The following is a 57671-nucleotide window of genomic DNA, read 5'->3' on the forward strand; positions in this document are numbered from 1 at the left end:
CGGATCGCCTCGCCCTGCGCGACCGACACTTCCAGCGGCTTCTCGCACAGCACGTGGATGCCCGCCTCCAGCGCCGGGACCGCGAATTCGGCGTGGCGCCAGTTGGGGGTGGCGAGGTAGATCGCATCGACCTTGCCCGACGCCAGCATCGCGCCGAACTGCTCGTAGCTGTAGGTATCTTCGACGCCGTACTGGTCGGCGACCTTGCGTGCCTTTTCCGGATCGCCGGTGACGAGCGCGACCAGTTCGGAATTGCCGGTGTGCTTGATGCCGGGCAGCATCGAGGCCTGCGCGATGTCGCCGAGGCCGACGACGGCGTAACGCACCTTCTTGCCGCCGAATCCGAATGCCGATGCGATGCTCATGCCTGTACTCCTGCAATGTCGGGGGTTTGTGCCCTAACGTCCTGCCTCCGCTTTCTCTCCCTGCCGCCGGAGCCGTCGGGGCCGCGCCGGCGTTCATCCCGCACCCTTCATCGCCGGAGCCTGCGTGACCACTTCCCCCCGACAGCACTGCCCTCCCCGCCGCGACGCCGCCGGCTATCTGCCGATCGAGGATTACGGCGCGCTCGGCGACGGGCGCGGCATCGCGCTCTGCGGATCGGACGGGTCGATCGACTGGTGGTGCGTGCCCAACATGGATTCACCGCCGCTGTTCGACCGGCTGCTGGGCGCGGACGAGGGCGGCCGGTTCGCCATCACCCCCGATGCGCCGTTCCATGTCGAGCGTCGCTACCGGCCGGACAGCAACGTGCTGGAAACCCGCTTCGTCACCGAAGGCGGCACCGCGACGCTGGTCGAATCGCTCAACAGCGGCACCGCCGGCCGCCTGCCTTGGGCCGAACTGGCCCGCCGGGTGGAGGGGGTGGAGGGCAGCGTCACCTTCCTCGTCACGCTGCGATTCAGCCGTCAGGCGGACACCGTCAACCCGTACATGTCGCGCGCCGGCCATCACGACCTGTTCCATGTCGGCCATGTCCTGGGGCTGTTCCTGCGCAGCGACAATGTCCGCGTCGACCGGATGGACGACACCGAAATCGCCGCCACCGTCACCGTGGCGGCGGGGGAGCGCGCGACGCTGGCGATCGTGGCGGGGGAGGACGAACCGCTGATCGTCCCCCCGATCGCGGAGATCGACGAACGCATCGACCTGTCCGACCGCGAATGGCGCGACTGGTCGGCCCGGCTGCATCATGACGGCGCGTATCGCGACGAACTGGTGCGCAGCGCGCTGGCGCTGAAACTGCTGCTCTATTCGCCCACCGGCGCGATCGCCGCCGCCGCCACCAGCTCGCTGCCCGAAAAGATCGGCGGCCCGAAGAACTGGGACTATCGCTACGCCTGGATTCGCGACGCGGGCTATTCGATCAAGGCGTTCCTGCGGATCGGCGCGTGGGGGGAGGCGAAGTCGGCCTTCACCTGGCTGTTGAAGCGGCTGGGCGATGGCCAGCCGCAGGTCTGCTATACGCTCGACGGCCGCCACGTGCCGCCGCCGACCGAGGTCGACGTGCCCGGCTGGCGCGGATCGCGGCCGGTGGTGATGGGCAATCTGGCCGGCGACCAGCATCAGCACGGCATCTATGGCGACATCTTCGAGACCGCGGGCCGCTTCGTCGCGTGCGGCAACGTCCTCGATTCGGTCAGCGCGGAAACGCTGTCGCATCTGGCGGACGAATGTGCCGATCGCTGGCGGCTGAAGGATGCCGGCATCTGGGAGCTGGAGGACCCGCAGCATTACACCATGTCCAAGATCAGCTGCTGGCAGGCGTTGCAGCGCGCGATCGAACTGGTCGATGCCGGGCAGATGCCCTCCACCTGCCGCGAACGCTGGATGCGCGAGCGCGACCGGATCGCGGCGTGGATCGGCGAGCATTGCTGGTCGGAAAAGCGCGGCGCCTATCTGATGCATCCCGATACCGACCGCCTCGACGCCAGCGTCGCGCTGGCGGTGCGGTTCCGCTTCGACGGGCAGGACCGGCTGTCGCGCACGCTCGACGCGATCGACCGCGAACTGGGCGCAGGCGCCTTCCATTACCGCTATACCGGCGCGGACAAGGAGGAGGGCTGCTTCATCGCCTGCACCTTCTGGGTGGCGGAGGCGCGCGCGCTGCTCGGCCAGCAGGAGCGCGCCACCGCGATGTTCGAGGCGGCGATGGCGACGCTGGATGGCCACGGCGTCGGCACCTATGCCGAGATGATCGATCCAAAGACGCACGCCTTTCTCGGCAACACCCCGCAGGGGCTTACCCATCTCGCGATCATCCAGGCGATCGCGACGCTGGCCGGGCGGGCATTGTGATGGGACAGCATGGGTGTACGATCGCGCCGGTCCTGCCTACACCGTCGTAACGAAGACGGGGCCAGAGACGGGGCCGGAAAGCGGAGCGGTATGACGATCATCCGGCGATTGACCCTGACGCTGCTGGCCCTGTTCCTCGCCTCCCCCGCCATCGCCGCCGATCTCGTCACCGATCGTCCGGCGCGCGGCGGGCTGGCGATCGCCGCGAACGGCGTCGCCGCCCCCGTCCTGTACGACCCCGCCGACCACCCCGTCGTCGTCCATGCCGCGCAGGGGCTGGCCCGCGACATCGCCACCGTCACCGGCATTACGACCGCCGCCGCGCCGTTCGCCGGCCAGACGCCCGCCACACCGCCGATCATCCTCGGCACGTTGGGCCGCAACGCGCTGATCGACCGCCTCGTCCGCACCGGCAAACTCGATGCCCGTCGCCTGACCGGGGCATGGGAAAGCTTCGTCATCACCATCGTCCGCCGCCCCGCCCCCGGCGTGCCCGTGGCGCTGGTGATCGCGGGCAGCGACCGGCGCGGCACCGCGTTCGGCGCCTATGAACTCAGCGAGGCGATCGGCGTGTCGCCATGGCACTGGTGGGCGGACGTGCCCGCCCGCCGCCGCGCCGCACTGTACGTCGCGCCCGGCACGCACCGGTTCGGCCCGCCCTCGGTCCGGTATCGCGGCATCTTCCTCAACGACGAGGACTGGGGCCTCCACCCCTGGGCGGCGCGCACCTTCGAGCCGGAACATGGCGGCATCGGCGCGAAGACCTATGAACGGCTGTTCGACCTGATGCTGCGGCTGAAGGCGAACACGCTGTGGCCGGCGATGCACCACGTCAGCGCGCCCTTCAACCGCGATCCCGCCCATGCGAAACTGGCCGACGACTACGGCATCGTGATGGGATCGTCCCATGCCGAACCGATGCTGCGCGACAATGTCGGCGAATGGACCGACGCGGCCGACCGCTTCAACTACGCCACCAACCGCGCCGGCGTCTCGCGCTATTGGGAGGACCGGGTCCGCAGCAACGGCCGCTACGAAAGCCTGTGGACGCTGGGGATGCGCGGCATCCACGATTCCGGCATCGTCGGTGCCGACACCCCCGCCGGCAAGATCGCACTCCTGACGCAGGTGTTCGCGGACCAGCGCGCGATGCTCGCCACCCATGTCGATCCGGCGGTGGCGCGGGTGCCGCAGATGTTCGTCCCCTACAAGGAGGTGCTCGACCTCTACCGCGCCGGCCTGAAGGTGCCGGACGACGTCACGCTGGTGTGGCCCGACGACAATTTCGGCTATATCCGCCAGTTCCCCGATGCCGCCGAGCGGCGGCGCGAAGGCGGCTCGGGGGTCTATTATCACCTCTCCTATCTCGGCGCGCCGCTCTCCTATCTGTGGCTCGGCACCACCCCGCCCGCGCTGATCCGCAGCGAGATGGGGCGCGCCTGGGATCATGGCGCGCGTACCGTCTGGATCGCCAATGTCGGCGACGTGAAACCGGCCGAGATCGGCATCACCGCCTTCCTCGCCATGGCATGGAACGTCGATGCCGCCCGCGCGCAGACCCAGCGCGATTTCCTGCACGACTGGGCGACGCGCAGTTTCGGCGCGGTGGCTGCCCCCCCGATCGCCAACCTGATGGACCGCTGGTATCGCCTGAACCTCGAACGCCGGCCGGAACATCTCCATTACGGCCTGCCCGGCCAGCGCCCGCGCCCCAGCCCGCTCGCACCGGCCGCGATCGACGCGCGCCTCGCCGCGTTCGATGCGCTGGTCGCCGATCTCGACCGGATCGAACCGGGTGTCGCGCCGGATGCGCGCGACGCGTTCTTCGAACTGGTCGCCTATCCGGTCCGCGCCGCCGCCGCCGCCAATCGCCGTTACTTCTCGGCCGAACGCTACGCCGCCTGGGCCGACAGCCGTCCGCTCCACGCCCGTCGCGCCGCCGCCGATGCCCGTGCCGCCGACGCGTTGGTCACATCGCTCACCCGCCGCTTCAACGACGACATCGCCGGCGGCAAGTGGCGGCACATCATGGCCGAGGAGCCGGCGGACAACCAATGGCCCGGCTACCGCCTGCCTCCCGTCGCGCTTCCCGCCCCCGGCCTCGCCGACCCCGCCGCCCCGGCGGCGCCCCCCGCCCCGCCCGCCGCCACATTGGTCGTCGAGGCGGAAAGCGCGACGGCGAAGGGCTGGCGCTTCGTCCCCGGCCTCGGTCGCGGCACCGGCGCGATGCTGGCGTCGGGCGCCGTCGGCACCCCGATCGCCTGGACGCTCGACACCGATCGCGCCGGCACGCTGGCCATCCAGTTGGTCCCGACCTTCCCCGGCACCGCCCGCACCGATTTCCGCCTGACCGTCACGCTCGACGGCACCCCTCGCACGATCGCGGTGCCGCGCCGCGCCGGCGACGCCGCATGGTCGGCGGGCGTCCTCGACAATCTCGTATCCGTCCCCCTCGGCCCCCTCGCCCCCGGCCGCCACCGCCTGACCATCGCCACCCCCGACGAGGGGCTGATGCTCGACCGCCTGACCGTAACGCCGTCCCCCGCCAGGGCGGCGGCACCGGCCCACTGACGCCCCGCCCGCCCTCACCGTCATGCCGCGCCCGTACCGGCCTGACGAAGCCGGGTTCGTCGCCCCCCATATTCGTCGCGCCGCCACCCCGGTCCGTCGGTCGCCTCTGGACCCGTTGCTGTCGATACCGCACAGCAGCACCCAACGATGACCACCGCCCCGCCATCCCGCCGCCGCTGGCCGTTGCTGCTGGTGGCCGCGCTATCGCTGGTCGTCGCGGTGGCGGCGGGGCTGCTGGTCCTGCTCACCAGTACCGCGCCCTGGGTCGCGCCCCGCCCGGCCCCCACCGCCGAACAGGTCGGCGCCGGGCGAGACGCGCTGCTCCAGTTGCGTGGCGCCACCGACATGCCCGCCGCGCATCCGATCGCCTTCGGCCCCGAACAGCTGGACGGGATCGCCGCGCTCGCCAGCCACGGCCTGCGGCCCGACCGGTTGTCGCTGGGGGTGAAGGACAACGGGCTGCACATCGTCGGCAGCCATCGCCTGCCCGGCGGGCGCTGGCTGAACGCGGCGGTCGTCGCGGTCCGCTCGGGCCGCGGTTTTCCGGCCACCCACCTGACGATCGGCCGGCTGTCGCTGTCCGACCGGTGGAGCCGCGCGATCCTGAACGTCGGCCGCCGCCTGCTGGCGTGGCGCGGGGTGGAGGTGCCGCCGCTCGACGTGATGGTGCGCCACGTCGCGATCGGCGGCGGCAAGGTCGTCGCGATCGTCGATCCCCCCCGTCCGCAGGCCAATATCGATGGCGTCGCCGTCACCCGCCGTTACTGCGCGCTCGCCGGGGCGCAGCGTCGCACCCCCGCCGCGCAGTTCGCCACGCAAATCCGCCGCGCGTTCATCGGCGCCACGACCCCGGCCGACAATCAGGCGGGCTTCGTCGCGCTGGCGATGCTGCTGGTCGATGAAAAGGCGAGCGAGCTGGCGAACGCCGCCCGCGCCCATGTCGACCGCTGCCGCATCCCCGCCCCCATCGTCACCCTGCACGGCCGCGCCGACCTGCCCAAGCACTGGTCGCTGTCCGCCGCGCTGGCGGTCGGCGGCGGTGCGCAACTGGCGCAGGCGATGGGCGAGTGGAAAGAGCTGGCCGACAGCCTGGCCCCGCAATCGGAATTCGCGGTGGGCGACCCCACCGGCTTCTCGTTCATCGACATCGGCGCCGACCGCGCCGGCTTCCGCACCGCCACCTCGGCGACGAAGCCCGATCGCGCCGCCGATCGTGCCGCCCGCCTGCGCGCCGCCACCGACGACAGCCTGCTGCCCCCGGTCATCCTCCGCCAGCCGGAGGGGCTGACCGAAGCGCAGTTCACCCGCGCCTATGGCGGCATCGGCGCCCCCCGCTTCACCGCGATGATCGAGCGGATCGATGCCATCCTGGGGGAACGGTGATCACCCGGAACACCGTTCGCCCTGAGCGAAGTCGAAGGGCTTGTCCGGGCGTAGCCGAGGACGGTTAGCGCGGAATGCCTCGACTTCGCCCAGCACGAACGGGCGGGGGAATGGGATGATCCATCACATTGGACCAGCCGATCACCCGATGAACGGCGCCGCGATCTCCGGCCGCACGCGCAGCAGCCGCCCGGTCGCGCGGTCGATCAGTGCCCAGGTCGTCACCGCCGTCACCAGTGCGCGGCCGTCCGTGCCGACGAAGCGGACATGCCGGTCGAACCGCGCGCCCTTCGGCTCGCCCACCCATGTCTCGGCGGTGACGCGCTGCCCCTCGGTCAGGTTGCCGCGATAATCGATCTCGTGCCGGGTCACGACCCAGGCATAGGCGGCGACATGCTCGGGGGCAGCCGCCGCTTCCCAGTGCGCGGTGGCGATATCCTGGATCCAGCGCACCCAGACCGCATTGTTGACATGCCCCAGCTCGTCGATGTCGGCCGCGCCCGCGACGAAGTCCTGCGCGAATTCCCTCATGCCGCCCGCCGTCTCCGCCACCATTGCACCCCCGCCACGATTGCCGCCACCGTCGCCGCCGCGATCCCCACCGTGGTCACGCTGGGGCTGTACCGGTCGAGCAGCGCGGTGATCCCCTCCCCGAACACATAGCCGAGCGTGGTGAACAGGATGCCCCACACCAGCGCCGCGATCGCGTTCAGCGTCACGAACATCCGCGCCGACACGCCGGTGGTGCCGATCGCCACCGGGCTGATCGTGCGGAACCCGTAGATGAAGCGGAAGGCGAGGATGAACCCCGCCGGATATCGCTCGAACGCGGTCAGGGCGCGGGCGAAGGCGGGCTTCTTCATCCATCGCACCACGCGCGGATGGTCGCGGAACCGCCGCCCGGTCAGGAACAGCAACTGATCGGCGGTGAACGATCCCGTCACCGCTACCGCCATCGCACCGGCCAGCGGCACCAGCCCCTGATGCGCCATCACCCCGCCGGTGACGACCACGGTCTCGCCCTCCACCCCCGCGCCGATGAAGATCGCGATCAGGCCGTACCGTGCAAGGATCGCCGCGATCGTCATGGCAGGGGCGTCAGCCCGCGATCCCCAGCTGCCACAGCACGAAGGCGTGTTCCTCCGCCACTTCGCGCAGCGACTCGAACCGGCCGGACTTGCCGCCATGGCCCGCCCCCATGTTGGTCTTGAGCAGCAACAGATTGTCGTCCGTCTTGGTGGACCGCAGTTTCGCGGCCCATTTCGCCGGTTCCCAGTATGTCACGCGCGGATCGTTCAGCCCGCCGGAGATGAACAGCGGCGGATAGGCCTGCGCCTTCACGTTGTCGTACGGGCTGTACGACCGGATCAGCGCGAACGCCGCCGGGTCCTCGATCGGGTTGCCCCATTCGGGCCATTCGCCCGGCGTCAGCGGCAGGTCCGCGTCGAGCATCGTGTTCAGCACGTCGACGAACGGCACGTCCGCCACCACCGCGCCCCACAGTTCGGGATCGGAATTGACCACCGCGCCCATCAGCTCGCCGCCCGCCGATCCGCCCGCGATCGCGATCCGCCCGGCGCTCGTCCATTTGTCCGCCACCAGCCCGCGCGCCACGTCGACGAAATCGTTGAACGTGTTGGTCCGCTTGGTCAGCTTGCCGTCCAGATACCATTGCTGGCCCAGATCGTCGCCGCCCCGGATATGCGCGATCGCGAACGCCATCCCCCGGTCGAGCAGGCTCAGCCGCCCGGTCGAGAAGCCCGGCGGGACCGCCATGCCATAGGCGCCGTATGCATAGAGATAGACCGCGCCCGTCCCGTCGCGCGGGAAATCCGCCGGGTACACGATCGACACCGGCACCTCGGTCCCGTCGCGCGCCGCGATCTTCATCCGCTCGGTGCGATAGCGACCGGCGTCGTAGCCCGACGGAATCTCCTGCACCTTCAGCGTCGTCAGCCCGCCGGTCGCGACGTCGTAATCATAGACGGTGCCCGGCGTCACCATCGACTGGTACCCCATCCGCAGCACCTGCTGGTCGTATTCGGGATTGTCGCCCAGCCCGGCGGCATAGCTCGCCTCCGGAAACGCGACCCGCACCGGCGCCGTGGCCGCGTCGTAGCGATGGATCTCGACCTGATCCAACCCGTCCTCGCGCCCCTCCACCACGAAGAATTCGCGGTAACACTCCACCCCCGTCATGTAGAAATGCGGCGACGGCGCGATCAGTTCGCGCCAGTCGCCCGGCGCGTCGATGCTCGCGGTGCACAGCCGGAATTGCGGATCGGTGTCGTTGGTGTGGATGAACAGCGTGCCGTCATGCTCGTCCACGTCATATTCGCGCCCCTCGACGCGGGGGGCCACCAGGATCGGCGTCGCAGTCGGATCGCCCGCCGGCACCAGCCTGATCTCGCTGGTCACATGATCGCCGGTGCCGATCGCGATCCACACGCGCGACGAGGTTTCGCCGATCGACACGCGGAACCCCTCGTCCGCTTCCTTGTACAGTTCGATATCGTCCGCCACCGGCGTGCCCAGCCGGTGCAGCCGGGCATTGTCGGTCCGCCACTGCTCGTTCGCGAGGCCGTACAGGAACCCGCTGTCGTCCGCCGTCCATACGATGTCGGACAGCATCCCCGGGATCACCTCGGGCAGGTCCCGCCCGGTCGCCAGTTCCTTCACCCGCACCGTGAAGCGTTCGGCGCCGGTATCGTCGATCGCATAGGCCAGATGCCGCCCGTCGTTGCTGACCGCGAACGCGCCGAGCGAGAAATATTCCTTCCCCTCCGCCAGCGCCGGCTCGTCGAGCAGCAGTTCGTCGGCGCTGCCGTCGGCGGGCGCGCCCACCGGCCGACGCCACCATTTGCGATACTGGCCACCCGTCTCGAACGCGGTCCAGTACAGCCAGTCGCCGTCCTTCTGCGGCACCGAGGAATCGTCCTCCTTGATGCGGCCCTTCATCTCTTCGTACAGCGTGTCGACCAGCGGCCGGTGCGGCGCCATCGCCGCCTCGAAATACGCGTTCTCCGCGTCCAGATAGGCGAGGATCGCGGGGTCCTTCACGTCCGGATAGCCGGCATCCTTCAGCCATGCATAGGGATCGTCGATCGTCTCGCCATGCACCGTGACGGTATACGGCCGCCGCGCCGCCACCGGGGGTGCGGGCAGGTCGGTCGGGATGGCGGGGGGAACGGAATCGGTCATGCCCGTTCCATAGCGGCTGCCACCGCCATGTCGACGCTTCGCACGCGCCCCCGCCCCGCCGCCCTACCCTTCTGCCGCCTCCTCTTCTACCGCCTCCCCGGCGGAAGCCGGGGTCCAGTTGAGACGGCCGTCGTGGATCGTCACCACGCTTCACCCGACTGGGCCCCGGCCTCCGCCAGGGAAGGAATTATGGCGGCGGTGGCGCGCGCCAACAGCAGGCGAAAAACCCCGTACACCCCTCATACAGCCCCGCCGCGCTATACCGCCGCCATGCTCCCCGGCACGTTCACCTTCCCCAATCCGCTCACCACCCCCGCCCCCTATGCCGCCGCCGTTGCGATCGTCGCGGTGCTGATGCTGGCGCGGCGGGTCGCGATCGTGCGGCTGGGAGTACAGATCGTCACCTGGGGCGTGCTCGCGCTGTTGCTGGTGACGGTGATCGACCAGCGCGCCGATGTCGATCCGTGGATCGGCCGGATCGCGGCGATGCTGAAGCTGGAGGACCAGCGCGTCGTCGGCGACACGATGCGCATCCGCATGAGCCCCGATGGCCATTTCTGGGTCCGCGTCCGGCTGGGAAATACCGAACGGCGGATGCTGATCGACAGCGGTGCCACCGTCACCGCCGTCTCCACCCGCACCGCCGCGGCGGCGGGGCTGGAGGCAAGCGCCGGCATCGTCCCCGTGCTGCTGCGCACCGCCAACGGCACCGTACAGGCACAGACCGCGCAGGTCGGCGAACTGCGCCTCGGCAACATCGTCGCCCGCGACCTCACTGTCGTCGTCTCGCCCGCGTTCGGCGAGGTCAACGTGATCGGCATGAACTTCCTGTCGCGCCTGAAATCATGGCGGGTGGAGGACAACACGCTGATCCTCGTGCCGCATCACCCGCAAAAGCCGGACGCCGCGACGGCCTGACCCGTTCCAGCTTGCCCCTTCCCTTTTTCTGCTGCTTCCGTTCTCCTGCTTCCCCGGCGGAGGCCGGGGCCCAGTTGGGAAGGCCGCAGTAAGTTAGTCACGAACGTCCCCCAACTGGGCCCCGGCCTCCGCCGGGGAAGTAATGAGGCAGGGGAAGCCCATCAGCGGAAGTGCGACGTGTGCGCCCCGCCCCCTGTCCTACACCGTAGCCATCTGCCAGAACCCGCCGCCATGATCGTCGCGTCCGCCCCCGTCATGTACCCCGCGCCTGCCGGCCACGCCTCATGCGCCCACCCCGCGCACCCCTGTAGGATGCGACTTTCGTGACTTTCCACCGTGACCTTCCAGCCCCGGATACTGCCATGCCCGTCCATTCCACCCGTCTCGCCGCCCTTCGCGACCAGCTTGCCCGACAGCAACTGGACGGTTTCATCGTCCCGCTAACCGACGAACATCTCAGCGAATATGTCGGCGCCTATGCGCAGCGGCTGGCCTGGCTGACCGGGTTCGGCGGCTCGGCCGGCACCGCCGTCGTGCTGACGGATGGCGCCGCGATCTTCACCGACGGCCGCTATACGCTGCAGGTCCGCGAACAGGTGTCCGCCGCCGACTGGACCTATGTCGATGTGCCGCAGACCCCGGTTGCCGTCTGGCTGGCCGCGCACGCCCCCGCCGGCGCGCGGATCGGCTACGACGCCTGGCTGCATCCGCAGATCTGGGTGGACGACACCGCCGCCGCCCTCGCCGCCACCGGCGCGGTTCTGGTCGCGGTGGATGCCAATCCCGTCGACGCGATCTGGGCGGATCGCCCCGCCCCCTCCCCCGCGCCGCTGACGGTGCAGGCGGATGCCCATGCCGGCGTTCCCTCCGCTGCCAAGCGCGCCGCGATCGCCGACTGGCTGGTGGCGCGGCGCGCGGACGCGGTGGTGCTGTCCGCGCTCGATTCGATCGCGTGGCTGCTCAACATCCGGGGCGGCGATGTCGATCACACCCCCGTCGCGCTCGCCTATGCGATCCTCCACGCGGACGGCGCGACCGACCTGTTCGTCGCGCCCGGCAAGATCGACGATGCGGTGCGCCAGCATCTCGGCAACGCCGTCCGCCTGCACGATCGCACCGCCTTCGCCGCCGCGCTGCATGATCTGGCGGGCAAGCGCGTCGTCGCCGATCCCGCCGGCTCGGTCGCCGCGATCGTGCAGGTGCTGGCCGCCGGCGGCGCGACCGTGGTGGCGGAGCGCGATCCGGTGCTGCTGGCCAAGGCGATCAAGAACCCGGTCGAGATCGCCGGCCACCGCGCCGCCTCCGCGCGCGACGGTGCCGCGCTCACCCGCTTCCTCCACTGGGCGGCCACCACCTGCCCGGCGGGCACCGAAACCGAATTATCGGCGGCGGCGAAGCTGCTCGAATTCCGGCAGGCGACCGGGTGCCTGATCGACACCAGCTTCGCCACCATCTCCGCCACCGGCGCGCACGGGGCCAGCCCGCACTACCACGTCACCCCCGAATCGGATGCGCCGATCCTGTCCGGCCAGCTCTACCTGATCGATTCGGGCGGCCAATATGCCGATGGCACCACCGACGTGACGCGGGTGCTGCCGATCGGCCCGCCGACGCCGGAGATGCGCGACCGCTTCACCCGCGTGCTGAAGGGGCATATCGCGATCGCCACCGCGGTCTTCCCCGATGGCACCTGCGGCGGCCAGATCGATGCGCTGGCGCGGGCGCCGCTCTGGCAGGCGGGGCTGGATTACGGCCATGGCACCGGCCACGGCATCGGCGCCTATCTGTCGGTGCACGAAGGGCCGCAGCGGATCGCCAAGCCCGATTATCCCGGCGGCCAGGCGCTCGAACCCCTGCGTGCCGGCATGATGCTGTCGAACGAGCCGGGTTACTACAAGGCCGGCGAATACGGCATCCGGATCGAGAACCTGTTGCTGGTCGAGCCGCGTACCATCCCCGGCGGCGATCCCGACCGCGCGATGCTGGGGTTCGAGACGCTCACCTTCGCCCCCATCGAGCGGGACCTGATCGATCCGGCCCTATTGACTCCGCACGAGATTGCATGGCTCAATGCGTATCACGCCACGGTGACGCAGATCATCGGGACGCAACTCGATGGAGAGGTGCTGCAATGGCTTTTGGAAAAATGTGCGCCCGTCGGCTGATGCTGGTCGTCCTGGCGGTGGCCTGCGCTTACGGCGCGTCGATCGCCACGCGCGAAGCGGTGGATATCGCCAGTCACGCCACCGGATCGTTCGGCATCGGCTGATCGCCATCTCCGGTGGCGATATCGGCGTCGGTGGCGTCACCCGTTGCCATCGCCGCCGATTCGCGCGCTTGCCCTTTCCGCCGCCGCAGATTGGCCCTCAGCGCCGCCGCCCGCCGCTCGTCCCGCTCGTTGTTCGCCATGCCTTCCCCTAGCCGTTCGAACAAAGCCTTGACAATCCGTCCCCCCTCCGCTCTAGGCGCGCTTCGCCCGTCGGGTCGAGTGCTGCCGTAGCTCAGTGGTAGAGCGCATCCTTGGTAAGGCTGAGGTCGTGAGTTCAATCCTCACCGGCAGCACCATTTTTCAATGACTTAGACCCTCCCTTTGGGGGCGCTGTCAGACCGGGTCATCACGCGGACGATGCCGCTCCCAACGTGCGATGCGGCGGGACGAGCGCTCCGCCAGCCGCGTCGAGCACTTATCCCGTCGAATCGCTCCACGATCAGGGCTGTCCTTCCGATGCGGGGAAACCGCCATCGCCGCGCAATGTGGCAGCCAACGCTCCGGACAGCCTCCACGACGCACCGGAAGGCCGCGAACGCGACGCGCGTGCGTCAAGCCGGCACATGCGCGATTGATCAGATTGCCGATTTCGAGGTAATGACGTTCCATCCGCGAGCACGCGGATCGAGGCGTGGAAACCTCGCTGTTAGCAGCCGAATGCCCGGCCCGAACGAGTTTCGGCCGGGAGGCGGACGCGTATGTCCAAGGCCTTCGGGCCCAAAGGCGTTCGCGCTCGTCTAACAGCGAGTTTCCAACTTCCGGCTCACGGGCCGGCACCGCCTCGTCAACACGGGCGGTGCCGCCGGCTTGTTCAGCCGAACAGTTCCGCCAACGATGGAGATCGAAGGTGGTCAGGAAGCAGGCGAAGCGCGTTGGTCGGTCGACGACGGCTTCACGGACAACGAGATGGGGTAATACCCACGATCGGCACCGTATCGGCGGTCGTCACCAAACGGGCGAGCGATACCTCAGTTGCGTGGCTATGCGAATGCGGGCGGCCACGCGGCGGTCGGATGACATCGCATGTACCGCGAGGGTCATTATCGACACGTCAGACACCTCGGAGACGCGGTGATGACCGGGGATGGCGCATCCGGATACGACCGGCGGTCGCGGCAGCTCCACCTGCCAATCCAAGCGGGCGGCGGCGAGGATGAACAAGGGGGAGCGGTAGGAAGCGCTCGATCGCCTGACAGCGTCACGTTGCGGAGCTGGGCCGTCCAAGCCCCGCGGATCGGCGGCCGGTCATACCAGGGCGTCTGCATCATCGCTCGGGTCCGGCATGTCGCGTACCAACAGCAATCGACCACGTTCAGGCGCACTTCCGGCATTCTCGGCCTTACCTACGACGGCAAAGGCTTCGTGACGGGAGGGGGTGGTTCAATCGATACGACGCACCGCGGGGTGGTCAGCGTCGTACTCGAGGACGAGGACGGAAGACACTGCACACAGGAGCTGCCGGCAGAGCTGTCCGCACTGCCTGACAGCGTGATCCGGCTCGACCAGATCAACGGTCGCGTCGTCGCGGCCACGAACATCAGCGGTCGCCAGGATCGTCTTCTGCTACTCGGGCCATCGGGCTTCATAGGCCGCGCGACGTTCAGCAAGGTGCACGGCGTCCTGATCGTCGCGACGATCATGTCCGCGGGGCAGATCCTATCGCCGCATCCATTGGCGGGCCTCGCGATGACCGGCGCCTGTGCAACGATGCCGCTGCTCAGATTTCGGCGCATCCAAATGCTCAGACGGCAGCGGGCGGAGCTCAAGCGCTACATGGTGGAGGTTTTGTCGTGATGCTGCTCGCACTCGCCCTCCAAGCGGCCGCGACCGGCGGAGCGACTGACGTGACCCCCGTTTCTTCATTCACTTGGAACTAGAAACCGGCCCTCGAAGGGGCGGACGGAATGAAGCGGAAGCAGTTTTCGGGAGAGCAGATCATCGGCATCCTGAAGGAAGCCGAGGCGGGCGCGGTGGTGACGGAACTGTGCCGCAAACACGGCATGTCGAGCGCGACCTACTATGCATGGAAGGCGAAGTTCGGCGGCCTGGAGGTATCCGACGCGAAGCGTCTGAGGTCGCTCGAAGAGGAGAACGCGCGGCTCAAGCGGCTGCTCGCGGACACGATGCTCGACAACGCGGGGTTGAAAGACCTGCTGTCAAAAAAGTGGTGACGCCCGCCGCGAAGCGGCAAGCGGTCGCACATCTCCGGGCGACGCTGGGGATGGGGGCGAAGAAGTCAACGGGCGGCCCCTCCTCGTCACCCTGATGGTATTCGTCATCCTGCTGATCGTAGAGCCGATCCAAGGCACCGGCAAGCGCCTCGCGCGCATCCTCGAAGGTCGGCAGCGAGGCGTCCTGGGCGACGGCGCGATAGCGCAGCCGTCTGTCCCGACCGAGAACCACCCAGCCGAAGTCATGATCCGTCCGATCCCAGACCACCACGCCGAGCAACCGCTCGTCGGAAGTGGCGAACCAAGCCGCCTCTTGGACGAGCTGCAGGATGATCGGCACCCGTCGACGGACAGCATCCTGATCCAGCGGCGAAGCGCCGACGGAACGCCGGGCCTGACGGCGATCCCCCCGTTCACGGGGCCGTCAGAACGATCGCCGACGCGGTGCGACGCGGCGGCCACGCGACCGCGCACCGCTCACTCCTCATCTGGCACGACCGCCCGTCCGCCTCTTTCCTGCAGGACATCGCGCCGGCGGAGTCCGGCCGTAGCGTCGTCGTTCCGCCTGCAGCCGGAAGGCCAGCCGCGGCGGGGCCCCATGCCCCAGCTCCATTCCGAAGCAGTGACTTCGAGATCGATGGCGGGAGGGGGAAAGGCACGATCGAGAACTGCTACCTGTGGTCCACCCCCAACACGGGGACCACCCATCTGGTGCCGGACAACTTCCAGATGGGATCCTTCGTCTTCGACGACGACCTCCGGCTGCATCACCTGCCGAAGCCGCCGGCACGCAGCTTCAAGGTCGCCCACAAGGGCATAGTCCGCGCCTATGTGGAGCTTCGCCGCATCGAGGCCAGCCAGATCGATCGCGGCGAGGAGTTCAGCCTGCCGCAGTTAGCCAAGGCCGCCTGACGGATGACCCCCGGACGCCGCACGGCCCTGGGGGTTTCCACAGCCCGTGGCCATCAAGATCCCGAACGCCGAAGAGATCTTCCATACCTGGGCCGTACCGCTCAGCATCGCTCTTGCAATAATCTGCCCCGGCGCCCTTTTTCCCTCCGCTGCGCGGAAAATAAGAGCATGCTCCTCCGGTCGGGCGCGGGCGCCGCTTCTTCTGTGTGGAAGAGGGTCGCTCCCCGGCAGAGCCAAGCATGCGGTGGAGAAGCTCGCGCGCATCCATCCGGAGGTCAAGGAAACAAGCGCTGGCCAAGGAGTGGAAGCCCCGGAGGCGGACTAGGCCCTCGACGACGCAGCGGAACCTGATCCCCGACCATATTCGCCCCCAACGCCGCGGCACGTCAGATTAACCGTTCGTAGATATGCCGATGGCAATTCCCACCACGATCGGATGCGGGCTTGGACACGACGACGGACATCACGCGGCTTCCGGAATGGGCGATCTACGCCTACGCCGACGTTTGGCCCCGGGTCCCCGGCCACGCCTTCATAGTCGACGCCGCGGCGCGGGCCATATGGGCCAAATTCGGCATCTCCGCGATCGATGTGGGCACCGACCCCGATACGCATGGCTACCGCAGCGAGGTCGCGCAGAGGCTGGCGGAGTTTCTGACGGACGGAAACCTGATCGCCTATGCACGACCCGCGGGCGGGACGCGCCTTGCTCCGTCGCGACCGCCGAGTGGGATCTGGACAAGGCACGGTCGGCGGTCGCCACCGGATGCATCGGTCGTCGTCGGGGAAGCCATCGTCGATGCCCGCGCCGTCTATGTCGCGATCAGCCGCGCCCGCAAGCTGGCTACCCTCTATACCGACAGCCGCGCCGACTTCACCGAAGCCCTCGGCATCCGCGACGGCGCACAGGTCGGTGCCATCGACGAGACGATGAAGGCGCCGGAGGTGGCGACCGCCACCCCCGCGACCGTCAAGGCCGTGGGGATGGCGATCGGAGGCTAGGACACACGAAAAGGGATCAAGCCAAAGAAGGGAAGCTCGGGAATTGAAGTTTCCCCCAGGCCATTCAATAGCCTCCTGATCCACTTCGCCGCTATATATGTAATTCCCGATCTTCAAAAGAGTCAGTATCAAGGATTGAATCGAATCATAACCTATGGATTCTCCGTTGTAGGTCATGGTTTCACCAGCGACAGAAAACTTGTACGAAAACTCATTGCTATCAGGCTATTTCTTTTGAGGCATGTAGACCCTAATGTGTATTTCGAAGTTTTTGTATGAAAACCTAGTCAGTCCGATGACATTATCTTCTTCCCAGGACATACCTGCCTCACTAGTTTATCAACACTGCTGCGGTTCCGCCGATGCCAAGGCCAGCGGCAACAGCCGCGCCGCACGGCTCGAAAATCAGACAGGCTACACCACCGACGATAGCCAATCCGCCAACGCCCATGCCCAGATTTCTCCCTGACCAATTCCCTCTTACGCCAGTCTGAAGAGGTGGTACGGGCTTACCTGTAGCTCTTGAAGCATCGCGCTCTGCTGCACTCGCCCAGCACTGAGCCGTCTTAACAATTCGACAAATCTTGTAATCTTCCTCGGCAGCCTTATCGCGCTCCGCTTCGTTCATCTTTGCCGTCATAACTTGGCCAGACCTGGCCTGGTTATTCTGCGGCAACACAGCACCCCGACGCGTGAAGTCGTAGCGCGAGCGGTTTTTCCCAGGCGCGACCGTGGGTTGCGGGGCGGTTCGCCCGACGCGGTGCCGGGGCCAGGGCGTGAAACCCCCAGACACGGTTTTCGGTGCAGAAGCGGTGCGGGCCAGAGGGCGTGCGGCAACGCCGCGCGAGGTCGCGCGCAGGACTTCGACCGGGGTGCGTCGGGCCAGCATGAGGGGAGCGTAGCGCGGCGACGGGCGCGACGCCAGACGGGTCAGGGTGCGAGTTCGCCCATGCCGGTGAGGTGCATGACGCCCTTGCCGGGAAGCTCGACGCGCAGCTCCAGCGTGCCGCCTGCGGCTTCCACGAAGCGGCGCAAGGTGGAGAGATAGAGGTCGGTCTGGCGCTCTATCTTGAGCACGGCGGGTTGCTTGACGCCGAGCGCCTGCGCGATCTGTTCCTGACTGCGGTCGGCGAGCAGGCGCAGCGCCTTCAAGCCCTCGACCTCGGCCTTCATCTCGGCCGCGCGGGCCTGGATACGCGCACGGCGTTCGGCCGGCATCGCCGCCATCACCTCGTCCATCGTGCGTCCCATCATCGCTTCTCCATGCTGGCCAGGTGGTCGTCGAACCGACTGTCCGCCCTGGCGATGAGTCCCTTGTAGAACCGCTTCTGCGCGACGCCCGCCTTGTCGCCGGCGACGAGCAGGATGGCGCGACGCTCCGGGTCGAAGGCGAAAGCCACCCGCCAGGCACCGTCCTCGGCACGGAACCGCAGTTCCTTCATGTTGGCGTGGCGCGAGCCTGCCAACGTGTCGGCGTGCGGGCGGCCGAGCGACGGGCCGTATTCGGCCAGCAGCAACGAGGCTGCTGCAATCGCGTCCTGCACCGACTGCGGCAACGACTCGAATTCGGCGTCGAAGGCGTCGTGCAGCTCAACGGTCCAGGACATGGCGCTATATAACCTCTGGGTTATGAAAAATCTAGCCGTCGTCCTCGTCGGCCTCGGCGTCGAGAGCGGCTAAGAGAAGATGGTGGTCGTCACCGGCGTCCTGGGCGGGCCGCGACGTGCGCGCGATCGGCCGACCGGGGTGGGTCGCGGTGTGGATCTGTTTCAGGGTGCGGATGCTCACCTGCGTGTAGATCTGCGTCGTCGACAGCTCGGCATGGCCGAGCATCGCCTGGATATATCGGATGTCGGCACCGCCCTCCAGCATCGACGTGGCGGCGCACGAGCTGGGTCAGCCGGTTGGGCGCGAACGACTCTCCGAGCGTCGTCAGGAACAGCGTGCCGTCATCGGCCCGCACGCCAGGTCCGCGCGCACGTCGTCGCGGTATTTGCCGACCCAGGCGAGCGCGCGCGTGCCGATGGGTATCATGCGGTCCTTGCGGCCCTTGCCCTGCCGGACCATCAGCGTGCCCCGGTCGGCGTCCACGTCGGTCAGGTGCAGGTTTATCAGCTTCATGCGCCGGATGCCGGTCGAATAGAGCACCTCCATGATGGCACGGTCGCGGATGCCTATCGGCGTCGACAGGTCCGGCACCGCCAGCACGGCCTCGATCTCGCGCACGTTCAGGATGTGGCGTGGCAGCCGTCGTTCCATGCGCGGCAGTTCCAGTTCGGATGCCGGGTTGTAGAGGATGTGGTTGCCGCGCGAGAGCCACTTGAAGAACGCCTTGATGGGCGTCTTGCGGACATGCTGGCTGCGGGTCGAACCGCGCGCTGGAATCCGCTGGCCGACGTGCACGACCTCGCCGACGCCCAACGTATCGCGGCCGTCATCATCCCCAAGCCCAAAGCCGTGAGCGAAGCCGCCATCTGGTATGAGCAGGTCCGCGCCGTCGTCGCCCGCATCATGCTCCGTCTCGTCCGGGAAGGCCGTGCCGACCTCACCATCCTCGCCGCCCAGCTTGCGGCCGCCAGCGTCGACGAGTTGCGCGCAATCGTCGCCGGCACCCCGGCAGGCCGCGCCTTCGAACCCGGTGCGGACAAGGCCGCCAGCTCCGTCGCCTTCATGCTGACCGGCGCGGCCGACATCATCGGCATCCTCGCCTCGGTGCCGGACAATGCTCCATTTTTCAGCTTCGACAAATTTTATCAGGCGCTGGACCAACATGAGGGTGCCAAGCCGTTCGTCTTTTTGGCCGCGCCGAGCCGTGCACGCGAATCTGCCGCGCCCGTCGTCACCGCATGGGTCGACGCAGCGGCAGCCGCCATCCTCCAGCGGCCCATCGACACGGCGACCAACGCCTGGCTGATGTTGGACGAGGTGGCATCGCTGCCCCCCATCCAGAGCTTGCTCACCCTGCTGCCGCTCGGCAGGAAATACCATGCCTGCATCACGCTGGCCTTCCAATCCATCGCCCAGCTTCGGCAGACCTACGGCAACGAAAGCGCAGAGGTAGTCACCGGCCAGACGGCGACGCAAGGCGATGTCGACCCCAAGACCTTGGCCGCCATGCTCGACGGCACGCTGCCCGATGGCACGGTTCTCGGCACCGTCCGCAACGGCGTGCGCGAGCATGTCTGTGGCTGGGACATGACCCTATCCGCACCCAAGAGCGTCTCGGTCATGGCCCTCGTGGCGGGCGACCGGCGCCTGCTCGACGCCCAGGCCCGCGCGGTCGATATCACCATCGCCTATGTCGAGCGCAACGCAGCCGCCACCCGCATCCGGCAGGGTGACGAGGTGGAGCCTGTCGCGACCGGCAAACTGGCCGTCGCCAACTTCCCGCACATCACGGCACGCGAGACCGAGCGCCTGCCGGACCCCCAGCTTCACGACCATGACGTGGTGTTGAACGTCACCCAGGACGCAACCAGCCAGTCGCGCAGCATCGACAGCCGCCCCCTCTACCGCATCTTCCGGGAAGCAGGCGGCGTCTATCACCAGGCGCTGGCGTTCGAGATCGTCCAGCTCGGCTACACCGTCAGCTTCAACGCGGACGGCACCTTCGAAATCGACGGCGTGCCGCTGGAGGTTCGCCAGCATTTCTCCGGTCGCTCCGCCCAGATCGAGGCCGAACTGGCTGCACGGGGCAAGAGCCGCAAGACCGCCAGCGTCGCCGAGAAGGCCACCATCGCGCTCGACACCCGCAGCCCCAAGGAACAGGTCAACCAGCGCGCGCTGGTCACCGACTGGCGCGCCCGTGCCGACAGCATCGGCTTCACCGAGGACGTGCGCCGCACCCTCGTCGCCGACGCCGAGGCGCGCGCGGCCGGGTTGCCGGTCCCCACGCCCCGCCAGCGCCGGCTCGCGGCCGACCAGGCCGTCGCCTCCGGCGCCGCGCATCTCGCCGAACGCGAATCGGTCTTCCCGGTTGCCAGGCTGGAGCGCGCAGCCGGCGACGCCGGCCGGGGCCGTGTCGCCCATGCCGACATCCTCGCCGCCATCACCCGCGCCGAGCGCCGCGACCATCTCGTCGCCCGCGACGTGGCGGGCGCCGCGAAGGGGACCATCGGCTTCACCACCCGAGACGCCATCCAGACCGAGCAGGCCATGCTCGCCATAGAGGCCGAGGGCCGCGACCGTCTCCAGCCCCTCTACCGGGACGAATGGGAGGTCAGGAAGATCGTGGCCGCAGCCAAGCGTCGATCGGCCGACCACGGGCACAGCTGGGCCCAGGGACCGATCGACGCGACCAAGGGCCTGCTGCAATCACCCCATCGCGTGACCGGCATCCAGGGCAGCGCCGGCACCGCCAAGACGACGACCGTGCTCGCCACCTACGCCGACGCCGCCCGCGCCCAAGGGCTGGAAGTCCGCGCGCTCGCCCCGCTCGCCACGGCCGCGGACGTGCTGGGGGACGCGATCAGCGCCGAACCGATGACCATCGCCAGGATGCTCATCGGCGACGGGGACGACATCGTGCAGGACGGCGAGGTGTGGGTGGTCGACGAGGCCAGCATGGCGGGCGCCCGCGATACCGAGGCGCTGCTCGCCCGCGCCCGCGAGGCCGGCGCCCGTGTCGTGCTCGTCGGCGATGTCGATCAGCTCGGTTCGGTCGAAGCCGGCAGAGCGTTCGGCCAGCTCCAGGACGCCGGCATGAAGACCTTCAAGCTCGACGAGATCGTCCGCCAGGCCAAGGGCCACACCCGCACGGCGGTCGAGGCCATGCTGGCGCGTGACGCCGGGAAGGCCTTCGCCGCGCTCGACGCAGGCATCCAACAGAGCCTTCCGCACGAGGCGCGCGACGCCCCCAGCGCAGACCGCCGGGGCGTGCGCGAATATGCCGACACGCCCACCCGCCATGCCATCATCGCTCGCGACTTCGCACAGCTCTCTCGCGAGGAACGCGCCAACACCCTCGTCCTCGATCCCAGGCGCTGCTGCTGCCCGCGTCGGTCGAGGACTATGTGGCAGCGGACAACCCGGTGCGGTTCATCGACGCCTTCGTCGATGACCTTGATCTGGGCGCTGCCGGTTTCATGCGGTCGCGACCGAAGACAACGGGGCGGCCCGGTTACGATCCGGCCGATATGCTCAAGCTGTACCTGTACGGCTATCTCAACCGGGTGCGGTCGAGTCGGCGTCTGGCGGCGGAGGCGGCGCGCAATCTCGAACTGATCTGGCTGCTGCGCGGGGTTCGGCCGGACTTCCGGACCATCGCCGACTTCCGGCGTGACAACCGGGCCACGTTCAAGGCGGTGTTCCGCGCCTTCGTCCTGCTATGCCGCAAGCTCGACCTGTTCGGGCGCGAGTTGCTGGCAGTGGACGGCACGCGGCTGAAGGCGGTGAACAGCCGGTCGCGCAACTTCAGTCGCGAACGACTGGCGACATATCTCGCCGCGGCCGATGCGCGACTGGAGCGTTACCTGATCGAGCTGGACCAGATCAACCGCGGCGAGGACGGTGCCGGCACCGTCCTCGCCGATACGTTGGCAACGAAGATCGCCCGGCTGCACGAGCAGCGTCAGGCCAGCGCGGCGCTGCTCGGCCAGCTGGAGGACAGCAGCGAAGGACAGATCTCGCTGACCGATCCGGATGCCCGCCTGATGGTCGCGCATTCGAAGGTCACGGTCGGCTACAATGCCCAGGTGGCGGTCGATGCCAGGCACAGTCTGATCGTCGAGCAGCATGTTACCAATGCCTGCAATGACATGGGCCTGCTGGCGTCCACCGTCGGTGCCGCCATGGACGCACTCGGGTTCGAGCGGATCGATGCCGTGGCGGACATGGGATATCACTCGGGTGACGATATCGTGGCCTGCGAGGCGGCCGGCATCACGCCCTACATTCCCCGCCCGCATCGGGGCACTGCCGTGGGCAACGGCCTCTTCCCCAAGGAGCGGTTCCGCTACGATCCCGACGCCGACGCCTATCACTGCCCCGGCGGGCAGGTGCTGGATACCAGCTACGCTTCGGTGACGCGCAGGCATCTGTCGGTCCAGTATTCCAGCCCCGCCGCCTGTGCCGGCTGCCAGATCAAGGCGCGCTGCACCACGGGTCGCTGGCGACGCATCAATCGCGGCAAGCACGACACGCCCATCGAGCGCATGGCGGCACGCCTGGCAAAGCGCCCCGGCATCCTCCTCATCCGCAAGTCCACGGTCGAACACCCGTTCGGCTCGATCAAGCAGTGGATGAACCAGGGCGCGTTCCTGATGCGAGGGCTGGAGAAGGTCCGCGCCGAGTTCAGCCTGACGGCGCTCGCCTACAATCTCAGACGGGCCATCACGCTCATCGGCGTGCCGGGGCTGATCCGGGCGGTGCAGGCCTGATCCAAGCAACCATATTCCCAGTCACAACTGCGGGAATGACTGTCCCAAATCCGATTTAGCAGTCACCAAGGCGTTTAAGTCGGCAAGTATCCGAGATTCCGCAAATCCTCTGCGCACGTTCCCGCCCATCCATCTCGCGTCGCGTTTTCGGACGGTCTCGGTAGCGAACCTCGTAAGTAGTAGCGGTCTACCCTGCCAACATTCGCTTAAGTAGTTCCATTGCTCCTAACGTATTGAAATTTAGGGGTTCACTTGCGAAGTTCGTAAGGGCCAGCGGCATTTTCCTGATATCTCCGCCGCTTGGCGGAACAGGACCGCCGATGGCAGGTGTCGCCGGTATTCATCCGGCACCACCAGCACCAAGTCTCTCGGCCAGAAAGTCGACGAACACGCGCACCCGCGCCGGCATGGTCGATCCGCCGACGAACAGGGCATGGAGCGGCTCGCGGTCCTGCGGGTTGTACGCTTCCAGCAGTGGCATCAGCCGGCCTGCGGCAAGGTCGTCCTCCACCGCGAACCGCCCGACCCGCGCGATGCCGACACCGGCGCGCGCGAGTTGGGCAAGCGACTCGCCGTTATTCGCCTCGATCTGGCCGATCACCGCCAGCGCCCGGTCGCGCCCGTCCTCGCGGAACGGCCAGCCGGGCTCGGCGCGCCGGAAGTTGAAGCTCAGGCAATTGTGCGCGAGCAGGTCGTCGGGGACCTGCGGCGTGCCGTGCCGGGCCAGATAGGCGGGAGAGGCCACCACGACCCGCCCCGTCGCCCCCAGCCTGCGCGCAGTGAGCGGACTGTCGGCAAGCTGGCCGAAGCGCACCGCAACATCCGCCTGCCCGGCCAGCACATCGACGATCCGGTCCGACAGGTTCAGGTCGATGAGGATGCCGGGATAGCGCGCGGTGAAATCGCCCAGCAGCGGCACGACGAACAGCCGCCCGTGCGCCAGCGAGGCGGTGACGCGCAGCCGTCCGCGCGGGGACGCCTGATCGGCGATGCTGCCCTCCACCTCCGCCAGATCGGCAAGGATGCGGCGGGCAGCGCGCAGATACGCCTCACCCTCCCCGGTCAGTGCCAGCGCGCGGGTGGTGCGGACCAGCAACCGCACGCCCAGCCGCGCCTCGATCCGGGCGACGATGCGGCTGACCGCCGACGGCGTCAGCCCCAGCGCCCGCGCCGCCGCCGACAGGCTGCCCTGCTCTGCAACGCTGGCGAACACCGCCATCTCGCCCGACCGACCGCCAATGTCCATCTGTGATCCTCAAGCAAAGCTGCTGGTCCCATTCTCCGGCTACCGGATGGCCGCGCAAGTCAGCATCTCGATACGGGCAACAAAGGATCGTTCGTCATGCAGCTCAACCTACCCCTGCTCGCGCTCGCGATGGGCGCATTCGGCATCGGCGTGACCGAATTCGCGCCGATGGGGATGCTGCCCGGCATCGCCAGCGATCTGGGCGTGTCGATCCCCGCCGCCGGGCTGCTGGTCAGCGCCTATGCGATGGGGGTGCTGATCGGGGCGCCGCTGATGACGCTGACTACGGCAAGGATCGACCGGCGAACGCTGTTGGTGGCATTGATGGGCATCTTCACGCTCGGCAATGCGCTGTCGGCGCTGGCGGACGGATACTGGACGTTGATGATCGCGCGAGTGGTCACCTCATTCAACCACGGCGCGTTCTTCGGCGTCGGATCGGTGGTGGCGGCCAGCCTCGTCCCCGCCGACAAGCGCGCAGGTGCGGTCGCGGCGATGTTCACCGGGCTGACGGTGGCGACGATCGGCGGCGTGCCGCTGGCGACATGGGCGGGCGAGGTGCTGGGCTGGCGAACCGCCTTCGCCGGGATCGCCGGCGTGGGGGCAGTGGCGATGCTGTCGCTACGGCTGGCGCTGCCGCCGCTGCCTGTCACTGCCGTCAGCGACATGCGTGCGGAATTGAGGGTACTCACGCGCGGTCCGGTGCTGGCGGCGCTGGCACTTACCGTCGTCGGGGCAAGCGCGATGTTCACGGTCTTCACCTACATCGTGCCGATCCTGCGTGAGGAAACCCATGCCTCGACCGGCTTCGTCACCGCGATGCTAGTGCTGTACGGCATCGGGCTGACGATCGGGAACACATTGGGCGGGCGGCTGGCGGACCGGTCGATCGAGCGGACGCTGGTGGGCAGCTTCGTGGTGCTTGCCGCGGTGCTGGCGGTGTTCGCGGGCGTCATGCATTGGCCGCTGCCGGCCGCCGCTGCGATCCTGGTCTGGGGCATCGCCAGCTTCGCCATCGTGCCGCCGTTGCAGATGCGCGCCATGGAAGCTGCCGCCGACGCGCCCAATCTCGCCTCGGCGATGAACGTCGGCGCGTTCAACCTCGGCAACGCGATCGGCGCGGCGCTCGGCGGCGGCGTGATCGGCGCGGGGCTGGGCCTGCCAGCGGTATCATTAGCGGGCGCGGCGATGGCGGCGGCGGCGCTGGTCATGCTGATCACGATCGGGCGGCGGCGGGCCGTGACGTGTCCGACGTGAAACCCGGCAGGCGGGCCGATCAGCCTCGGCTCTAGTCTCCCCGCCACCGTTATCCGACATGATGACGATGCGCTCGGACCGAACCATGTCGCCGATACTGTTCGGCCCGGGCGCCACAGGCACCCGGGCCGAACCACATCGCGGTCACTGGCCGCAGACGGCGTCGATCAGATCTTCATCGACTTGGCCATATTCAGGTGGGCAGTGACGATCGGGATCATCTCATTGGCGAACGTCTTGAGCTGGGGGGCGTCGCCGGTGGCAGCATAGGCCTTCAGCGCATCGAGCGTCTGCTGATGCCCGGCTGCCTGTTCGGTCTTATAGGCCTGATCGAAGGCGGCCCCGTTCAGGGCCTTCAGCTGGTCGAGCTTCTGCTGCTGCTCGACGTTCAACGCGGGGTTGGGCGTGATCGCCGGCGCCACGCCGGCCGCCACTGTCTTCAGCTTGGCGGTGGAGGTGGTATGCGCCTCGATCATCTTGTTGGCATAGGATTTCACGGCGGCCGACGCGCCATTGGTCAGGGCGAGTCGCGAGGTTTCGATCTCGAAAGCATCGCTGGCCGCGGCGACGTTCGCGAAGCTCTGGGGCCCGCTCGCCGCGACCGATGCCGTGCCCGGCACATTGGTACCGTCGACTTCCGCGTTCGTCGTCATGGTGTTGGCCTGGCCGGCCTCGTTGCTGCGACCGCAGCCGGCAAGCGCCAGCACGGCGGCGGAGGTGATGATCGTTTTGCGAAATATCATAGCGGGATTCCCTGATAGCGTATCGGCGAGCGCATCGGCACGTCGGCAGGATAACTGCGTACGCAACGCTGACGTTCCCAATGGACCCTCTGACGTGTCCCTGTCGTTCATGCCGACACCGCAACGACGGTCGCCATTCAAGGAACGAACACGATGAGCATCTTCGGCAACATCATGGGCAAGATCTTCCATCACGGACAGGACAAGCCCGCCGGCCAGCCCGCCCCTGCCGCCCCCGCCGCTGCCGCACCGCAGGTGGCACCGGTCGCACCATCGGCTCCTCAGGCGGCACCCCAGAATGTCGATGTCGGTGCAGTGCTGGCTGAAATGGCATCGATGCAGAACGGCGGCGGCAACTACCGGACCTCGATCGTCGATCTGCTCAATCTACTGGGTCTCGATCACAGCCTCGACGCCCGCAAGGAACTGGCGGACGAACTGGGCGTCCACGCTGGTGCCCCGGGTACCGCCGAGCAGAATATCGCAATGCACAAGGCGGTGATGGCCAAGCTGGCTGAAAATGGCGGCGTCGTGCCCGATAGCCTGCGCAACTGAGCATGATTATCCCGGCCGGGTAACGCCATCGCGTTACCCGGCCGGGACATTCGGGCGATACCGCTGTCCGGGCAGGGCCTATCGGCGTAGTCCGTTCAGGATCGCATCGAGCGGATTGCCGCCGCCGCCAAACATTCCGCCGAGTCCACCGGCGGCGGCGCCACTGCCGGTCGCGCCCCCGCCGAGAACGGATGCCAGCACGCCGCCCAGCCCGCCCCCGGCACCTGCCCCGCCATTGGTGGCGAAGTGGCGTGCGACCATGGCCGCGACGATCGGCAGCATCGCCTTGAGCACCGCACTCGACACCCCGGACTGATCGGCTGCGTGGTCGGCAACCTGCCGGCTGACGTCCTTGGTGCCGAAAATCTGTCCGAGGACGTCATTGCCCGTCGACGTGGTCGGTTCGGCGGTTCCGGCGGCGTTTGCAAAGCTGCCGGGGCCGGGATCGGCCTGCTTGTGAAAGCCGCCCAGCACCGCTGGCATCAGCGATCCGAGTGCCGAAAGGGTCTGCTCGGGCGTGAGACCAAAGCGTGCGCCAAGCTGGCCGAGATCCATACCGCTTAAGCTCAGAAGCTGATCGAAATTCTGCATGTCATTCTCCTTGCAACGGCAACGCCCCTCAGGCCGCCAAGTGCCGTAGCCGGCTCGTTACGATGCAGGTGGGGCATGGGATGAGCAAGGCAGGAGCCATTGGATTCGCCTTGCAGGGATGGCGGGGCCTGGAGTGTCGGGCTGCGTGGCTGTCGATGCGTACCGGGGAGGCCAGCCAATCGCATGGAAAGGCGAAACCATCCGCTGCGAAACTGCGCCGACCGCTTATCAGAGGATCGCAGGGGTGAGCGGAGCATTGCTTCGATGATGAGACCCCGCCGCTGCGACACCGGATTTTCCGTACGTCGAAGAAAATCAGGCCAGTCTCGCCGGCCAATTAGGGGCGTTAAGCTGCCTTTCTACAGGTTTCTTGCCGTATCGTCCGGCCCGGCGCACGGTTGAAGATTCGGGATGAACGCCCGGACATGACACGACAACAACGCACTATAACAAAAGTTTAGCAAGAAATTCGCTTGGACGCGCATATATTTACGCTGGATTAACGTTCATGGTCTGTCGATGTGTTAGGACTGCGTTGCTGCCGTGTTGGCTGTTCGCTTCCTGGCCTGTCGTCGGCAAGCGCATCGATACGCCTGTCTGGTAGCCGTCACGGTTAAAGGGGATGTCTTATGAAGCGCCTTGGGTTCGTTGTTCTCGCCTCCACGATCGCCATCACGGCAGCGGCGCCAGCCTCTGCGACCATCCTTCTGCCCGGAGAAGTCGGGGTTGCCTTCTCGGCATTCGATGCCTCCACCCGGGGCGTTCAGCTGGACAGCATCCAGTCGGGTACGACGGGGGCCACGACCTATAGCGGGTTCCTGCGCAGCGCCGTCTATCGTAACACGCTGGGCACGCTGGATTTCTATTATCAGGTTGCCATTACCGCGATCAATTTCGGCGATGAGGTGTACAACCTGACATCGGCAGGGTTCTTCGGCTATTCGGTCGAGGCGCTGGTAGACGGTACTGATTTCGACGGTGTGGGGTTCTTCACCGCGGCAAACAATCCCAATACGCAAGGACCTGCCGGCTCCACCACGACGGCGTCGCGCAACGGCAGCGGCTCGGTATTGCGCGCGGATTTCGGCGCGAATGGTCTGGAAGGCGTCGGGCAGACCAGCGCCACCTACATCTTCCGGACCAACGCGACGGATTATGATCTGGGTGGCACGTTCACTACACAGGACGGTTCGGTCGCCCAGCGCGCGAATTTCCAGCCGACCAGCCTGGTCCCCGAGCCTGCAACATGGGGAATGATGCTGCTCGGCTTTGGCATGGTGGCCGGTGCGGTTCGCTATCGACGCCGCAGCAGAAAGATCGTTTACGCCTGATTTTGGTCAACAATGACATGAAATACCGCCGGGATATCCCGGCGGCATTTCATGTCGGCGATACTTCGTCATGATCGACCCATATCGGTCGATCGTATAGATCTTTCGAAGGTAAAATTTGACCGTTCGGCCCATTTAGACAATATTTCTGATGTCACCGGCAAACGGCAAAGACAGGGTCGTCGTGACTCGCAGGGCGGGGGCATATTGAACGAAATGGCTTCGATATCTGTCCAGACATTGCGCATCGGCCGCCATGGCTTTGCCTTTGATGTCCTGACCGCTGTTGCCGCGACCATGGGGGCCGTGGCGGCACGTCTGGCGATCGAACACGTCGTCGGTGGCGTGGCGCCGTTCGTGCTGACCTTTCCAGCGGTCATGATCGCCACGCTGGTCGGTGGCGGCCGCGCCGGCACGATCGCCGCAGTGGGCTGTCAGCTACTGACCATTCAGTACGTCTTCCCGAACTGGGTCTCCCCCCATGGCGGCATTTCCACCGATCTGGCCAACATGGTCCTGTCCACACTGGCGCTCGCCGGGACCATCTGGGCGACGGCATCCTATCGCCGCGCGGCTGCCGTTATGCGTGGCCGTTGCGAACAGCAGGTACATACCTTGTCGCTGCTCAACGCGGAGATGGATCACCGTACCAAGAATAATTACCAGATCGCGGCCGGGCTGCTCGCCCATCAGTCGTTGTCGTCGCTCGATCCCGCGGTAGCGCGCGAACTGGATATGGCGGCCGCGCGTCTGGAAACGATCGCATCGGTCTACCAGGATCTTCCCGCCCAGCTGGATCACACCAGATCGATAGACCTGGCGGATCATCTGGAACGGGTCGTGTCGCTGCTACGCGCCGGCGCGGCGCCCGAATACATCACGATCCGGTACCGGGCCGATCATATCCAGGCATCGAGCGACGTCGCTGTCGTTGCCGGCCTGATCGTCAACGAGTGGGTGACCAATGCCCTTCAGCATGCCTTTGGCGATGGTCCCGGCCGTATCTCGGTCGATGTCGCCGACAAGGCCGATCACATCCGGGTGACGGTTGTCGACGATGGTGGGGCCGGCAGCCGGATCGATGAAGGTCAAGGTCAGGGTCAAGGTAGCAAACTGATGACGTCATTGGCCAAGGCGATACAAGGCGAGGTTACGATCGGCTATCATGGTGGAACCAGATGTACGCTGGTGATTCCCGCAGGCGCCAGATCTTAGGCGGACCGGCGCGACGCCTTCCCTCTCTGCCGCGCTAGGCGCATTTTTGTAACATCAGCGATTGCAGCGCCCGATCGATCACCGGGATCGTGAACGGCTTCTGGATGAAATGGTCGGCAAGCCCGATCTTGTCGCCATGCTTGGCAACATAGCCCGACATGGCGATGGTATGGATCCCGGGCCGCAGGATTTTTGCCTGCTCGATCAGATCAAACCCGTTCGCCTTGCCGGGCATGACGACATCCGTGACGATGACATCTATCATTACCGCGCTGGCGACGATGGGCAGTGCCGCATCACCAGAATCGGCCGTGATGACATCATAACCCATCTGGGCCAACGCTTCCCGAAGCAGTATTATGATCGTCTTTTCGTCATCGACAACGAGAACGACACAGCGAGGCGCGGTCATCGGCTTCCGATCTGCTTTTGGCCATCTGTAGTGGATCATCTGTTGAGAGGGTTCTACCCCTCTACGAAACCAACCATCCCCTCAAATTCTTTTGTCGCAAACGTATGTTACCATCGATTGTCAAACTGCGTCAAACGGAGACAGACCCGCAATCGTTTTATCTATAGCAGCGTCGGACAGGCCGGCGCCCACTCCAGAAAACCTGCATGAGGTGTGACCGGGCACAAGGGTGCCCCCTTCCCGCGAGTCCGTCGTACGCCGCAACTACTGGTGAGTGGCGCCTCACCTGTCTTTCAGCCCGTTTCACTCGTAAGTTTTCCCGTCTCACGAAGCCTTCGGGCAACAAGCCGCCTGCAGATGAAAACCGACGACCGACACAACTCGTGGCGGGCTTCGGCCCGGACGAGCATGCCCTGCGGAACGCGCTGACAGAAAAGCGCTGACGCTCAAGCCGGGATCGAAGCCTGACGACGGAATTATACCGGGTAGCCACAGTCCCCCATCACCGGATGGAAGCACGCAAGGTTGCAGCGACGCATGGCATCGGCAGAAGGACGATGCAGGTCGACCAGTCCTGCCACACCGCGAGCGGACGGCCTCAGCGTTCCGCGAAGCTGCGCGACAGGCTCTCGGTCAGTGGGTCCAGCATATATTGCAGGGCGGTACGGGGACGCAGCCGGACGCTGACCTGCACAGGCACACCGGGACGGATACCGGCATCGCCCTTCCGCACCGCCCGCAATAGCGCGACCTGCGATTCGGGCACGACGATCCGGGTCATTTGCGGCGCGGTGACGGCGATCAGGTCGAGTGCCGTGGTACCGCGTCGATCGATCCGCCACGGGCATCCTCGCCCGCGTCCAGACCGGCAACGGGCGGGCGGCCACTGCCCCGCGCTGCCTTTCCCCGCCCGCAGGCGGCGGTCCACAGGGTTTCGGACACGGCGGACAGGGCGATGGCGGGCCTTGCCAGGGTGATGGCGACCTTCGTGTGGTAACGGTCGTCCGCGGCATAGGTGATCGTGCCCGCCGCCAGCGCCGATCCGGCCAGCGACTGCGGCACCCATGCGACCCCCCCGCCATCGATCGCCATCGACAGCAGCGCCGCCGCCAGCCTCGACTGCAACACGACCGCCAGCGACGGCGTCAGGTTCCGTGAGGCCCAGTCGGCAGCGAGGATGCGACCCAGCCCGGATTCGGCGCTATAGGCGAGATGCGGCACCTCGTCCCCGTCCAGCGTCCAGCGCGGCCCGCCCGCCGCATCCGGCTGGCAGACCGGCACCAGCAGGTCCTCGCCGATCTCGACCCGCACGAAATCGCGCGTGTCCAGCGAAATACGCAGCAGCGGATGATGGTGTGACAACAGGAAGGATGCCTCGCCCCGCTGCATCATCCGCTCGCACGCCTGCAGGCTGTCGGACTTCAGGTTGATCGGCTCGTGCGGGGCATGATCGACGATCCAGTGCGGAAAAAAGGTGAAGGACAGCGCATGGGTGGCGGCGACGGTCAGGACCGAGGCTGCCTGATCCGCGACCTCCTGCGCCGCAGCGCGCGCACGGTACAGGTCGCGCACCGACACCTGGATATAGCCATGGAACTGTTCGCCCGCCGGGCTGAGATCGGTGCCGCTCTTCGTCCGCGTGAACAGCGGCGTGCCGGCCCATTGTTCGAGCGACCGGATACGCCGACCGAACGCCGGCTGGGTGACGTTCCTGCGATCGGCCGCGCGGGAGAAATTGCGTTCCTCGGCCAGCGCCAGAAAATCCTCCAGCCAGTCCAGTTGCACGACCTGTTCTCCCCTGATCGCCCGGCGAGCATGCCGCCACCACCTGCATTATGCCGATTCGGCATGACGTACAATCACATCGGCATTTGATAACGATCGTGATTCCGTCGATCTGCCACCCCAAGCTCAACGAGAAAACAACATAATTAGCGAGAGAGCCGGAGAGAAGCCATGGTGCGACGCCTGCTGGGCCAATTATACATACAGGTACTGATCGGCATCGCGCTTGGCGCGTTGATCGGTGTCGTGTTCCCCGATGTCGCGGTGGCGCTCCAGCCGCTCGCCGATGGCTTCATCAAGCTGATCAAGATGCTGCTCGCGCCGATCATCTTCGGCACCGTCGTCCTCGGCATCGCCAAGATGGGCAACGTCAAGGAAGTCGGCCGGATCGGCGTCCGCGCTTTGGTCTATTTCGAAATCCTCTCCACCCTCGCGCTCGTCATCGGCCTCGTCGTCGTCAACGTCATGAAGCCGGGCGTCGGCATGAACATCGACGTATCGACGCTGGATGCCAGCGGCATCGCCAAATACCAGCCCGCCTCGCAGGAACAGCATGGCGTCGTCGATTTCTTCCTGAACATCATCCCCACGACGATGGCGGATGCCTTCGCCAAGGGCGCGATGTTGCAGATCATCCTGATCGCGGTCCTGATCGGCTATGCGCTGGTGTCGATCGGCAAGCGGGGCGAGCCGCTGACCGCGGTCATCGAATCGCTGACCCAGACGCTGTTCCGCATCGTCGGCATGGTGATGAAGCTGGCCCCGATCGGCGCGGGCGCAGGCGTCGCCTATACGATCGGCAAGCACGGGCTCGGCTCGCTCTGGGGCCTCGGCCACCTGATGCTGGCGGTCTACCTGACGTCGGTCGTCTTCGTGGTGTTCGTGATCGGCACCGTCGCGCGCTGGGCCGGCTTCCCGCTGTTGCAGTTCTTCCGCTATTTCAAGGACGAGCTGCTCGTCACCTTCGCCACCTGTTCGACGGAGGCGGTGCTGCCGCGGATGATGGCGAAGCTGGAACGGCTGGGCGTCGCCAAGCCCGTCGTCGGCCTCGTCCTGCCGACCGGCTATACCTTCAACGCCGACGGCACCTGCATCTACCTGACGATGGCGGCGATCTTCATCGCACAGGCAACCAACACGCCGCTGACCCTGTGGCACCAGATCGTGATCCTCGGCGTGCTGCTGCTGACGTCGAAGGGGTCGGCCGGGGTCGCGGGCGGGGGGTTCGTCACGCTGGCGGCCACCCTGTCGACCTTCCCCGACATCCCCGCCGCCGGCCTCGTCCTGCTGCTCGGCGTCGATCGCTTCATGAACGAGGCGCGCGCCGTCACCAACCTGATCGGCAACGGCGTCGCCACCATCGCCATCGCGAAGTGGGAAGGCGCGCTGGATACCGACACCGTCAAGGCCGTGATCGCCGAACAAAAGGGCGAACAACCGGCCAGCATCACCCTCCACCCCGCCGGTCCGGCGGACACCCACTGATACCCGTCCACCATCATCAATAGAGGAGCATTCCCATGCGCATCATCGACGTCTGCGAAATCACGCAACCCATCGCCTCCCCCATCCGCAACGCCTATATCGATTTCAGCAAGATGACCGCCAGCCTGGTCGCGGTCGTCACCGACGTGGTCCGCGACGGCCGGCGCGTCGTCGGCTACGGCTTCAACTCGAACGGCCGCTACGGCCAGGGCGGCCTGATCCGGGAACGCTTCCGCGACCGGATTCTGGAAGCGGCGCCGGAAAGCCTGCTCGACGACAATCGCGACAATCTCGATCCGCACAAGATCTGGGCGGCGATGATGACCAACGAAAAGCCCGGTGGCCACGGCGAACGATCGGTCGCGGTCGGTACGCTCGACATGGCGATCTGGGATGCGGTCGCGAAGATCGAGGGCAAGCCGCTGTTCCGCCTGCTCGCCGAGCGCCATCACCGCGAGGCCAATCCGCGCGTGTTCGTCTATGCGGCAGGCGGATACTACTATCCCGGCAAGGACAACAGTGCGCTGTGCGCCGAGATGCGCGGCTATCTGGATCGCGGCTACAATGTCGTGAAGATGAAGATCGGCGGCGCGTCGATCGAGGAAGACCGCGGCCGGATCGAGGCGGTGCTGAACGAGATCGGGTCGCAGGCGCAACTGGCAGTCGACGCCAATGGCCGCTTCGACCTCGAAACCGGCATCGCCTATGCCAAGATGCTGCGCGACTATCCGCTGTTCTGGTATGAGGAGATCGGCGACCCCCTCGACTATTCGTTGCAGGCGGCGATCTCCGAATATTATCCGGGTCCGATGGCGACCGGCGAGAACCTGTTCTCGCATCAGGACGCACGCAACCTGTTGCGCCATGGCGGGATGCGTCCCGATCGCGACTGGCTGCAATTCGATTGCGCCCTGTCCTATGGCCTGGTCGAATATCTTCGCACGCTGGACGTGCTGAAGCAGTTCGGCTGGTCGCCGTCGCGCTGCGTGCCGCATGGCGGGCACCAGATGTCGCTGAACATCGCCGCCGGTCTGGGGCTGGGCGGCAATGAGAGCTATCCCGACCTGTTCCAGCCCTATGGCGGGTTCCCGGACGGGGTGAAGGTGATCGACGGCCACATCACCATGCCCGACATCCCCGGCATCGGTTTCGAGGGCAAGTCCGATCTGATCAAGGTGATGCGCGAACTGGCGGAATGACCGGTATCGGCAGGGCGGCGCACGGCCGCCCTGCCATGCCCGTTCCGAGTATGTATATGATCGTCCAGCGTAATTTGGACGGCAGAGAGGCATTGCATGAACCGGCTATCCCCGATGCGAGGCTACGGCTTCGCGATCCTGGGCCTGACCGCCACCCACCCCGCTTCAGCGCAGGAAGGTCCCCCCTCTGCCATCGAGGCGCGCAACACGCAGGTGCCGGCGACACCCGTCGCCGCTCCTTACCCCGATGCCGCCGCCGGCGACGGCAACACGCAGCAGGGCTACAACCCGCTGCGCTGGGCAGAGGACTGGCGCAGGATGCGCGACCCGGCAAAGCGCGACGGCCTTCTCGACCGGTTGAAGTACATCCCGATCGGTTCCGACGACGTGTATCTGACCCTGTCTGGCGAACTGCGCGCGCGGGTCAATTACTTCTCCAACCCGCAGGGACGGAAGGCGGAACATCAGCGGCAGGACAGCTATCGCATCTTCCTGGGCGCGGACCTGCATGTCGGTGAGCATTTCCGCGCTTATGGGGAACTCGCGCGCGGGCCGATGGACGGCAAGAACATCGGGTCGCCGTCAGGGACATTGTCGAACGGGCTGTTGCTCCAGCAGGCGTTCGTCGACGGCACCGCGCAAGTCGGGCAGGTCGATGTCGGCGCCCGCGTCGGCCGACAGGTCTTCATCGACGGATCGAACCTGTTGCTGGCCAACCGCGACAACAACACCGTGCAGACCAGCCTGACCGGCGTGCGCGCATGGGCACGCGGATCGCGGCTGCGCGCGGACGCGTTCGATCTCTATTACACGACCTATGGCAATGGCGGGATCGGCGACGATCCGGTCGACTGGGGCCGCCGGTTCAGCGGCATCACCACCGGGATCGTCCTGCCGAAGCAGTTGTTCGGCGGGTCGAAGCTGTATTTCGACCCATTCGTCTGGCGCCTGCGCAACCGCACGGTCGCCTGGGGAACCGAGACGGCGCGCGAGGAACGCGTCTATGTCGGCGCGCATCTGTGGGGCGAAGCCGGCCCCGTCACGATCGACTGGACGGCCAATCATCAGGGTGGCCGCTATGGCGACCGGGAACTGGACGCATGGCAGGTACTGCTGGCCGGGACCTATCGTCTGGGCAAGGCGAACAACGCACCGCGGCTCGGCCTCCATTTCGACTATGCGACCGGCGGCGGCGCTTATGACAGGGGCAAGCTGAGGAACGCCTTCGCGCCCTATGGGAACAACATCTACTACAGTTATCAAGGCTTTCTGACGCCGACCAACCTGATCGCGATCGCACCGAGCCTTACTATCTTGCCCACGAAGGCGCTGCGCGTAACCGGCGAGTATCAGTTCACCTGGCGCGAAACGACGGACGACGCGGTATACCGTGCGAATGGCACGCCCTTCACGGGAACGGCCGGTACCGGCGGGCGGCGGACCGTCGACGTGGCTCGATTGCAGGCGATCTGGACGGTCAGTCCCCGATTGTCGCTGACCGGCCGCCTCGAACACGGCTTCGCCAGAAACGGGCTGAAGACGGCGGGGTATCGCGATTCATCCTACGCCGCCTTGTGGGCTAGTTTCCGCTTCTAGTACGGATCGACTTTCGCCCCTCCGCAAGGGGTGATCGCCGTTTCATCAGGTCCCGTATCACAGTGGTTACTGTTATTCGGATATCGGACAATATACCGGATCGATCACGGCGCTGCACCACCACTATAGGTCATGTCAGATGCCTATTATGCGCCACGGTAGCCTGCGACAGCAGAGCTGACACAAAATATCACAGACAGTGGTAGCGAAATCACGCATCTCCTTAGTAGGCATAAGTTGCAAATATTTCGACAAACCGTCCTGTTCTACCCAATCATCGAGCTCACCGACCTGTACCGAAAACGGATTCAGTCGATCGTAAAAAATAATACTTGCATGGTTAACCGGAATGATGTTTTCCCTTTATCGTATTTCGTATACTTTTGGGGAGCAATCATGAAATTGATCGCGAAATTCTGGTGCGGTGCGGCATTGGCGTGCGGGATGCTGGCGTCCAATGCCCATGCGGCGAATATCATCCTTGTCGATCGGGGCGGCGTGACGGGGTCCGCGGCGGAACGCGTCTATCAGACGGCGGCCGCCTATTATGGCGCTATGCTGACGAACGATGTCGATATCAGGTTCGCGGTGAGTTTCGGACCGCTGGCATCCGGCAATCTCGGCGAAGCCGGCCCGGTTGGCATGACATATTCAGTCGCCGACTGGCAGAGCCGGGTAACGGCATCGCGGAGCAACTCGCTGCTGGACCAGACCGTCGTCCTGCCGACCCTGACGAACGGCGCTGCCGCCTTCATCAAGAATGGGACGGGGGCAAACGGTTTTGGCATCGATACCGCCACCCGCATGTTCGATAACGATGTCGATGGCTCCCAGGCGAACAATAACCGGTTCCTGAACATCAGCACGGCCCTGACCCGCGCCATTGGCGGCGAAGCCTTTTACGGGTCGGATAATCCCGATCAGCTTGACGGCAATATCTTCTTCAACAGCGCGCCGGCCTATGATTTCGACTCCTCGAACGGACTGGAAGCGGGAAAAGTCGATTTCCTGAGCGTGGTGCTTCATGAGATGGGCCATGCCCTCGGCTTCACGTCCGGGCTGGAATATGCCGATTTCTACGGTGCGCCGAATGGCCCCGTACGTGATTTCGGCAATACCCTGAACTTCAACGAATATGCCCTGAACACCGCGTTGGACATGTTCCGTTACAGCACGGACCCCACCGGCGTGGCGCCGGGTGCGGGCGCCGCGCTCGACCTCTCGGTCGGTACCGCGTCCTATTTCTCGTTCGATGGCGGCGCGACCGCGTTCAAGAATAACCTGTTCGCGACCGGCTCGCAGAATGGCGACGGCAGTTCGGTCTCGCACTGGAAATGGTCGCCCGGCTGCAACCCGTATAACGGCGTGATGGATGCCCGTATCTGCGGTGGCAATACTTTCGCCGTCACCGCGCTCGATCTCGCCGCGTTCGACGCGATCGGATACAATGTCAGCGTCGATGTCCTCGGCAAGGACAATGGCTATTTCCAGACCACCCGCGACATTGCGACCTGGTTCAACTCGGCCGTGCCCGAGCCGTCGACCTGGACGATGATGATCGCAGGCTTCGGTCTGGTCGGCGGAGTGATGCGCCGGCGGCCACGGTCTATCCGCGTCACCATAGCGATCTGATCAGTCGCCGATAACCATGGCCGGCACCTGTCGCGATGGCAGGTGCCGGCTGATACTTACATTGACCAGCCGGATCGGGATGCCGCGCTGGATTTACCGCGCGGGCGCGGTTTCCAGCAATATCCCGGCGGCGTTGCGGTTGGCCGCGGCGATATCGCCATCCGGCATCGCCTGCGCCATGACGATCGCGCCTTGTATCAGCGACAGGACCTGCAAAACCGCCTTGTCGGGATCGATCAGGTCAAGCGGGGCGATCAGGGCTGCAACGAGATCGTGCAGGCTTTGGAAATAGCGAGCGATCGCTGCCTTGATCTCGGGCGTATCCGCATCGGGGCCGAACTCGGCCATTCCCTTGACGAAGGGGCACCCGCGAAACGGCGGCTGCCGGAACGATCCGTCGAGCGCGTCGAAGATCGCCTGCACGCGCCCGACCGATGACAGGCCGGGGCGCTCGATCGCGGTCGCCAGCATCTGCAGCCAGACCGCAGTCTGGCCCTGCATATACTCGGCGATCAGCCGCGCCTTCGACGGGAAATGCTTGTAGAAGGTCATCTTGGCCACGCCGCTTTCGGCGATGATCCGGTCGATGCCGACGGTGTGGATGCTGGACCGGTAGAACAGGTCGGACGCGGTCTTCAGGATACGCTCGCGCGGGGGCAGGCCCGCAAGCGGCCGGTCGTCGGAATCGATCAGGCGCTGCATGTCGCCGTGTATCCCTTTCCTGTCGGCCATTCCATCCTTCATCCCGCCACGAACGCACGGAAGAACCGGGCCGTTCATTTGCCATTTACAAAAACAGACAGGTCTGTCTATCTCCCGTCCATTCCTCGATGAATGGACGGAATTGGGTATGGGTGACAAGATTGTGGTCGTGACCGGCGCGAGCAGCGGGTTCGGCAAGCTCACGGCGCTGGAACTCGCGCGGCAGGGTCATACCGTCGTCGCGACGATGCGCGACGCCGGGGGGCGCAACAGCGCGGTCCGTGACGAACTGATCGATACCGCCAGGGCCGGGGGCAATCCACTCCACGTCTTGGAGATGGACGTAACCGACGACGCATCGGTCGATGCGGCCATCGCCAGCGTCGTCGCGCAGCACGGTCGCATCGACGTGCTGGTCAACAATGCCGGACTGATGCCGATCGGCGTGACCGAAGCCTATACCGTCGCCGACGTCGAGCGGCTGTTCGCGGTCAACGTGTTCGGCGCGGTCCGCACCAACCGCGCCGTCCTGCCGCACATGCGCGCCGCCGGCAGCGGTCTGCTGGTGCAGGTCACGTCGCTGATGGGGCGGTTCACCATCCCGTTCTTCGGCATCTATGCCGCCAGCAAATTCGCGCTTGAGGCCATGGCCGAAACCTATCGATACGAGCTGCGCAGTTTCGGAATCGATTCGGTGATCGTCGAGCCGGGCCCCTTCCCCAGCAACCTGATCGCCTCCAGCCCGGAACCGTCCGATGCCGCCGTGCTGCAAGCCTATGGTGAGGTCGCGGCGATCCCCGGCCAGATCAAGGCCCATTCCGATCAGCAGTTCGACCCCGCCAACCCGCCCCGCCCGCAACGGGTGGCCGATGCGATCGCGACGTTGGTGAATGCGACGGAGCGCCGGCCGCTGCGCACGGTCGTGATGCCCGAGGGGCTGGATTACGGCGTCCAGCATATCAACGATTCGGTCGCGCCGATCCAGAACGGCGTTTTGCAGGCCATGGGCATGGAAGCGATGATCTAGACGATCACGACGGATCGGCAGGCGGGTCACGCCCGCCTGCCGAACGATGGACCGGTGCCGGCCACCATGCCGCCACATCGCGGCCGGTGTTCGACCGGCTCATCCCCGGAAGGTAGACGACGACGGGGGTTCCGTCGTATCCGCCGGTTACCGTGCCGCGGCCCGAACGCTTTGCCTTCGGCTGATTGCCGCCGCCGTTCCCTGCCCGTTGCGGGCAAGGTTACACGAATGATTCGCCGATGGGCGAGGATTGCACCGGGTCGATCGGGCGCCCTGACAACCTGATGATCCCGTGATAGTCTTGCCATATGTTCGCGCCGTTCCTGACGCCCCCCTATCTTCCCTTCGCGATCGCCTTCGTGGTGATGATCGGTATCGGCCTGATCGAGGCGATCGGGCTGGGGCTGGGCAGTCTCGATCTGGATGGCGAGATCGGCGGCGCGGGCGATGGCGGCGTGCTCGACTGGCTGGGGCTGGGCGGCGAACTGCCGATCCTGATCTGGCTGACCTCGCTGCTCGGCTGCTTCACGCTGGCGGGCGTGGCGATCCAGCAGGGCGCAACCGCGCTGGCCGGGGCACCGCTGGCATGGCCGGCGGCGGCGGCGGCGGCGACGCTGGCGGGGCTGCTTCTGAACATGGTCGCCGCGAACGGCCTCGCGCGGGTGATGCCCGGCTTCGAGACGACGGCGATCTCTGTCGATGGCTTGCTGCGCCGGCGCGGCACGATTCTGGAGGGGACGGCGCGACGCGGCGCACCGGCCCGGGCGCGCGTGGTCGACGACCACGGTCAGGCGCATGTCGTGATGGTGGAACCGCACGACGACGACGATGCGCTCGCCACGGGCGACACCGCCCTGCTGGTTCGGCGTGAGGGCGTGCTGTTCTTCGCGCTGCCCGACGGGCACGCACTGCTGCGATCGATCTGATCCGTATCGACTCATCTGGGGGGATAACATCGTGCCTGCATCGTTTCTGAACGTCCTGATCTATGCCGGTATCGTACTGCTCGCGCTGGTGGTGATCGGCATCATCCTGACCCGCCTCTACCGCCGCGCGACCAAGGACGTGGCGCTGATCCGCACCGGTTTCGGGGGCGAGAAGGTGGTGCTGAACGGCGGCATCATGGTGATCCCGGTGCTGCACGAACTGATGCAGGTGCGCCTGACGACGGTGAAGCTGGAGGTATCGCGCTTGAACAAGGACGCGCTCATCACGCTCGACAAATTGCGCGTCGATGTGGTCGGGCTGTTCCATATCAAGGTGAAGCCTGATGCCGGATCGATCGCCGCTGCCGCGCAGACGCTGGGCGATTCGGTCAACAGCCCGGATGCGGTGAAGTCGCTGCTCGACGGCAAGCTCGTCTCCGCGCTCCGATCGGTCGCCGCGACGATGACGATGGAGCATCTCCATGCCAACCGCGCCGACTTCATCCAGAAGGTGCAGGAGGCGCTGATGACCGATCTGGACATGAACGGCTTCCAGCTCGAATCGGTCAGCATCACCCATTTCGACCAGACCGCGTTCGAGCATTTCAACGAGAACAACGCCTTCGACGCGGAGGGCCTCACCGTGCTGACCCGCACCATTGAGGAGCGCAAGAAGATCAGGAACGACATCGTCGCCACCAACCGCGTCGAGATCGAGCAGCGCAATCTGGAGGCGAACAACCAGTCGCTCGACATCGCGCAGGCGGCCGAACAGGCGCGGCTGACGCAGGAGCAGACATTGTCCGCCCGCCGCGCCGAACAGGCGACCGCGATCGCCACCGCCGAGGCCGAACAGACCCGCCTCGCCGAAATCGCACGCATCACCGCCACCCAGGCACAGACCGTCGCCCAGACCGAGGCGGACAAGGTCGTCAGGACGGCGACGATCGCGCGCGACGGCGCGATCCAGACCGCGACGATCGAGCGCGACCGCACGATCGAGATCGCCCGCATCACCACGGCGGTGCAGACCGCGCAGAAATCCGAGGAGGAATCGACCGCCACCGCCGCTGCCAACGAGGCGCGTGCGCTCGCGGTGCGGGCGGAGGAAAGCGTCGCCACCGCCAAGGCGACCGAAATCGCCAACCGCAACAAGAACGTCGCGGTCATCGCCGCCACCCAGCGCGCGCAGGAGGAGGCGGTAGGCATCACCGTCGCCGCCAATGCCGAGAAGGAGGCGGCCGAAGCACGCGCCGTCGCGCTCCGGACGGAGGCGACCGCGGAGGCGGATGCGGAAAAGGCACGGGCCGAGGGGCGCGAGGCCGCGTTCCGCGTCGATGCGGCGGGTCAGGCCTCGCTCAACGAGGCGACCAACATCCTGAACGATGCGCAGACCGCGCTGCTGGTGCGCCGTGCGATGCTGGACGCGCTGCCCGCGATCATCGCGGCGGCGGCCAAGCCGATGGAGAATATCGACCGGATCAGCATCCTCGACGCACGGGGGCTGCACGGTGACGGCAGCGCGGGCGGCGGGGAGCCGGCCGGCGCGACCGGCAACCTCGCCGATGCCGCGGTCGCGGCGGCGATGCGCTACCGCGTCGGTGGGCCGTTGATCGACGGGCTGATGGCGGAAATCGGCATGAACGGCGCATCGATGGACGGCATCCTCGCCGGCAGCGGCCGCCCGGCCACGCCCGCCCCTACGCCGTCCCCCGACCGGGCCGACGCACCCGCCTGATCGCGGCCGGCAACCCGAAGGCGCCACGCCGCGTTGGGGCAGGATCGGGGATGCGCAGGCATCGCCCGTCGCGGTATCGCCGGCTTGATGTCCGCCCGTCGCCCCCCTCCGGGGCGATGCGCGGGCCTTGTGTCGTGCGCGGCATGCGGCGGGGCGGACGGCAACAGGGAAGGAAGACGATAACGTGGCGGTGAACCGGACCAGGGTCGAGAATGGCGGCCTGATCCTCTATGTGCTGCTGGCGACGATCGCGCTGATCGCGGTCGTGTTCAGCTTCATCGGCGCGCTGTTGTGGGCGGCGCTGGCGGCGTTGCTGTTCCAGCCGCTGTACCGCTGGCTGCTGAACCGCTGGCCCGATCGGCGCAACAGCGCGGCGGCGGTCGCGCTGCTCATCATCACCGTGGCGGTGGTGATCCCGGCGCTGGTGATCGCCAGTCTGGTCGTCGATCAGGCGGCGGGCGTCTATACCCAGATGCGCAGCGGCCAGATCAACTTCGCCGCCTATTTCCAGCAGGTCCACGATGCCCTGCCGACCCGGTTGCAGCGGTTGCTCGACGGGGCCGGCTTCGGCAGTTTCGAACGCGCGCAGGCACAGATTTCGCAGGCGGTCGGCAGCAGCGCCAGCACGCTGGCGCGGCAGGCTTTCTCGATCGGGGCGAACGCCGCGTCGTTCCTGTTGGCGTTCGGCGTCGGGCTGTACGTCACCTTCTTTCTGCTGCGCGACGGCGACCGGATCGGGCCGGCGGTGATCGCCGCGCTGCCGCTGGAGCCCGCCACGGCGCAGCGGATCGCCGACAAGTTCGTCGCGGTGGTGCGCGCCACGATCAAGGGATCGGGCGTCGTCGCGCTGGTGCAGGGTGCGCTGGGCGCGGCGACCTTCTGGATCGTCGGATTGCCCGCCGCGTTGCTGTGGGGGATGCTGATGGCGATTGCGGCATTGTTGCCTGCAATCGGCCCGGCGATCATCTGGGCGCCGGTGGCCATCTATCTGCTGGCGACCGGTGCGGTCTGGCAGGCGGCGGTGGTCGTCGCATCGGGCGTGCTGGTGATCGGGCTGGCCGACAACGTGTTGCGGCCGATCCTGGTCGGTCGTGACACCGGCATCCCCGACTGGCTGGTGCTGGTGACGACGCTGGGCGGGATCGACCTGCTCGGCCTCAGCGGCATCGTCATCGGCCCGCTGGCGGGTGCCCTGTTCATTACCGGCTGGCAGATTCTGACAGAGCAGCGGCGCGGCATGACGCCAGCCGACATCGCGGACGATCGACCGACGCGATCGTGACCGGCTGAAGCCGGGATCGTTTATTCGCGCGATACCGTGCCGGCCCCTTGCCAAGGGGCCGGCGCCCTGCTGTGGCGGGCCGGTGCCCCGGCGAGGTTGATGTCAGCCGATCGGGGCTTTGCCCCCTCCGTCCCACGACAGAAGCCCGCGTGACCCATTTCGATCTGCCCGACGAGCGTCCCGGCCAGCACCCAGCCGACACCCCATCCTCTCCCGGGCCATCGTCCTCCACCCCCCGCCCGATCGCCGACCGGACGGCGGTGCTGTTCGTCGGGCTGGTCGCGGGCTTCGCGGTCGGCGTATCCTTCCACACATCGCCACCGGTGACGGCGCCCGTCATGGCGACTACCCCCGCCGTGACCGTCCCCGCCACCGACGATGCCCCCACCACGCCGCCCGCCGCGACACCGCCATCCGTCCCCGCTACTTCCGGCCCTACCGCGATCGATCCCCGCGTGCTGGCGCGGGTGAAGGCGGACGGGCGCATCCGCGTCGGCGTGTTCGGCGACAGCATCGGCAACGGCATGTTCGAGGCGCTCTATTACCAGTTGCCCCGCGATCAGGGCTACGACGTGCTGCGCTTCAGCAAGGAGGCGACCGGCTTCACCCGCTATCACACGCTCGATCTGGCACAGCGCGCGCGCGAGCAACTGGCGGCCGATCCGGTCGACGTCGCCGTCATCAGCTTCGGCGCCAACGACGCGCAGGATATGTGGGAGGAAGGCCATCTCCACCCCCTGCTGGGCGACAGCTGGCGGCGGATCGTCGGCGACCGCCTCGATCGGTTCGTCGCGACCGCGCGCTCGACCGGCGCGACCGTCTACTGGATCGGCTTGCCGGTGATGCGCGACGCGCAGATGGATGCCACCATGCAAGCCATGGACGCCTTCTATGCCGATCACATGCGCCGCCTGGGCGTCACCTTCGTCGATACGCGGCCGCTATCGGTCGATGGGCAGGGACGGTACAACGCCTATCTGCCCGATGCGAAGACCGGGCGGCCCGCGCTGATGCGCACGCCCGACGGCATCCACCTGATCGGCGTCGGCTATCGTCGCCTGACCGCCGGTGTCGCCGACGATATCCGCGCCTTCGCAGCGAAGGCCCGCGCCGCCGCCGGCGTCGCCGCCCCCCAACCGAACGAGGCGGCACGATGATCGGACTGGTCGTTGCCGGCCTGATGCAGGCGGCGGTACCGCAGACCTGCATCGCCGCGCTATGCGATGCGGAGCGGCTACGCCCCTTCGTCGACCGGCTGGCGCGTGCGCAGGGGGACGGCGAACCGGTACGGATCGTCCAGATCGGCGACAGCCACACCGCCGGCGACCAGATCACCGGCAGCTGGCGCACGCTGTTGCAAGCCCGCTACGGCAGCGGCGGGCGCGGCGTGTTGCCCCCGGGGCGCCCCTATGCCGGCTATCTGACGCGCGGCGTCACCGCCGGCATGTCGGACGGGTGGAGCGTGAACGGCATCTTCGGCGGCGCCTATCGCCCCGCCGGTGCGCCGCCGATCGGGGTCAGCGGCTACAGCCTGACCAACACCCGCCTCGGTGCCGCGATGACGATCGCGGCGGACGGGCCCGCCCAGATGTTCGACCGCTTCACCGTCTGCTCGCTGCGCCGGCCGGGCGCGGGCACCCTGACACTGGCGGCCGGCGCGGTGTCGCAGGTCTGGCCGCTCGCCGCCGACCGTGACGAGGGCGAGTGCCGCACGATCGACCTCGACGCGCCGGTATCGGCAGCGTCGGTGGCGGTGGCGGCAGGCACCGCGACGATCACCTCCTGGGCGACCGAGCGGCGCGGGCGCGGCGGCGTGACCTTGTCCAACCTGGGCACGGTCGGCGCGCAGTTCGTGCATGTCCGGCGCACCGACGAGGTGGTGGCCGCCAACGAACTGCGCACCTACGCCCCCGACCTGATCGTGCTGGCGTTCGGCACCAACGAGGCGTTCTGGCCGGGCTTTACCCCCACCGGCTACGACGGGACGCTGCGTGCCGACGTGTCGCGCATCCGCCGCCTCGCCCCCGGCGTGCCGATCCTGCTGCTCGGCGCGCCCGACAGCGCGACGCGCACGCCTTCGCTGATGACGCTCGGCGGCATCGCCAGCCCGGCGTGCGGCGCGGTGCCGATCGATACCGCCGTACCACCGGTGCGGCGGCCGGGTGAGGTGGTGCAGCCCCTTCCCGCCGCGCAATCCTCCGGCTGGCGGCCCACCGCCGCGCTCGCCGGCGTGCAGGCGATCCAGCGCCGCGTCGCGCACGATCTGGGTCTTGCCTATTGGGACTGGGCGCGGGCGATGGGCGGGCGCTGCACCGCGCATCGCTGGGTCACCGATCCCGCGCCGCTGATGCGCGGCGACCATGTCCATTTCACCAGCCGGGGCGGCGCGGCGATCGCGCAGGCGTTGCAGGCCGATCTCGATGCCGCGCTGCTGGCACCGTCCACACTGCACGTACCCGCCGTCCACTAGATGCTGTTCCCCACGCTCGGCTTCGCGCTGTTCTTCCTCGTCGTCTATCTGATGGCGTGGGCGCTGAACGGCAGCAACGAATGGCGCAAGATCGCGCTGCTGCTGGCCAGCTGGTTCTTCTACGGCGCGTGGGACCCGCGCTTCGTCGCCCTGCTGTTCGCCTCGGGCCTCGGCAACTGGGCGATCGGGCAGGGCATCGTCCGCGCCCGGTCGCCCGGCACTGCGAAGGCGCTGCTGACGATCGGCATCGTCGGCAATCTCGGCATCCTCGCCTGGTTCAAATATGCCGGTTTCTTCTTGGAGCAACTGTCCGGGTTGCTCCACGACCTCGGGCTGGAGCGCGATCTGCCGCTGTTGCAGGTGGTCCTGCCGGTCGGCGTGTCGTTCTTTACCTTTCAGGCGATCTCCTACCTCGTCGATGTCCGAAAAGGTCGCGTACCCGCCGCCGGGCTGCTCGACCTGATGCTGCTGATGTCGTTCTTCCCGCATCTGGTCGCGGGGCCGATCGTGCGCGCGTCCGACCTGCTGCCCCAGTTCCGGCGCAGCCCGACCCTGACGCGCGGCGCGGTGGCGGCGGCGCTGCTGCTGATCCTATGGGGCCTGTTCAAGAAGGCGGTGATCGCCTCGCAACTGGCGGCCGACCTCGTCGATCCGGCGTTCTTCGATCCCGCCAGCCGGTCCAGCCTCGATCTGCTGATCGGCGCCTATGGCTATGCGGTGCAGATCTATTGCGATTTCTCCGCCTATTCGGACATGGCGATCGGGCTCGCGGCGTTGCTCGGCTATCGTTTCCCGCGCAATTTCGACCAGCCCTATCGCGCCGCATCGCTCCAGGATTTCTGGCGGCGCTGGCACATCAGCCTGTCGAGCTGGCTGCGCGATTACCTCTACATTCCCCTCGGCGGCAGCCGGCGGAGCGCGGCGCGGACCTATCTCAACCTGTTCCTCACCATGCTGCTCGGCGGGTTGTGGCACGGGGCGAGTTGGGGCTTCGTGATCTGGGGCGGGCTGCATGGCGGCTGGCTGGCGATCGAGCGGTTCTGGACACGCAATCGCCCAGGTCACTGGCCCGTCGCGCCGCGCTGGGTCGGGGTGATCGTCACCTTCCATATCGTCGTGCTCGGCTGGGTCTTCTTCCGCGCGCCCGATATCGCGGCGGCGTCCGGCTATCTCGGTGCGCTGGCGGTGGGGGACTGGCGCAACACGCTGGTGACGCCGCTGTCGCTGGCGCTGGTCGTCGGTGGCCTCGCGATCCATGCGCTGCCCGTCGCGACGCTGCCGGCGCTGGCGGCACGGGTACGGCGCTGGCCCGCCCCGGCGGTGGGGCTGGCGCTGGGCGCGCTGATCCTCGTCGTCGATACGATGCGGCCCGAAGGGGTCGCGCCCTTCATCTACTATCAATTCTGACGGAGACGGCGATGACCACCGGCGCGGAGCATGGCGAAATCGCGGAAGTGGGCACGCCGGTGGCGGTCGATCCCGATCCGGTCGATACCGTGCGGCCGTGGCGCTGGACCACCATCACGATCGCCACCGCCGCCCTGTTCCTCGCGCTGACGAACGCTCATGCCATCCAGGGCTGGTTCGACGAACGCCCGCCCGGCTCGATCACCGAGCCGTTGCGGGGACCGATCCGTGCATGGTCGACGCTGACCGCCGATCACGGGATCGACACACCACGCGCCGCGCTGCGCAAACAATGGCAGGCGGCGGAGGCGGTGCGGTTCGACAACGAGCGGCCCGGCGAGGCCGGGGCTGAGCCGCGCTGAACAATCAGCGGTAGAAAGTGTGCCCGGCGATCTGGGCGACGCGGGTGCGGGTCGGCATCGACGCCCCGGCGGAATGGAAGAACAGCGCGCCCGGTACGACCTCGTCGCCCTCGCCCTGCAAGGTGTCCGTGGCGATCTCGACGGCGATGTTCCACCGCTGGCCGGTACGCGACGGCTGGTAGGAATCGACATCGAAGAACTGGCCGCGCTGCTTGACCACCGCACAGGCGCTGTCGCCGAAGCCGCCGCTCTTCATCCGGGTGCGGATCACCTGCGCGACCGCCATCTGGCCGCGATAGGGCTGGTTGCCGGCTTCGTGGACGATGACCTTGGCCATGCATTCCACCTCGCGCCGGTCGAGATCGGGTTCGTCGTCGGTTTCGTCGGCCGCGATATCGTCGGGTCCGGTGTCGAGCCGGACGGCACCCAGCGTGTCGTTCGCGATGGTGGCGACGGCGGGGCGGAACACGATCCCATCCTGGGTGGTCCCTTCCCGGGTGGTGGCCTGGTCTTCGTCGGCCCCGATGATCGGGGCGGTGGCGAACCGGGTCACGCTGTCGGGCATGGCGGCCATCGCGACATGGGCACTGCCCAGGGCGGCGAGCACGGCAAATGCCACCAGCGAACGTCTTCTTTGCATTCGGTCGTATCACATGTGCGCAAGGTCATTCACCCCGGCCGAGGTGCAACGGTAATAGGCGGCCGTGGAAATTTCCCCACGTCTCACCGACGATATCCAGCTGTGCGCATGTCGCAACGAAGCGGCGTCGGTTAGGACGGATGCCCCATTGCCGACCTGGCCGCCCGAGTCAAATTCTCCGCGCCGAATGGTTCCCGCCCTGCGCCGAAACGAGAAAACTTCCTGCGATCGACTGATTCCGAGGCTGCTTCGCCAACCGGCCACGAATCTTCACAAGTTTTTAGGAATCCCGTTACCGCTGCGATCCGGTGTTCGCCACGTTGTCCCCCAGACTTCGATCGAACGCTGCAGAAATGATTATTGATCCATTACTTTCCCGGTACGATCGTCGCCATGCCGTAGCGTCAGGTACGCCCTATCCTTCCAGGCTTTTCGACGCCTGCTCGAACAGGTCGCGCGACAGGCCGGGCACCGCGACGATCCGCGCCAGTTCCGCCCGCATCAGCGCCGCCCGGCCCGCGTCGAACCGCCGCCAGCGGCCAAGCGGCGGCAACAGCTTCGCCGCGGTCTGCGGGTTGAGCCGGTCGAGCGCGATCAGCTGGTCCGCCAGGAACCGGTATCCGGCCCCGTCGGCGCGGTGGAACGCGCGCTGGTTCGCGCCGAACGCCCCGATCAGGCTGCGCGCCCGGTTCGGGTTGGCCAGCGTGAAGGCGGGGTGGGTCGCCAGCGCCGCCACCCGGTCGGTAGTGTCGTCGCGCGCCGACAGCGCCTGCGCCTGGAACCACTTGTCCAGCACCAGCCCGTTGCCGGCATAGCGATCGTGGAACGCCGCCAGCGCCACGTCGCGCTCCGGCGCATCGCCGTTCACCAGCGTCGTTAGCGCTGCCTGCCGGTCGGTCATGTTGTCCGCCGCCCCGAACTGCGCGAAGGCGAGCGCCGCCGCATCGCCCGCGCCGCTCGCCGCCAGATAGCCGAGCGCGACGTTGCGCAACCGCCGCCGGCCCTTCTGGTCGGGCGAATAGACATAGGGCACCGCCGGCGCGCGGTCGTACGCCAGCCGCCAGCGCGCCTCCAGCCGCCGCGCCAGATCGCCGCGCAGCGCCTCGCGCGCACGGAAGATCGCATCGGGATCGACCACCGCGAGCTGATCGCCCACGAACGCCTCTGACGGCAGCATCACCGCCTCCGCCACGAAGGCCGCATCCAGATCGGGATCGTCCAGCGTGTTCGCGACCGCGTCGATCACCGCGTCGTAATCGGCGCTACCCTCGATCGCGCCCGCCACCAGCGTATCGAGCATCAGTTGCTGCATCGCCTCGTACCGGGCGAAGGGATCGTCGTCGTGGGCGCTCAGAAAGGCGAGGTCGGCGGCGGACCGGTCGCTCTCGACGATCACGGGGGCGGAAAAGCCGCGGTTGATCGACAGCACCGGCCGTTCGGTCACCGCCTCGAACACGATCGTCGCGGCCGGCTGGTCGAGCAGCACCAGTTGCTCGTCGGTCAGCGGCCGCCCCGTCTCCGCGCCGAACAGCCGCAAGCGCAGCGGCAGCACCATCGGCTGCTTGTCCGGCTGTCCCGGCGTCGCCGGCACCCGCTGCGCCAGCCGCAGCGTCGCGCGCCCGCCGCCCGCGCCGTGGCTCAGGCTGGCCGAGACGCGCGGCGTGCCCGCCTGTCCGTACCAGCGGCGGAACTGCGTCAGGTCGACGCCGCTCGCCTCTTCCAGACACGCGACGAAATCCTCGCAGGTCGCCGCCGTACCGTCGAACCGGTCGAAATACAGGTCGGTGCCGGCGCGGAACGCCACCGGCCCCAGCATCGTCGCCATCATCCGGATCAGCTCGGCACCCTTGTTGTAGATGGTGGCGGTGTAGAAGTTGCTGATCTCCTGATACGCATCCGGGCGCACCGGATGCGCCAGCGGGCCGGCATCCTCCGGGAACTGCGCGGCGCGCAACGTCCGCACATCCTCGATCCGCTTCACCGCCGCCGATCCCTGATCCGCGGAGAAGCCCTGATCGCGATAGACGGTGAACCCCTCCTTGAGCGACAGCTGGAACCAGTCGCGGCAGGTGATGCGGTTGCCCGACCAGTTGTGGAAATATTCGTGCGCGACGACGGCGGCGATGCCGTCGTAATCATAATCGGTCGCGGTGTCGGGATCGGCGAGGATGTAGCGGCTGTTGAAGATGTTCAGCCCCTTGTTCTCCATCGCACCGAAGTTGAAATCGTCGACCGCGACGATGTTGAACACGTCGAGGTCGTATTCGCGGCCATAGACGCGCTCGTCCCACGCCATCGACGTCTTCAGCGCGTCGAGCGCATGGTCGGTCCGCGCCAGATCGGCCTCCCGCACCCAGATGCCCAGTTCCACCGCGCGGCCGCTGCGTGTCGTGAACGACCCGCGATTGACCGCCAGATCGCCCGCCACCAGCGCGAAGAGGTACGAGGGCTTGGGGAACGGATCGTGCCATTCCGCCCAATGCCGGATACCGGGACGACCATCGTCGAGCGTGCCGGTCGCCCCCGGATCGCCGTTCGCCAGCAGCACCGGATAGCGCGCGGCATCCGCCGTCATCCGCACCGTGTAGCGGCTGAGCACATCGGGCCGGTCGGGGAAATAGGTGATCCGGCGAAATCCCTCCGCCTCGCATTGCGTGCAGAGGATACCGCCCGAGGCATAGAGCCCCATCAATTGCGTGTTGTGGTCGGGCGCGATCTCCACCTCGGTCTCGACGACGTGGGCTGCGCCCGCCAGCGGCACGACCAGTTGCTCGCCCTCCAGCCGCCAGTCGTCGATCGCGACGCCATCGACCGTCACCGACAACGGCACCTGCCCCGCCCCGTCCAGCCGCAGCGGCTCGCCGTCCGCGCCGTTGCGCGTCACGCTCAACCGCGCCCGCACCCGCGTCGCCGCGGCATCCAGATCGAAGTCCAGCCGCACCTCGGGCACCAGCCAGGCCGGCGGGCGGTAATCCTCGCGCCGGATCACCATCGGCTGGGGAGCGGGCGAGAGGGGGGGCTGGGCAACGCTGTGCTGAATATCCATGACACGAATATAGACGAGCGGGAGAAGGGTTCCACCGAGTTCGTGATCGGGTTACCACCCTGCCTCGATCGGCAAGGCCCGATCGGTAAGGCCGGTCAGTAAGGCCCGATCAGTAAGGATTGCCGATGTTCCGCTTGCCCGCCACGCTGTCCCTGCTGGCGCTCTCCACCGCCCTCGTTGCCCAGACGCCGAAGCCAACGCCGAAACCGGCACCGACGCCAAAGGCGACGCCTGCCCCCGCCGCCCCGAAGCCGACCCCGGCCGAACTCAACGCCCGGCTCGCCGCGCCGCTGCCCGCCGATCAGGCGGCGATGAAGGCGCATGTCCTGTTCCTCGCCTCCGATGCGATGAAGGGGCGCGAGGCGGGCAGCCCGGAATACGACATCGCCGCGCAATATGTCGCCGCGCAATTCTATGCCGCGGGCCTGCGCCCGGCGGGCGAGGCGGGCGGCTATCTGCAACAGGTGCCGCTCGTCACGTACAAGGCGGCGGGCGAAGGCAGCATGGTCTGGACCGGCCAGGGCGGTAAAGGCCAAACAAACGGGGACAAAGCCGGTAAGCCCGCGCCGCTCGCCTTCGGCAAGGATTACGTCCCCGCCGCCAATCCGGCACGGGCGGAAACCGCGGTGTCCGCCCCGGTCGTGTTCGTCGGCGACGGCATCGTCGCGCCGCAATACGGACATGACAGCTACAAGGGCGTCGATGTGCGCGGCCGGATCGTCGCCTATTTCCGCGGGGCGCCGTCGCGCTTCGCGGGCGAGGAACGCGCCTTTTTCGGCTCCCCCGCCACCAAGCTGGCGATCGCCGCGAAACATGGCGCGATCGGCGCGCTCGAACTCGCCGCGCCGACGACCACCCCGGAGGCGATGACCCGCATGGCCACGGGCTATGATCGCGGCCGGATGCAATGGGCGAATGCGGACGGCACCGCCGGCACCGACACCCCCGGCACGCCGCTGCTCGGCACGCTCGGCCCGGCGGGGGCCGCGCAACTGTTCGCGGGCGCACCGGTGACATGGGCGGCGGTGACGGCGGAGGCGGCGAAGCCGGCCCCCACCTATCGCTCGGTCGCGCTGCCCGGCACGCTGACGGTGGCGACGCGCACCGCCTTCACGCCTGCGCGCAGCAGCAACGTCGTCGGCATCGTCCCCGGCGCCGATCCGGCGGTCGGCAAGGAAGTGGTCGTGCTGTCCGCGCATCTCGACCATATCGGCGTGAATGCGTCGGGGGACGGCGACCGGATCAACAACGGCGCGCTCGACAACGCGATCGGCATCGCCAGCCTGATCGAGGAGGCGAAGCGTTTCACCGCCAGCGGCAAGCCGCCGCGCCGCACGGTGATGTTCCTGGCGGTCACGGCGGAGGAGAAGGGGCTGGTCGGCGCGGATTACTTCGCGCACCACCCGACCGTGCCGAAGGCGAACATCGTCGCCGACGTTAATCTCGACATGCCGATGCTGCTCTACAGGTTCGAGGACATGATCGTGTTCGGCGCGGATCGCTCGACGCTCGGGCCGATCGTCGCGCGCGCGGCGGCGGCGGCCGGCACCACCATGTCGCCCGACGCGAACCCGGAACAGGGCTTCTTCGTCCGCTCCGACCATTTCCGCTTCGTGCAGCAGGGCATCCCCTCGGTCTTCCTGTGGCCGGGACAGAAGGGCGCGGGCAAGGCGGCGGTCGAGGGGTTCCTGTCGACCTGCTACCACCGCCCCTGCGACGACCTGTCGCTGCCGATCATGTGGGATCAGGGCGTCCGCTTCGTCGACGTGAATTACCGCATCGCACGCGAGATCGCCGATGGCGCGCAGCGGCCGATGTGGAACAAGGGCGATTATTTCGGCACCACGTTCAAGGGGCCGATGGCCAAATGAGTCGCCTGCTCGTCTTCGGGCTGGGCTATACCGCCGGGCTGCTGGCGGACCGGCTGGCGGGGGACGGCTGGCACATCACCGGCACCACCCGTGACGGGCGCGACGGTACGTTGCGGTTCGACGACAGCGAGGCGGTGCGCGCGGAGATCGCCGCCGCCACCCACATACTATCGTCGGTCCCGCCCGACGGCGATCACGATCCGGTGCTGGTCCGCCATGGTCGCGATCTGGTGCGGGGGCGGCACTGGCTCGGCTATCTGTCCTCCACCGGCGTCTACGGCGATGCGGGTGGCGCCTGGGTGGACGAAACCGCCCCCATCGGCGGTGGTCGTCGCCCCGCGCGGACGCGGGCGGATGCGGACTGGCTGGCGATCGGCGCGCGCGTGTTCCGCCTGCCCGGCATCTACGGCCCCGGCCGCTCCGCGCTGGACCGGGTGCGCGAGGGGAAGGCGCACCGCGTCGATCTGCCCGGCCAGGTGTTCAGCCGCGTCCATGCCGACGATATCGTCGCCGGGGTGATCGCGGGGTTCGATGCACCGGCGGGGGCTTATAATCTCGCCGACGACCGGCCTTGCGGGCAGAACGACGTGATGGCCTATGCCGCCTCGCTGCTCGGCCTGCCGCCACCGCCCTTCGTCGCGCTCGACACGCTGTCGCCGATGGCGCGCGGTTTCTATGCGGAGAACCGTCGCGTCGCCAACGGCAAGGCGAAGCGGCTGCTCGGCTGGGTCCCGCGCTTCCCCAATTATCGGTTGGGTCTGCGCGCGCTCAGCGCCACCACCAGCCCGGCGGCGGTCAGCGCCGCGCCGCCCGCCGCCAGCGTCGACCAGCGATAACCCTCGAACAGGGTGGAGAACATCATCGCGATCACCGGCACGATCACGCCGGAATAGGCGCCCTTGGCCGGCCCGATCGCGCGCAGCACCTTGAAGTACAGGGGAAAGGCGAGCGCGGATGCCGCCAGCCCCAGATACAGGATGCCCGCGACATAGCCGGCGCGCATCTCGAACACCGGCGGCCCCGCCAGCGTCCACGCGACCACCGCATCCACGCCCGCCCCGAACAGCATCCCGATCGCCAGCGTCGGCGCCATCGGATAGCGCCTGGCGGTCTCGCTCGCCTGCATCACATTGGCGGTGGAGGCGGACAGTATCGCCGCCAGCGTCCAGCCGATCCCGATCAGCGTCGTGGTGCTGCCCGCCGGATTGACCCGCGCCTCGTGCAGGAACAGCAGCGCGACGCCCGCCATCGCGATGGCGGACCCCAGCATCAGTTGCCCGCCCATCCGCTGGCCGAGGAAGATGCGCGAGAACAGCGCGTTGGGCACCAGCAGCATCGCGAACGTCACCGCGACGAGGCCGGAGGTGATGAACCCCTCCGCCCGGTAGACGAAGTTGAAGTTCAGCACGAACTGCGACAGCCCGATCGCGGCCGCGAACAACAGCCCGCGCGCATCGAACCGGAAACTGTCGCGCCGCACCAGCGCCCAGATCGTCATCGCGATCCCTGCGACCAGGAACCGGTACGATACCGACCAGCTTGGCGGCACCACCGCCAACTGGTCGCGGATCACGATCCACGTGGAACCCCAGATCAGCGTGACGATCGCGAACGGGATCAGGATCGCCGCCCGCGCCGATCGCGGCGGGGTGCCGGCGAAATCGGCGTTGGGGACCGCGCTCACGAAGGCGAGCCGAGCGCGCCGATCGCGTCGGCCAGCGGCCGGATATCCGCCTCGCGCTGGTTCCACGACACCACCAGCCGTGCCTCGCCCGGCCCCCAGTCGTAGAAATCGAACCCCTGCGCGCGCAAACCGGCGGCCTCGTCCGCCGACACCCGCAGGAACACCTCGTTCGCCGCCACCGGATGCACCAGCCGTGCGCCCGCCGCGTCCGCCAGCAGCGCCGCGCCGGCATTGGCGGCGCGGCCGTTGGCCAGCCACACATCGTCCTCGACCATCGCCAGGATCTGCGCGGCCAGATAACGCCCCTTCGACAGCAGCAGCCCGGCACGCTTGCGCCGCCGGAGCGTGGCGTCGGCCAGGCCGGTGTCGAAGAACACCAGCGCCTCCGCATCCATGCCGCCATTCTTGACGAAGCCGAACGACAGCACGTCGACGCCCGCGCGCCACGTCACCTCGGCCGGGGTGCAGCCGGCGGCGGCGACCGCATTGGCGAAGCGCGCACCGTCCATGTGCAGCCGCCAGCCGCGCGCCCGGCACAGATCGCCGATCGCCACCACCTCGTCGGGGCGATAGACCAGCCCGTATTCGGTGGCGTTGGTGATCGACACGGCATGCGGCTGCACCCGGTGGACGTCGTTCGGGATCGCATCCGCCACCGCGGCGATATCAGCGGGGGTCAGCTTCGCGCCCTCCCCCTCGGCCAGCATCAGCTTGGCGCCGTGCGTGTAGAATTCGGGCGCGCCGCCCTCGTCGTTCTGGATATGCGCGTCGCGGTGGCAGATCACTCCGGCATAAGGCGGGCACAACGCCGCCAGCGCGAGGCAATTGGCGGCGGTGCCGGTCGGTACCCATAGCGCCCGCACCGACGTCTCGAACAACTCGGACAGCCGCCCGTCGAGCCGTTTCGACCAGCGATCGCCGTCATAGGCGGTGTCGAGCGCATCCGCCTCCGCCAGCGCGGCGAACACGGCGGGATGGACGGGGGCGGCGTTGTCGGAAAAGAAGCGCATCGCCACGCTCTGGAAACCCCGGCCGGTTCCGTCAACAACCGTGACGTTACCGGCCGTGAAAAGCCCTCAATCCTCCATGATCCGGCTGTTCCGCCGCGTATCCTTCATGCGCAGGTACACCACCAGCGAGATCGCGATCATCGCGGTCACGTACCAGTAGAAGCCCCGCTCGTACCCGCCGTCCTTGAAGCGCAGCGCGACATATTCCGCGGTGCCGCCGAACAGCGTGTTCGCCAGTGCATAGGGCAGCGCGACGCCCAGCGCTCGGATATGCGCGGGGAACAGCTCCGCCTTCACCACCGCGTTGATCGAGGTATAGCCGGTCACGATCACCAACGCCGCCATCACCAGCGCACCTGCCACCCACGGATCGCGCGTCGTCTCCAGCGCGGTGAAGATCGGATAGGTGAACAACACGCCCGCGATGCCGAACCCTACCATCAGCGGCTTACGCCCGATCCGGTCGGACAAGGCGCCCGCCACCGGTTGCAGCAGCATGAAGACGAACAGGGTGGCGGCGTTGATCTGGCTCGCCACCGGCCGGCTGAACCCACTCGTGTTGACGAGGAATTTCTGCATGTAGATCGAATAGGCATAGAAGGCGAGCGTACCCCCCGCGGTCAGCAGCATCACCACCGCCGTCTCCTTGGGGTGATGGCGGATCAGTTGCAGGAAACCTGATTTGGGCGCGTCGTTTGCCTTGGCGTTGGTAAAGCTCTCCGTCTCGGCCAGCCCGCGGCGCAGGTAGAACACCACCACCGCCAGCGCCGCGCCGATCACGAACGGGATGCGCCAGCCCCAGCTGTCCAGCGCCGCCTCGGTCATCGTCGATTGCAGGATCAGCAGCACCATGATCGCCAGCAACTGGCCGGAGATCAGCGTGACATACTGGAAACTGGAGAAGAACCCGCGCCGGTCCTTGCCCGCCATCTCCGACAGGTACGTCGCGCTGGCGCCATATTCGCCGCCCACCGACAGGCCCTGCATCAGCCGCGCCAGCACCAGCAGCGCGGGCGCCGCGACGCCGATCGTCTCATACCCCGGCGTACACGCGATGATGAGCGACCCGGCGCACATCAGCGACACCGACAGCGTCAGCCCCGATTTGCGGCCGTGCCGATCGGCATAGATGCCCATGATCCACGCGCCGATCGGCCGCATCACGAACCCCACCGCGAACACCGCCGCCGCGCTCAGCAACCGCGCGGTCGGGTCGTCGGACGGGAAGAAATGCGGTGCGAAATATAGCGTGAAGGCCGAATAGACGTACCAGTCGAACCATTCGACCAGATTGCCCGTCGACCCCCCTATGATCGCCTTCAGCCGTTCCTGCCGGCTGACGGGTTGTCCCGCCGTG

Annotated in this window: 48 protein-coding genes, 1 tRNA gene and 4 pseudogenes (2 of these 53 running past the window's edge); 32 read left to right on the forward strand and 21 right to left on the reverse strand. The window is 67.2% G+C overall.

Features of this window, described 5'->3' with window-relative positions:
* On the reverse strand, positions 1 to 365 hold the 5' portion of the coding sequence (locus ABD719_RS00255) for a Gfo/Idh/MocA family protein (RefSeq protein WP_344691138.1). It extends 769 nt beyond the left edge of the window; only the first 365 of its 1134 coding nucleotides appear in the window; it begins with the start codon at positions 363 to 365; the stop codon falls past the left edge of the window.
* A 124-nt stretch (positions 366 to 489) separates the two neighbouring features.
* Between ABD719_RS00255 and ABD719_RS00260 the strand changes: the two genes are divergently transcribed.
* From ABD719_RS00260 to ABD719_RS00270, 3 genes are all read left to right on the forward strand, one after another.
* A complete protein-coding gene (locus ABD719_RS00260; protein ID WP_344691140.1) occupies positions 490 to 2298 on the forward strand; it encodes a glycoside hydrolase family 15 protein in 1809 nt (602 codons plus the stop codon).
* A 90-nt stretch (positions 2299 to 2388) separates the two neighbouring features.
* A complete protein-coding gene (locus ABD719_RS00265) occupies positions 2389 to 4869 on the forward strand; it encodes a glycosyl hydrolase 115 family protein (protein WP_344691142.1) in 2481 nt (826 codons plus the stop codon).
* A gap of 147 nt (positions 4870 to 5016) precedes the next feature.
* Positions 5017 to 6252, forward strand: coding sequence for a hypothetical protein (locus ABD719_RS00270; RefSeq protein ID WP_344691144.1), 1236 nt, complete (start codon positions 5017 to 5019; stop codon positions 6250 to 6252).
* A gap of 141 nt (positions 6253 to 6393) precedes the next feature.
* Here the strand turns inward: ABD719_RS00270 and ABD719_RS00275 are convergent, their stop codons facing one another.
* Genes ABD719_RS00275 through ABD719_RS00285 form a run of 3 tightly spaced genes read right to left on the reverse strand, consistent with a single transcriptional unit; the run spans position 6394 to position 9453 of the window.
* Entirely contained in the window at positions 6394 to 6783 is a 390-nt protein-coding gene (locus ABD719_RS00275) for an acyl-CoA thioesterase (protein ID WP_344691146.1), read from the reverse strand.
* Positions 6780 to 7340 carry a DedA family protein gene (locus ABD719_RS00280; RefSeq protein ID WP_344691148.1) on the reverse strand — a complete coding sequence of 187 codons (561 nt, stop codon included), beginning with the start codon at positions 7338 to 7340 and terminating at the stop codon, positions 6780 to 6782. The genes ABD719_RS00275 and ABD719_RS00280 overlap by 4 nt, the downstream gene beginning before the upstream one ends.
* Before the next feature lie 10 nt (positions 7341 to 7350).
* A complete protein-coding gene (locus tag ABD719_RS00285) occupies positions 7351 to 9453 on the reverse strand; it encodes a S9 family peptidase (RefSeq protein ID WP_344691150.1) in 2103 nt (700 codons plus the stop codon).
* A gap of 189 nt (positions 9454 to 9642) precedes the next feature.
* Between ABD719_RS00285 and ABD719_RS00290 the strand changes: the two genes are divergently transcribed.
* The 3 genes from ABD719_RS00290 to ABD719_RS00300 all read left to right on the forward strand — a co-directional run bounded on the left by ABD719_RS00290 (position 9643) and on the right by ABD719_RS00300 (position 12640).
* The gene (locus tag ABD719_RS00290; protein WP_344691152.1) at positions 9643 to 10371 is read left to right on the forward strand and encodes a retropepsin-like aspartic protease family protein; all 729 of its coding nucleotides are present in this window, start codon (positions 9643 to 9645) and stop codon (positions 10369 to 10371) included.
* A gap of 362 nt (positions 10372 to 10733) precedes the next feature.
* Complete coding sequence (locus ABD719_RS00295) at positions 10734 to 12536, forward strand: aminopeptidase P family protein (protein WP_344691155.1); 1803 nt, start codon at positions 10734 to 10736, stop codon at positions 12534 to 12536.
* Entirely contained in the window at positions 12518 to 12640 is a 123-nt protein-coding gene (locus tag ABD719_RS00300; protein ID WP_344691157.1) for a hypothetical protein, read from the forward strand. Before ABD719_RS00295 ends, ABD719_RS00300 begins: the two co-directional genes overlap by 19 nt.
* Here ABD719_RS00300 and ABD719_RS00305 read toward each other — a convergent pair.
* Positions 12610 to 12780: a hypothetical protein gene (locus ABD719_RS00305; protein WP_344691159.1), complete on the reverse strand. Its 171-nt coding sequence runs from the start codon at positions 12778 to 12780 to the stop codon at positions 12610 to 12612. The two genes, ABD719_RS00300 and ABD719_RS00305, sit on opposite strands and share 31 nt — an antisense overlap.
* Positions 12781 to 12861: 81 nt before the next feature.
* On the opposite strand from ABD719_RS00305, the gene ABD719_RS00310 reads away from it, so the two are divergent.
* From ABD719_RS00310 to ABD719_RS00330, 5 genes and pseudogenes are all read left to right on the forward strand, one after another.
* Positions 12862 to 12936 (forward strand) — tRNA-Thr (locus tag ABD719_RS00310).
* A gap of 778 nt (positions 12937 to 13714) precedes the next feature.
* Positions 13715 to 14434: a hypothetical protein gene (locus ABD719_RS00315; protein WP_344691161.1), complete on the forward strand. Its 720-nt coding sequence runs from the start codon at positions 13715 to 13717 to the stop codon at positions 14432 to 14434.
* A 110-nt stretch (positions 14435 to 14544) separates the two neighbouring features.
* A pseudogene (locus ABD719_RS00320) lies at positions 14545 to 14879 on the forward strand (transposase); the annotation flags it as partial.
* Between the two features lie 643 nt (positions 14880 to 15522).
* A complete protein-coding gene (locus tag ABD719_RS00325) occupies positions 15523 to 15723 on the forward strand; it encodes a hypothetical protein (RefSeq protein ID WP_344691163.1) in 201 nt (66 codons plus the stop codon).
* A gap of 444 nt (positions 15724 to 16167) precedes the next feature.
* Positions 16168 to 16725 (forward strand): hypothetical protein, encoded by a 558-nt coding sequence (locus ABD719_RS00330; protein ID WP_344691164.1) that lies wholly within the window; start codon positions 16168 to 16170, stop codon positions 16723 to 16725.
* Positions 16726 to 17655: 930 nt separating this feature from the next.
* Here ABD719_RS00330 and ABD719_RS00335 read toward each other — a convergent pair.
* The 4 genes from ABD719_RS00335 to ABD719_RS00350 are packed head-to-tail and all read right to left on the reverse strand — an operon-like array spanning position 17656 to position 19146.
* Positions 17656 to 17979: an XRE family transcriptional regulator gene (locus tag ABD719_RS00335; RefSeq protein ID WP_344691167.1), complete on the reverse strand. Its 324-nt coding sequence runs from the start codon at positions 17977 to 17979 to the stop codon at positions 17656 to 17658.
* Positions 17976 to 18332 (reverse strand): type II toxin-antitoxin system RelE/ParE family toxin, encoded by a 357-nt coding sequence (locus tag ABD719_RS00340; protein ID WP_344691169.1) that lies wholly within the window; start codon positions 18330 to 18332, stop codon positions 17976 to 17978. Before ABD719_RS00340 ends, ABD719_RS00335 begins: the two co-directional genes overlap by 4 nt.
* Before the next feature lie 31 nt (positions 18333 to 18363).
* Positions 18364 to 18597 (reverse strand): tyrosine-type recombinase/integrase, encoded by a 234-nt coding sequence (locus tag ABD719_RS00345; protein WP_344691171.1) that lies wholly within the window; start codon positions 18595 to 18597, stop codon positions 18364 to 18366.
* A 60-nt stretch (positions 18598 to 18657) separates the two neighbouring features.
* On the reverse strand, positions 18658 to 19146 hold the full coding sequence (locus ABD719_RS00350) for a tyrosine-type recombinase/integrase (protein ID WP_344691173.1): 489 nt from the start codon (positions 19144 to 19146) through the stop codon (positions 18658 to 18660).
* Between ABD719_RS00350 and mobF the strand changes: the two are divergent.
* Positions 19078 to 21525, forward strand: a pseudogene (gene mobF / locus ABD719_RS00355) (MobF family relaxase); the annotation flags it as partial. The gene ABD719_RS00350 and the pseudogene mobF overlap by 69 nt on opposite strands.
* 188 nt (positions 21526 to 21713) lie before the next feature.
* Positions 21714 to 23102: an IS1182 family transposase gene (locus ABD719_RS00360; protein ID WP_344691930.1), complete on the forward strand. Its 1389-nt coding sequence runs from the start codon at positions 21714 to 21716 to the stop codon at positions 23100 to 23102.
* 340 nt (positions 23103 to 23442) lie between these two features.
* On the opposite strand, the gene ABD719_RS00365 is transcribed toward ABD719_RS00360, so the two are convergent.
* Positions 23443 to 24348: a LysR family transcriptional regulator gene (locus ABD719_RS00365; protein WP_344691175.1), complete on the reverse strand. Its 906-nt coding sequence runs from the start codon at positions 24346 to 24348 to the stop codon at positions 23443 to 23445.
* A 96-nt stretch (positions 24349 to 24444) separates the two neighbouring features.
* On the opposite strand from ABD719_RS00365, the gene ABD719_RS00370 reads away from it, so the two are divergent.
* Positions 24445 to 25605 (forward strand): MFS transporter, encoded by a 1161-nt coding sequence (locus tag ABD719_RS00370; RefSeq protein ID WP_344691177.1) that lies wholly within the window; start codon positions 24445 to 24447, stop codon positions 25603 to 25605.
* 167 nt (positions 25606 to 25772) lie between these two features.
* On the opposite strand, the gene ABD719_RS00375 is transcribed toward ABD719_RS00370, so the two are convergent.
* On the reverse strand, positions 25773 to 26348 hold the full coding sequence (locus ABD719_RS00375; RefSeq protein WP_344691179.1) for a DUF4142 domain-containing protein: 576 nt from the start codon (positions 26346 to 26348) through the stop codon (positions 25773 to 25775).
* A gap of 153 nt (positions 26349 to 26501) precedes the next feature.
* On the opposite strand from ABD719_RS00375, the gene ABD719_RS00380 reads away from it, so the two are divergent.
* Complete coding sequence (locus ABD719_RS00380) at positions 26502 to 26903, forward strand: DUF3597 domain-containing protein (protein ID WP_344691181.1); 402 nt, start codon at positions 26502 to 26504, stop codon at positions 26901 to 26903.
* Positions 26904 to 26981: 78 nt separating this feature from the next.
* Here the strand turns inward: ABD719_RS00380 and ABD719_RS00385 are convergent, their stop codons facing one another.
* Entirely contained in the window at positions 26982 to 27494 is a 513-nt protein-coding gene (locus tag ABD719_RS00385; protein WP_344691183.1) for a DUF937 domain-containing protein, read from the reverse strand.
* A gap of 629 nt (positions 27495 to 28123) precedes the next feature.
* Here ABD719_RS00385 and ABD719_RS00390 point away from each other — a divergent pair.
* Together ABD719_RS00390 and ABD719_RS00395 are read left to right on the forward strand one after the other, a co-directional pair.
* Positions 28124 to 28825 (forward strand): PEPxxWA-CTERM sorting domain-containing protein, encoded by a 702-nt coding sequence (locus ABD719_RS00390; RefSeq protein WP_344691185.1) that lies wholly within the window; start codon positions 28124 to 28126, stop codon positions 28823 to 28825.
* 51 nt (positions 28826 to 28876) lie between these two features.
* Positions 28877 to 30040 carry a sensor histidine kinase gene (locus ABD719_RS00395; RefSeq protein ID WP_344691187.1) on the forward strand — a complete coding sequence of 388 codons (1164 nt, stop codon included), beginning with the start codon at positions 28877 to 28879 and terminating at the stop codon, positions 30038 to 30040.
* A gap of 34 nt (positions 30041 to 30074) precedes the next feature.
* Here the strand turns inward: ABD719_RS00395 and ABD719_RS00400 are convergent, their stop codons facing one another.
* The 3 genes from ABD719_RS00400 to ABD719_RS00410 form a co-directional block, all read right to left on the reverse strand.
* The gene (locus ABD719_RS00400; protein ID WP_344691189.1) at positions 30075 to 30452 is read right to left on the reverse strand and encodes a response regulator; all 378 of its coding nucleotides are present in this window, start codon (positions 30450 to 30452) and stop codon (positions 30075 to 30077) included.
* A 598-nt stretch (positions 30453 to 31050) separates the two neighbouring features.
* Positions 31051 to 31233, reverse strand: a complete 183-nt coding sequence (locus ABD719_RS00405; protein ID WP_344691191.1) for a hypothetical protein — start codon at positions 31231 to 31233, stop codon at positions 31051 to 31053.
* 20 nt (positions 31234 to 31253) lie between these two features.
* Positions 31254 to 32237 (reverse strand): LysR family transcriptional regulator, encoded by a 984-nt coding sequence (locus ABD719_RS00410; RefSeq protein WP_344691193.1) that lies wholly within the window; start codon positions 32235 to 32237, stop codon positions 31254 to 31256.
* 171 nt (positions 32238 to 32408) lie between these two features.
* On the opposite strand from ABD719_RS00410, the gene dctA reads away from it, so the two are divergent.
* The 5 genes and pseudogenes from dctA to ABD719_RS18645 form a co-directional block, all read left to right on the forward strand.
* A complete protein-coding gene (dctA, locus tag ABD719_RS00415) occupies positions 32409 to 33722 on the forward strand; it encodes a C4-dicarboxylate transporter DctA (RefSeq protein WP_344691195.1) in 1314 nt (437 codons plus the stop codon).
* A 29-nt stretch (positions 33723 to 33751) separates the two neighbouring features.
* Entirely contained in the window at positions 33752 to 34921 is a 1170-nt protein-coding gene (locus tag ABD719_RS00420) for a mandelate racemase/muconate lactonizing enzyme family protein (protein WP_344691931.1), read from the forward strand.
* 96 nt (positions 34922 to 35017) lie between these two features.
* Entirely contained in the window at positions 35018 to 36517 is a 1500-nt protein-coding gene (locus ABD719_RS00425; RefSeq protein WP_344691197.1) for an alginate export family protein, read from the forward strand.
* A 444-nt stretch (positions 36518 to 36961) separates the two neighbouring features.
* Positions 36962 to 37954, forward strand: a pseudogene (locus ABD719_RS00430) (NF038122 family metalloprotease); the annotation flags it as partial.
* A gap of 87 nt (positions 37955 to 38041) precedes the next feature.
* Positions 38042 to 38149 (forward strand): annotated as a pseudogene (locus ABD719_RS18645) (PEPxxWA-CTERM sorting domain-containing protein); the annotation flags it as partial.
* A gap of 93 nt (positions 38150 to 38242) precedes the next feature.
* Here the strand turns inward: ABD719_RS18645 and ABD719_RS00435 are convergent.
* Positions 38243 to 38851, reverse strand: coding sequence for a TetR/AcrR family transcriptional regulator (locus ABD719_RS00435; protein ID WP_344691201.1), 609 nt, complete (start codon positions 38849 to 38851; stop codon positions 38243 to 38245).
* A 148-nt stretch (positions 38852 to 38999) separates the two neighbouring features.
* Here ABD719_RS00435 and ABD719_RS00440 point away from each other — a divergent pair, with 148 nt between their 5' ends.
* From ABD719_RS00440 to ABD719_RS00475, 8 genes are all read left to right on the forward strand, one after another.
* Entirely contained in the window at positions 39000 to 39878 is an 879-nt protein-coding gene (locus ABD719_RS00440) for an SDR family oxidoreductase (RefSeq protein WP_344691203.1), read from the forward strand.
* Between the two features lie 308 nt (positions 39879 to 40186).
* Positions 40187 to 40804 (forward strand): OB-fold-containig protein, encoded by a 618-nt coding sequence (locus ABD719_RS00445; RefSeq protein WP_344691205.1) that lies wholly within the window; start codon positions 40187 to 40189, stop codon positions 40802 to 40804.
* 31 nt (positions 40805 to 40835) lie between these two features.
* Positions 40836 to 42542 carry a flotillin family protein gene (locus tag ABD719_RS00450; RefSeq protein WP_344691206.1) on the forward strand — a complete coding sequence of 569 codons (1707 nt, stop codon included), beginning with the start codon at positions 40836 to 40838 and terminating at the stop codon, positions 42540 to 42542.
* 184 nt (positions 42543 to 42726) lie between these two features.
* Positions 42727 to 43824: an AI-2E family transporter gene (locus tag ABD719_RS00455; RefSeq protein ID WP_344691208.1), complete on the forward strand. Its 1098-nt coding sequence runs from the start codon at positions 42727 to 42729 to the stop codon at positions 43822 to 43824.
* Between the two features lie 149 nt (positions 43825 to 43973).
* Complete coding sequence (locus ABD719_RS00460) at positions 43974 to 44981, forward strand: SGNH/GDSL hydrolase family protein (protein ID WP_344691210.1); 1008 nt, start codon at positions 43974 to 43976, stop codon at positions 44979 to 44981.
* Positions 44978 to 46294, forward strand: a complete 1317-nt coding sequence (locus ABD719_RS00465; RefSeq protein WP_344691211.1) for a GDSL-type esterase/lipase family protein — start codon at positions 44978 to 44980, stop codon at positions 46292 to 46294. The genes ABD719_RS00460 and ABD719_RS00465 overlap by 4 nt, the downstream gene beginning before the upstream one ends.
* A complete protein-coding gene (locus ABD719_RS00470) occupies positions 46295 to 47701 on the forward strand; it encodes an MBOAT family O-acyltransferase (protein ID WP_344691213.1) in 1407 nt (468 codons plus the stop codon).
* Positions 47702 to 47712: 11 nt separating this feature from the next.
* On the forward strand, positions 47713 to 48063 hold the full coding sequence (locus ABD719_RS00475; protein ID WP_344691215.1) for a hypothetical protein: 351 nt from the start codon (positions 47713 to 47715) through the stop codon (positions 48061 to 48063).
* A gap of 4 nt (positions 48064 to 48067) precedes the next feature.
* On the opposite strand, the gene ABD719_RS00480 is transcribed toward ABD719_RS00475, so the two are convergent.
* Together ABD719_RS00480 and pepN are read right to left on the reverse strand one after the other, a co-directional pair.
* Positions 48068 to 48682 carry a cell wall hydrolase gene (locus ABD719_RS00480; protein ID WP_344691217.1) on the reverse strand — a complete coding sequence of 205 codons (615 nt, stop codon included), beginning with the start codon at positions 48680 to 48682 and terminating at the stop codon, positions 48068 to 48070.
* 436 nt (positions 48683 to 49118) lie between these two features.
* A complete protein-coding gene (pepN, locus tag ABD719_RS00485) occupies positions 49119 to 51749 on the reverse strand; it encodes an aminopeptidase N (protein ID WP_344691219.1) in 2631 nt (876 codons plus the stop codon).
* Positions 51750 to 51874: 125 nt separating this feature from the next.
* Between pepN and ABD719_RS00490 the strand changes: the two genes are divergently transcribed.
* Both ABD719_RS00490 and ABD719_RS00495 read left to right on the forward strand, forming a co-directional pair.
* A complete protein-coding gene (locus tag ABD719_RS00490; RefSeq protein WP_344691221.1) occupies positions 51875 to 53620 on the forward strand; it encodes a M28 family metallopeptidase in 1746 nt (581 codons plus the stop codon).
* Positions 53617 to 54456, forward strand: a complete 840-nt coding sequence (locus ABD719_RS00495) for a Rossmann-fold NAD(P)-binding domain-containing protein (protein ID WP_344691223.1) — start codon at positions 53617 to 53619, stop codon at positions 54454 to 54456. The genes ABD719_RS00490 and ABD719_RS00495 overlap by 4 nt, the downstream gene beginning before the upstream one ends.
* Here ABD719_RS00495 and ABD719_RS00500 read toward each other — a convergent pair.
* The 3 genes from ABD719_RS00500 to ABD719_RS00510 form a co-directional block, all read right to left on the reverse strand.
* The gene (locus tag ABD719_RS00500) at positions 54366 to 55304 is read right to left on the reverse strand and encodes a DMT family transporter (protein ID WP_344691225.1); all 939 of its coding nucleotides are present in this window, start codon (positions 55302 to 55304) and stop codon (positions 54366 to 54368) included. The two genes, ABD719_RS00495 and ABD719_RS00500, sit on opposite strands and share 91 nt — an antisense overlap.
* Entirely contained in the window at positions 55301 to 56314 is a 1014-nt protein-coding gene (locus ABD719_RS00505) for a threonine aldolase family protein (protein WP_344691227.1), read from the reverse strand. The genes ABD719_RS00500 and ABD719_RS00505 overlap by 4 nt, the downstream gene beginning before the upstream one ends.
* A gap of 66 nt (positions 56315 to 56380) precedes the next feature.
* Positions 56381 to 57671 carry the 3' portion of an MFS transporter gene (locus tag ABD719_RS00510; protein ID WP_344691229.1) on the reverse strand. Its footprint extends 11 nt past the window's final position, so only the last 1291 of its 1302 coding nucleotides appear in the window; its start codon lies beyond the right edge, outside the window — the gene reads right to left on this strand; its stop codon occupies positions 56381 to 56383.

This window comes from Sphingomonas cynarae (genome assembly GCF_039537815.1).
GTDB lineage: Bacteria > Pseudomonadota > Alphaproteobacteria > Sphingomonadales > Sphingomonadaceae > Sphingomonas > Sphingomonas cynarae.

Bases quoted from the DNA above. Each gene is read 5' to 3' on its own strand.
- ABD719_RS00265 (WP_344691142.1), top strand. From the start codon at position 2,389: ATGACGATCATCCGGCGATTGACCCTGACGCTGCTGGCCCTGTTCCTC.
- ABD719_RS00270 (WP_344691144.1), top strand. From the start codon at position 5,017: ATGACCACCGCCCCGCCATCCCGCCGCCGCTGGCCGTTGCTGCTGGTG.
- ABD719_RS00275 (WP_344691146.1), bottom strand. From the start codon at position 6,783: ATGAGGGAATTCGCGCAGGACTTCGTCGCGGGCGCGGCCGACATCGAC.
- ABD719_RS00280 (WP_344691148.1), bottom strand. From the start codon at position 7,340: ATGACGATCGCGGCGATCCTTGCACGGTACGGCCTGATCGCGATCTTC.
- ABD719_RS00285 (WP_344691150.1), bottom strand. From the start codon at position 9,453: ATGACCGATTCCGTTCCCCCCGCCATCCCGACCGACCTGCCCGCACCC.
- ABD719_RS00290 (WP_344691152.1), top strand. From the start codon at position 9,643: ATGGCGGCGGTGGCGCGCGCCAACAGCAGGCGAAAAACCCCGTACACC.
- ABD719_RS00295 (WP_344691155.1), top strand. From the start codon at position 10,734: ATGCCCGTCCATTCCACCCGTCTCGCCGCCCTTCGCGACCAGCTTGCC.
- ABD719_RS00300 (WP_344691157.1), top strand. From the start codon at position 12,518: ATGTGCGCCCGTCGGCTGATGCTGGTCGTCCTGGCGGTGGCCTGCGCT.
- ABD719_RS00305 (WP_344691159.1), bottom strand. From the start codon at position 12,780: ATGGCGAACAACGAGCGGGACGAGCGGCGGGCGGCGGCGCTGAGGGCC.
- ABD719_RS00315 (WP_344691161.1), top strand. From the start codon at position 13,715: ATGACCGGGGATGGCGCATCCGGATACGACCGGCGGTCGCGGCAGCTC.
- ABD719_RS00335 (WP_344691167.1), bottom strand. From the start codon at position 17,979: ATGATGGGACGCACGATGGACGAGGTGATGGCGGCGATGCCGGCCGAA.
- ABD719_RS00340 (WP_344691169.1), bottom strand. From the start codon at position 18,332: ATGTCCTGGACCGTTGAGCTGCACGACGCCTTCGACGCCGAATTCGAG.
- ABD719_RS00345 (WP_344691171.1), bottom strand. From the start codon at position 18,597: ATGCTGGAGGGCGGTGCCGACATCCGATATATCCAGGCGATGCTCGGC.
- ABD719_RS00365 (WP_344691175.1), bottom strand. From the start codon at position 24,348: ATGGACATTGGCGGTCGGTCGGGCGAGATGGCGGTGTTCGCCAGCGTT.
- ABD719_RS00370 (WP_344691177.1), top strand. From the start codon at position 24,445: ATGCAGCTCAACCTACCCCTGCTCGCGCTCGCGATGGGCGCATTCGGC.
- ABD719_RS00375 (WP_344691179.1), bottom strand. From the start codon at position 26,348: ATGATATTTCGCAAAACGATCATCACCTCCGCCGCCGTGCTGGCGCTT.
- ABD719_RS00380 (WP_344691181.1), top strand. From the start codon at position 26,502: ATGAGCATCTTCGGCAACATCATGGGCAAGATCTTCCATCACGGACAG.
- ABD719_RS00385 (WP_344691183.1), bottom strand. From the start codon at position 27,494: ATGCAGAATTTCGATCAGCTTCTGAGCTTAAGCGGTATGGATCTCGGC.
- ABD719_RS00390 (WP_344691185.1), top strand. From the start codon at position 28,124: ATGAAGCGCCTTGGGTTCGTTGTTCTCGCCTCCACGATCGCCATCACG.
- ABD719_RS00395 (WP_344691187.1), top strand. From the start codon at position 28,877: ATGTCGGCGATACTTCGTCATGATCGACCCATATCGGTCGATCGTATA.
- ABD719_RS00400 (WP_344691189.1), bottom strand. From the start codon at position 30,452: ATGACCGCGCCTCGCTGTGTCGTTCTCGTTGTCGATGACGAAAAGACG.
- ABD719_RS00405 (WP_344691191.1), bottom strand. From the start codon at position 31,233: ATGACCCGGATCGTCGTGCCCGAATCGCAGGTCGCGCTATTGCGGGCG.
- dctA (WP_344691195.1), top strand. From the start codon at position 32,409: ATGGTGCGACGCCTGCTGGGCCAATTATACATACAGGTACTGATCGGC.
- ABD719_RS00425 (WP_344691197.1), top strand. From the start codon at position 35,018: ATGAACCGGCTATCCCCGATGCGAGGCTACGGCTTCGCGATCCTGGGC.
- ABD719_RS00435 (WP_344691201.1), bottom strand. From the start codon at position 38,851: ATGCAGCGCCTGATCGATTCCGACGACCGGCCGCTTGCGGGCCTGCCC.
- ABD719_RS00440 (WP_344691203.1), top strand. From the start codon at position 39,000: ATGGGTGACAAGATTGTGGTCGTGACCGGCGCGAGCAGCGGGTTCGGC.
- ABD719_RS00445 (WP_344691205.1), top strand. From the start codon at position 40,187: ATGTTCGCGCCGTTCCTGACGCCCCCCTATCTTCCCTTCGCGATCGCC.
- ABD719_RS00465 (WP_344691211.1), top strand. From the start codon at position 44,978: ATGATCGGACTGGTCGTTGCCGGCCTGATGCAGGCGGCGGTACCGCAG.
- ABD719_RS00470 (WP_344691213.1), top strand. From the start codon at position 46,295: ATGCTGTTCCCCACGCTCGGCTTCGCGCTGTTCTTCCTCGTCGTCTAT.
- ABD719_RS00475 (WP_344691215.1), top strand. From the start codon at position 47,713: ATGACCACCGGCGCGGAGCATGGCGAAATCGCGGAAGTGGGCACGCCG.
- pepN (WP_344691219.1), bottom strand. From the start codon at position 51,749: ATGGATATTCAGCACAGCGTTGCCCAGCCCCCCCTCTCGCCCGCTCCC.
- ABD719_RS00490 (WP_344691221.1), top strand. From the start codon at position 51,875: ATGTTCCGCTTGCCCGCCACGCTGTCCCTGCTGGCGCTCTCCACCGCC.
- ABD719_RS00495 (WP_344691223.1), top strand. From the start codon at position 53,617: ATGAGTCGCCTGCTCGTCTTCGGGCTGGGCTATACCGCCGGGCTGCTG.
- ABD719_RS00505 (WP_344691227.1), bottom strand. From the start codon at position 56,314: ATGCGCTTCTTTTCCGACAACGCCGCCCCCGTCCATCCCGCCGTGTTC.